We start from the raw sequence: 57,671 nt of genomic DNA, 5'->3' as shown, positions 1-57,671 counted from the left end.
TCTTCTATTACCTTTTGTACCGTTAAAAAGTCACTATCAAATCTTCTATTTTGATATGCTTGAATTATTAGACCTTTTTCCTTTGCTAAATCAAATATTTCTTTTGCTTCATCATAAGTTTTCATAAATGGCTTTTCAACTAAACAATGTTTATTATGCTCTAATACTAATTTTGCATAATCATAATGACTATCTTGTCTTGTACAAACTACTATTAATTGTATATCCTTATCATTTAATAATTCATCTACATCTGATGTATAATTTACTTCATTTATTCTATCCCAAGATTCATTTTTAGGATTTCTTTGATATATTGTCTTTATATTTATATTTTTTCTTTGTAAAACAAATGGCAAATGATATCTATTAGTACTTTTCCCATTTCCTATATAACCAATTGTAAGCATATTTCTCCTCCACAAAATTTATATTTTATTGACATTATACCATTTCATTTAAAAGCTGCTATATTTTATACTTATTCTCTCTCCTTCTTAACTTCTTCAATATACTCCCATGTTACTCCCTTATCTTTTGATTGATATAATGCACTAGAGTTCCCATTATAATCTCCATCAGAGCCTTGCCCAACTAACAAATTAAGAACTCCATTTTCTTCATAAGGCATCTCAGGAAAATCAAATGGAGATATAGCACTGCCATTATTAAGAGTTACATCTATTTTAGGAATATCTATTACTTCAAAAGATATTCCTCCATCTTCAGAACGATATAATTCAGCATAGCTACCGCCGCTATGAGATAAAGCTATAAATCCAAGATTTTCATATATAAAGGTTAATCCTGATGCTCCTCCACCTCTTCCCATAAATGGATCTTCATTTATAATATCCCATGTAGATCCCCCGTTTTTAGTTGCTTCTAAAGAATAAAATCTACTCCCTGCTGCTGCTCCAACAACTCTTAATTTATACCGAATACTGTCAGATAAATAGAATTCTTTATCTTCACTATTTTCTGTACTTGATGGTTTTCTATTTTCAGTTTTATTTAGATTATCGTTTTTTATATTATTTAAGTCTTCTACTAAGTTATATCTAACGGGAATGTATATATCCTCTTTTCCTGGTACATATACTGAAACTGTATAGCCTATTATTTCAGAAGATATTTCTTCTGGTAGCTTTGTATTTCCTTCCGAATCTATATAAATAATTCCTTCTTTGTTAAAACCAAAACTTCTCTTTCCATAATAAAGAATACCATATTGATTTTCATTCCAATTACTTACCGTTTCCTTAATGGGAATAACTTTCATTGTGTTAATTAATGGTTCTAAAAGCTTATCTTCATTAAAATCTGCATTAATATAACCATTTAAATATATATCAATCTTTTTAGATTTATTAATATCATAAGAAATTAAGTAACTTTCTAATTCATCTTTATCATTTTTCCCATAAAAAAATCCATAAAAAGAAGTAATTTCTCCATCTGTCTCAAAATCGAGACTAAAGTACTCAGAAATATATAAAGTTTTGGGCATATTAATCTTGTTATTAATATCATTGAATAATCCTTCTATACCATCTTCATATATATTATTATGTTCAAGTTTTATTTCTTTTTTGTGGCCTAAATCATGTAAAACCCATGAAAGCTTCCCTCTAAAGTTTGTTGCACTACTATATATTTTGACTCCATAAAATATGGTTGTAATAACCATAATAACTATAGCTATATATGTCCATATAGTTTTAAAAGAAAATTTACACCATTTATTTTCACTAATATAAATAAATGTATCATCATCTATAGGATACTGTTGAGAAAGAATAGGTTTCTTTTTAACAGCAATTATTAAATATATAATGCAAGCCAAAAAGAATAACATACATATAATTAAAATTGTAATATTATAATCAACTCTTCCAAACCTGCATAAAGTATATAATTCATACAATGATATCCAATATACAAGTACAAATATTGGATTAGTTATTATAGATAAAAGTGTACTAAGCCAAATCATTCGTTTATATTTTTTCATTTTAATTTTATGTCTCCTTATAAATTATTAATACAAATAAATTATACACTATTTCCCAACAATTTAAGTGAATTATTTTAAACCTATAAAATAACTTAATCTTATATTAAGCATCAATATATCTATGATTCCATTTTATTATAATTAATATAACATTTAATTGATTTCTATATTAATTTATTATGCTGAGTAATATTAAGTTTTGTACAAAAAGCTCCTTGACTATATACAAAAATATAATCAAGGAGCTAAAATTTAATTATACCATTTCAATTAATCTTTACTGTTATTGTTTGTAAGAATTATAAAGATAATCAAAACTCTTTTTGAATCTTTCCATTCCAATTTTAAGCTTAGATAGTGTACATCCACAATTTAAACGAAGGTATTTTTCTCCTCCATAAACTTCGCCCTTCATTATTCCAATTCCACCAACATTTACTAAAGCCTCTTGAATTTCATCACTGGAAAAAGGAACTTTTCTGCAATCTATCCAGGCTAAATATGTGCCTTCTGGTTTTGTAAAAACTATATCTTTAAAGTTTTCTTCTATAAAATTCTTAACATATTCCATGTTTTTATCTACATATTCAATAAGATCTTTTACATAATAATCACATTCATTATATGAAATCATTGTAGCATACATTCCAAGAATACTTACTGAATTCAAGAAGTCTTTACTTCTTGTTTGTTTGATAAATTGTTCATATATTTTTTTATCTGGAATTATTGCGTAAGATCCAATTAAGCCTGGATAATTGAATGTTTTGCTTCCTGATGATACTAAATATATATCATTATATTCATTTAAATATGAAATAATAGGTGTATGTTTATTTCCTTTAAAAACTATATCACTATGAATTTCATCACTAATTATCTTTACATTATATTTCTTACAAAGATTTATTATAATGCTTAATTCATTTTCTTTCCACACTCTTCCTGTTGGATTATGAGGTGAACATAATAATAAAACCTTGCAAGTTTTAATTTTATTTTCAAATTCATCTATACTAAAATAAAAGTTTCCATTATCATTATATAATTGAATTTTTACTAATGTCCTTTTATTTTCTTCAATGACATTAAAAAATGCATCATACATAGGATTAAATGTTGCTATTTTTTCTCCTTCTTTGCATAACATCCTAATTAATACTGCTACTGAATACATAACTGAAGGGCTGTATAATATCCAATCTAGATTTACATCACAATTAAATTTTTTTATATAATGGTTGGCTATAGCTCCCTTAAAGTCATCATGATTCCACCTAGAATATCCATAAATCTGATGTTCTAACACTTTATTTAATTTTTGGTACACTGGTAATGGCACCTTAAAATCAGTATCTGATATAGAAAAAGGAATTAAATCCTTTTTATTAAAACGATCTTGAATATAGTCCCATTGAGTACAATATGTATTTAGACGATTATTTTCTTCATCAAAATTATGCTTCATATTATTCCTCCAAAATTATCATTTCTTTAGTTGTATTATTAAGTGGAACCCCTATCCCATCTTTAATTAAAACATCATCCTCTATACGTACTCCCCCTAAACCCGGTATATATATTCCTGGTTCGCATGACATTATCATATTGTCTTTTAAGATAACATTAGAACTTTGATTTAAATATGGTTGCTCTGCTCCATCCCCAATTCCTATTCCATGACCAAGTCCATGATTGTAGTATTCACCATACCCTGCATTAATAATTATATCTCTTGCTACCTTATCTACATCTCTAGATAAAGCACCTGTCTTAATTGCATCTACCCCAGCCTTTTGAGCTCTCTTAACAGTTTCATATATGTTTTTTATTTCCTCACTTGGTTCTCCTATAAATATCATTCTAGTCATATCAGATTGGTAGTTCTCATACTCTATTCCAAAGTCTATCATTATTGGTTCATTAGAATTTATTTTTCTATCTGTAGGCCTTCCATGAGGAAGTGCAGTCCTAGGGCCTGATGTAACAATTGTATCAAAAGACATTTTATTAGCACCTGAAATTAATGAGTAATATTGTATCCATGCATTGATTTCTCTTTCACTAACTCCAACCTTAATATGCTTTAAAACCTTGGAAAATATATCATCTGTAATTTTACAAGCCTTTTTTATTACATCTATTTCATGTTTATCTTTTAAAATTCTTACCTCATTAAGTTCTTCTTCAATAAGAAATACACTAAAGTTATAGTTCTTAAGTTTTTCATAATCAGTTATTGAATATGCGCTAGCTTCTATCCCTAAAACCTTATAATTATGTTCATTCATAATATTATTTATAATATCAAAATGTGACTTTTGAGATTTTGCTGGTGTGTTTTCTATTATTTCAAAATCACTTTCTTTTTCTTTTACTTCCTCTACATATCTTCCATCCAATATAGCGTATGATTTATCTTTTGTTATAAAGAGATGTATCCCACTCCCAGTCACAGTATCTAAATACTTCTTAATTGTTTTGGATTTTATTAAAGCTGCATCAATATTTAGTATATTAAGAAGCTCTTTTATTTTATTAATATGTTTAGCCATAATATCCTCCTCTAATCTTAAAGGGGAAGCTTAACTTCCCCTTTATTTTTAAAAATCTAAGTCATCTAAAAGTGCTTGATCTTCTTCTGATATTTTTGATTCTTCTACTGAATCTCTTACTGTTTCTTGTTTTTCATATAACTTGAAGAATGGATACCATATTAGTACTGATCCTATCATTTGTAATGCATTTACAACTATTGTTACCCAGTCTCCATTAACTAAAAAGCCTTCTAAAAATACTCCAACATATGGAGGGTTAAAAAATGGTTTTGCTAAAATTCCAGCCCACATTAAAAATGCTGGGAATGTTCCTAAAATAGTACCACCTATAACATATGGTAAGAAAAATGTTGGATTAAGTACTATTGGTGCTCCAAATAATATAGGTTCATTTATACCAAATAAAGCTGGTATTATAGATACTTGTCCTACACGTTTATATGCTTTGTTTTTTGATAATAAGAACCAAAATACTAAACCAAAGGTAACTCCTGTACCTGTGAAGTTTGCAAAAGCACTAGTCATACCTCCTGTATAAAAGTGAGGTAATGCTTGCCCACTAGCCATAGCTTCAATATTTTCTGCTAAAAATTGAGCTGCTATTGGTGCTGTAATTGGTGATAATACTGATGGATGTATTCCGAAAAAGAATAATAAACAACTAAGAAAAGTAATGAATACGAATACAAATGGATTATCTAATGATCCAACTAATGGTGCTAAGAATCTTGTTAAAACTTCTGGAGGTAATACATCAAAAATTGCTAAACTAGTAAATCTGATTGCTGCAAAAACTCCAACTATAATTACTGTTGTTGGTATTAATTCAAAAGATCTTGAAACAAAATCTGGTACATTTTCTGGCATACGTATTGTGAAGTTTTTCTTCTTACACCAATGATATAATTGAACTGCTATAATACCTGAGAGCATTGCCATAAATAACCCTTTAGTTCCTAGATACTTTATACTCATACCTCCATCTTCAGTGAAAGTAAATGTAAGTAAAAGAAATCCAACGGCACCTAAAACCATACATCCTGGAACGTATAATTTATAATGCTCACCTAAGAAATAAGTAATACATAAACAGACATATAGGCCCATCATACCTATTGTAAGATAAAATGGTAAGTAGAAATTGTCCATATTGTTTACTATGAATTTACCTATACCTGTTTCTACACCAATCATATTAGCAATTGCTTCTGGAATCAAACATAAGCTACCTATAATTAATATCGGAGTCATTGCTACCATTGATTTTTTAATTGCATTTAGATGTGGTTGCTTATCCATTTTTCTTGCTATTGGAGTTAGATATTTGTTCATAAATGCTTCAAATGCTTTAAACATAATTTTCTCCCCTTTTATTATTTATTAAATTATTGTTTATTATCCAGTTGAGCTTTTCTATAAGCAAGTAAGGCCATCTTAAATGCTGTTGCTCCATCCATTTTCCCGTAAGTATCTTGGTCTATGACTGTATACGGAATTTTTTTTGGATCAATAATCTTTTTGATATAATCTAGTTTGTGTGCAATTTGTGGCCCAACCACAACTACATCACAATTATCTGCCTCATGTTCTAACAAATCTACTGGAATTGCTACAAATTCAAAATCCTCTTCATTTAACTTTTTACTTGCCCTTACTGTTTTTTTCATACTGTCCATTAACATTGTAGTTGAAAAACCACCTGCGCAACATAATACTATTCTCATTTTTTAACCTCCTTAGATTCAAATACATCTATTATTTTTTCTATAAGATCTCTCACAAGTTGTGAAGACATATAATGATCTTGAGCATGTACCATAAGTAAACTTACTGGTAATTTTTCTCCATCATCTTGTGAAAGCTCCTTTCTAATTAATTCAGTCTGAGCTTTATGAGCCTCAAGATCGATATCTCTTGCTTCCTTTAAAAGAGCTCTTGCTCCTTCGTAGTCAGACTCCTGGATTTTCTGAAAAGCTTGGAATGCCTTTGCTTTACTATCTCCTGCTGCTGATATAATTTGTAATATTTGCATTTCTAATTCACTCATCTTTACCCCTCCTATTCGTAACTTGAAATATTGCTATATTCTTCTTTGGTAAAAGCTTCTATTATATATATGATTAAATTTATTAAACCTTCAACATCCCTTAAATCAGTCATTGAATAACTTCCATGGCAATATCTTAAAGGTATTCCAAGTACAATGCTAAGTTTCCCTCCATTACTTAAATGTGCTTGAGCTGCATCTGTACCGCCACCACTAAACATATCACATTGAAAATCAATATTATTATCCTTTGCCATTTTTTTGATCCATCTAAGTAATTTTTTATTTGGTATCATTGTTTTATCATAATGAACTATCATACACCCCTTTGATATCTGGCGTTGATTAGTATAATTTCTGACTAAATCTGGTGCACAAGCTACATCAATTGCAAATATAATATCTGGATTTATTTTATCTGCACAACACTTTCCACCTCTTGTACCAACTTCTTCTGAACTTGTAAAACATAAATATATATCATTTTCATGATTAATATCCTTTAGTTTTTTATCTACCTCCTTTAAAACATAACACCCAACTCTATCATCTAAAGCTTTTGCCATTAGTATATTTTTATTTATCATTTCACTTTTGCTATCAAAAGTAACCATATCCCCTACATTTATTCCTAAATCTAAAACTTCTTCTCTACTGCTTAATCCAATATCAACATAAAGGTCTTTTACCTTATGATTTTCATCAAAAGAGCAATTCATTAAACCTTTAATTTTAACTCCATCATCATTAGTAATGATAACCTTTTGAAAAGATTTTGCAGAATCTTTAACTCCACCAATGCAAATTACATTTATCATACCAATGTCACTAATACTCTTTACCATAAAGCCAACTTCATCCATATGTGCACAAAACATTAATTTAGGACCATTTCCTTTGTGATTTACAATCATGCTTCCAATTCCATCATAAGATATTTCTCCTATAATATTTTTTGAAAGTATATCTCTAATCTCTTGTTCATTAGATGCTATTGAATCTACCTCACATATTCTTTTTAATAAATCTATATCCAAATGTGTATCACCTCCTACATCTTTTTGCTTATTAATGCTATAAACTCCTTGAAGCTATTTACTTTCAATATATCTTGTATCATTTTTTTATCATTCATAATTTCAAATAAATCTCTTGTAATTTCTTTATGTAACTCTAAATTTTCTTTTTGAAGAGAAACCATAAATATTACATTTATTTTTTTGTTATTAAATTTAATTGGATTCTTTAATATATTTATAAAAACTATATCTTTATTTCCTATCATTTCAATTGGATGGGGTATTGCAACCCCATTTAAATAAACTGTTGAAGAAAAAGATTCTCTCCTTAAAACTAAATCAGTATAGTTTTTTCCTCCAACACCATCTTCTTCAATTTTCTTAGCCATACTTTCTATAGTCTTTATATAATCTTTTTCATTTTCAGATATAATAAAGTAACTTGGATTAAAAAAGCGTTTAATATAATAATCTTTAGTTTTACTTATAAATACCTTATCTATTTTATCTAAACTTACTAATTGCTTTATTTTCAAAATATCATAATCATCTAAAAGTTCTTTGATATATATTAAAGGCACTTGAAGATTTGAGGTAATCTCAATAGTAGCAAATATGATATCTGGATTATATTCTTCTAGTTCTTTTAATTGAACTATTGAAAATGTCTCTATTTTAGATATATTAAATAAACTGCTTAACTTGAGTTTAGTTAAATACGCGCTTCCCCCTCCTGATGAACAGACAATTGCAATTTTATTATATTTCTTAAGCTTATTTGTAAATTCTTTTTCCATATGCACCGCAAAATGAGTAGTTATGAAGCCTATTTCATCTCGTGTTGGTTTAATTCCATATTTTCTTTCTAGCATTTCTCCAAATGAAATTGCCATATTAAATATTGAAGCATACTTTATAGATAGTTCATCTACAATTGGGTTAGTATAAGCCACTTTAAATTTAAGTCTGTTTATTAGTGAATTTATATGAAGTGTTAGCAATCTTTTAAAATCTTCATCCTTATTAAATGATGTGTTATTTTTTTCATCTAGCTCTTGCAAAAATTCACATATATCAGATGGTAACTGTTTTAAATCTTCAAAGTCTTCTTTTTCTTTTTTAGTCTTCATGTTTATCAGTTTATAAAGTTCTTTTTTATCTTCTTCAGAAAATCCTACATTATATTTTTCTTTCATGGCAAGCTCTAAATTATTCTGTTTATCTTTTATTAGTAACTTCTTATATTTCAAATTAATATATATGGTTATTTTTAACCAAGCTAATATTTCCTTTAGTTCTGAATAATCGATTATTAAATTTTCTTTCTTTATTTCATCAATTAATGCTTTTTTTATATACGTAAATTCCTGACCAATACTTTTATCAATATATTTCCTAATAACTTCATTTTCTTTTAAATAAAGATTAACAATTAAATCTTTTCTTTGTTCTAAATATTCATTAATTTTTACTCCATAGTGAGCCTTTCTTTCTACTGTAAGATTATATTCCTTTAGATAATTATCAACATCTACCTTAAATTTGTTTATTAAAGACTTACTGCTATTAAATTCTTCAACTATCTCTTCAATTGTTATGTAACTTTCCTTTAATGCTATATATGCTGATATATTTTCTACAGTTACTTTTGGTTTATTATCCATTCTATTTAAATCTTTAATAAAACTTTTTAACTTTTCTTCGTTTGTTATCTCTATAAGATATCCTTTTCCTCTTTTTTTCATTAGTATAAAACCTTTTTCTAATGAAATATTTGTTAAGTATGAAAAGTCATTTTGTAGTGTCCTTTTGGAAACAGAATATTTATCAATGAAATATTCTATAGTTAAATATCCATTAGCTTCTATCAAATCATTGATAATATTAAGTTCTCTCATAAGTACACCTCCTATTTTAAATTTATTGGGTTATCGTTTTCACAATATAAGAATACAACAATTTATTAATATACAAAAGATTATTAATTGCATCATATTGTGCAAATTATATTCTAACTGGAAATTATTTGGACCCCAGGGGTAAAAAAATATATGTTTATATTAATTAGTAATAATCTCAACAATATGTTAATATTAAATATGCTAAACAAAAATAAAATAAATTTTATGATATCCAAATGGATTTAGATGGAGGCAATAATGGCTGTAAACCAAAGAACAAAAAGAAATTTTCATTATAATAATATAGAAAAGAAAGATAAAAACTTTATGTATCAAAATCTTGAAGGAAGCAATTGCTATAATTGTAATTTTGCTGGTTCAAACTTTGATTATGTAAATTTTAGAGGAGCACACTTTAAATCATCTAGCTTTATGAAATGTAGTTTTAAATGGTCTGAATTTATAGGAACAAACTTTAGAAAGAGTAACTTTAAAAATGCAATCTTTGAAAACACCATATTTGATTCTGTTAAATTACAAGATGTTGACTTTAAGGATGCAAAATTTGTAAATACTATATTTGTATCAACAGATATAAGTAAAGCTAAAAATTTAAATATTAATAATCCTGAAATAAGAATTTTTGATGAAATGCCTACAATAGAAATAAGTGAAGATCTTAAAAATGCAGCTTTTGCTACCTTCAGCAATAAATATATAAAATCTTCAAGGCTTCTAGATACAAAAGAAGGAGCACTTAATTATTTAAACATTATGATTCTTTTAGAAAATTTTGATGAAGAAACATTAATTAAAGGCTTGAATTTTATCACTGCTGAAGTAGATAGAGACTTCTATACACTAAGCTATATAATAAAACTTATTAAAAACATGCCAATATCTTAGTATTAATAATTTTATTTATTATGGTGATAATGTTATCTTCTTTTTAGTTAATAAAAAAATAAACCTCCTCTCATGTAAGGTTATTAACTTTACATAAGAGGAGGTTTATTATAAAGACTATTTATTGGTTTATATTTACTATTTCTAATAAAACACTCTTTATCACTAGTCTATAAATGTTATAACTTCTTCTAATGGCTTACGAGAAGGCTGTTTTGGCGTATTATCCTCAGCTACCCCCAAGGCAATCATAGACATAAGTTCATATCCTTCTTTCTTAAAATCAATTAAATTCTCTATATCACTTTTTGCATGTGTAGGTCCTGTCATGTAGCAACTTCCATATCCCATTTCTGTTGCTGCTAACAATATATTTTCTACTGCTGCTCCTATTCCTTGAGCTGCTGATTGTGGTGATAATAATATATCTAAAATTTCTTTTGGTGCATTATTTTCTTTCAATATACTATATTCTATCATTTTATATTCACTGCCGTATACTAATATAACTACAGGTGCATCCTTAAAGCATGTATAATAATTTATCACACTCATATGTTTTTTGAAATCTTTTTCGTTTTTTGCAAGTTGTCCAATTTTTTTATGACTTTCAGTCACTATTTTTGCCATTTCACCTATTACTTCTTTATTTTGTAATACAACAAAGTGCCAGTTTTGTTGATGCTTTGGAGATGGTGCATAGGTTCCAGCTTTTATTATCTCTAATATATCATCCTTTTTAACTGGTATATCTTTAAACTGTCTTACACTTTTTCGATTATAAATAAAACTCAAATTTGTCATTAGTTACTTCTCCTTATAAAGTTTAATACTAAAGAAATTATAAATAAAAAGGTTTTTTAAGTCAAATTTATAACTTTAAGATTTTTTGAATTGAGTATCATATAATTTCTTATAAAGTCCACCTTCCACCAGCAAATCTTCATGCTTTCCACTTTGGACTACTCTCCCATCTTCAAAAACCAAAATATTATCTGCTGATAAAACTGTAGATAATCTATGAGCAATTACTATGCTAGTTCTACCTTTTAATAATGGAACTAAAGCTTTTTGTATATACATTTCTGAAACAGAGTCTAAAGAAGATGTTGCCTCATCTAAAATAAGAATTCTAGGATTGTTTAAAGTTCTTTGAAAAATAAATGACAAATGTAACTACTAAAAAATCTTCTATTTATTTATAATAACCTCAGAGGTGATAAAAATGATTTTAAAAATAGAAAATGTAATAAAACGCTTTAATAATCACTTAGCGTTAGACTATTTATCTTTAGAAGTGAATAAAGGAGAAGTTATTGGTTTACTTGGTCCTAATGGGGCTGGAAAAACAACATGTATAAAATCCATTGTAGGACTACTTTCCGTTGATGAGGGAGAAATAATAGTATTTGATATGAAACAGGACGGAAAGAACCAAAAGATAAAAAGCAAGATTGGTTTTGTAACACAAGAAATTACTATTTATGAAGATATGACTGCAAAGGAAAACCTAGCTTTTTTCGGAAGCTTATATGGTTTAAAAAAGACAGAACTAGAAAGTAGAATTAATGAAGTAGCTAAAATTATTGGTTTAGAAGATCGTTTAAATGACCGCCCTAAACATTTCTCAGGTGGAATGCAAAGACGCTTAAATATTGGCTGCTCTATCTTACATAACCCTGAATTATTAATTATGGATGAGCCAACAGTTGGAATAGACCCTCAATCTAGAAATTATATTTTAGATTTCGTTAAAAAGATAGCTGCTGAAGGAACAACTGTTATCTATACTTCCCACTATATTGAAGAAGTTGAAGCCGTAGCTAGTAGAATATACATAATGGATCAAGGCCATGTAATAGCTTCAGGCACATTAAAAGAACTAATTGCAAGAATTAAAGGTGATTCCCACATATTAGTTGACGTTAAAATAGCAAGGGAAGATAAAAAAGATGAGCTTTTAGCACTAACAGATGTAAAAGAAGTAGTTATAAAGGATAACCAATATCACATCATTGTACCAGGAGGTATATCAATAATTGATAAAATTGTTTCAATTCTAGCTCCTTTAGGTATAGTTAATGTGAATTCTAAACAGCCAACCCTTGAAGATGTATTTCTAACATTAACAGGAAAACAATTAAGAGATGAGGTGAATTAATGCTTAAGTTTTATATATTAAGATCCTCTAGGGATATTTTCGGCCATCTAATTTTGATACTTTTACCAATTTTATTAATAAGCTTTTTTAGCTATATTAATTCAAGTTACAACATAGGTGCCATAACCCCTGTATTAACTATAGGTTTTGCTTTAACATTTCAAATATATGGGTCAGCTATTAGTTTTGAAACTTTAGGGCAAGATTTTTTATCGCCAATACGTAATAGATTATTAGCAACACCAGTTAATCCTGTAAAGGTTGTATTATCAATATTGTTTTCTGGCATAATAGTAAGTTTCCTACAAACCTTTGTTGTTTTAATATTTTCAATTACTATTCTAGATATAAAATTTAACAACCTATTTTTAATTTTACTTGTAATGCTTATTTCAGTAATATTTAATCAACTATTTGGTACTCTTATTTTATTCTTAAGTAAAAATGTTAAAACAGCTAACTCTGTTACAACTTTATATGGCATTGCTGCCCCAATATTAACAGGACTATATTTTCCACTTCCTGATAATATAATAACTAATTTATTTGAAAAATATCTAACACCAATGGCCTTAGCTCAAACTGCAATTTTGGGTATTATTGATAATAACTTAAAAAATTTTATTATAGGAATAATTCCATTAATAATACTTAGCGTAATACTATTTTTATTAATAAAACTCCTAAGTAAGAAGGTGATTCTATGATTATATTTAAACATGCATTAAAACGTAGTCTTGCACAACCTATTAGTATATTAATTACACTTATACTTCCAATAGGAATAATATTTGTACCCCCTTTAGCTAACAGCTATCCAAATGGAATCTATCTATATGGCTTATTAAGCTTATTTTCTGCCTTTATACTATCTAAGCCTATAGTGGAGGAACGTCTTAATAAAATAACAGTTAGAATTTCAGCTACACCTACTAAATATATCAGTTACCTTAGCTCTCACTTAATGGCTTATACTTCTATATTAGTAGTGCAAAATATAATATTTATATTAGGAATATATCTATATTGGAAAGATCTTAACATTAACTATTGGTATATATTTAGTTTGAATTTTGTTTACATACTAATGTCAATTGCATTTTCATTATGCTGGAATTCACTATTTAAGTCCTATAATCTTTCTTTTGGATTATTTTCTGGCTTTGCATCTATTATGTGTTTAGTTAGTGGTGTAACTATGCCTCTACAAGTAATCCCTGAAGAAATAAAAAAATTTATAGTAGTTTTACCTACATACTGGTTACCCTATGGACTAAATTCTCTGCATGATGGTAATATTAAATATGTATTAATAGCACATCTTGTATTATTAATTTACTCAGGAATATTTCTATTAATAGGCAGCAAAAGGAGATATTAAATGATTGCAAAAAAGAACTTTATCATTGGACCACAAATAATATATTCATTTATTATGGTAATACAACTTTTAATATTGCTTATTATAATTTTTCATAAATTATTAAATCCAATGGTTTTTTTGCTTTATTTAATATTAATTTTTAGTATGGTTTTAAGATGGAGAATAAAACTAAAACCATGCTATATGTTAATTGATTTAACATTCTTTCTATTAACAGCTGCATTTTATCCCCCTGCTTCTATATATTTATTTGTATTTGCCTATTACTTTTCATATAAAAACAAACTAATTTATACCCTTCCATTAATTATTGTAGGATTAATAGTTAATGAGGGCAGCTATTATTTATTACTATTACAGGGGCTATTATTTGGTACAATTTTATGTCACTGGGAAAGAGAAAGTACTTCAAATAAGAATATAATGGACCACCTAAGACAACATATTTATGACCTGGAATTAGTACAGTCTCAGCTATTATCAGATTATCAGGACACAGATAGAATATCAAGATTAACAGAAAGGCAGCGAATTGCAGAGGTACTCCACGATAGTTTAGGTCACGAGCTTACTGCTGCACATCTATCCTTAAAAGCATATAAATCTCTAATAAAATCCAAACAATTTGAAAGAGCCAATATAACATTTAGTAAGTCAGAGAAACGTTTAGAAAATGCATTACATCAATTAAAAAGCTCTGTTAAAAGCATTGAACCTAATTTAGAAATTGGGCTATTGGATATAACTAATTTATGTGATAATTTTATTTATCCAGTTGAATTTGTACATAGTGGGAATATTTTTAAATTAGAACCTTATATATGGCAATTAATTTTAATGTCTGTAAGGGAAGCTTTAACTAACATTACAAAACATGCTCGTCCTAATAAAGTGAATATATCTTTAAAAATAACAGATTATTCTGTTAGGATGACTATTGAAAATGATGGAATAATAAATAACCCTAGAGAGATATCTGGAAATGGGTTACGATATATGCGTAATAGATTAGAAGCTGTAAATGGCAGTTTAAGTATTCAAAGACAAGGTACTTTTAAATTAATTATATTTATTCCATTTGAAAGGAGTAAGTAATATATGAAAATATTAATAGTTGATGATGATGAAATGGTTATTGAAAGTCTTGATATCCTTTTATCTACTGATCCAGCTCTTGAAATTATAGGAAAGGCTTCTAATGGAAATGAAGCAATTGAATTTTGCAAAAAGAATCCTGTGGATATTATTCTTATGGATATTCAAATGCCAGTTATGGATGGAATTGGTGCTTGTAGAGTTATTAAAAAAATTAATAAAGATATAAAAATTATCATGCTTACAACTTTTCATGATTATAAAAACATTCACCAATCACTTCAAGCAGGTGCCTCTGGATATTTATTAAAATCAGATGATACAGAAAAACAAATAATAACTATTAAAACTGTATATTCTGGCCTTTCCATTATAAGTGAAGAGGCCTTAAGGAGCTTTTCTGAATCAAAAGACGAAAATAATTTAACTGCAAGAGAAAATGAAATTTTAGAACTAATTGCTAATGGACTTTCAAATAAGGAAATTTCCAAACAGATCTTTATTAGCGAAGGAACTGTAAGAAATACTATTTCAACTATATTAGAAAAATTAGAATTACGAGATAGAACTCAATTAGCAATATATTATTGGCAAGCTAAAACCGATATGTAATAAAAAAAAGCAATATAACAATCTAAGATTTGTCATACTACTTTTTGCAATTTAGTTAAAGCCTACATGTCCAGTTTCCTCATTTTCTGATGCAGGTACATAGTAAGGCATATTACCCGGTTTTAATTTCCAATCATTGTTGAAAAGATTAAATCTATAATTTCTTATATTTTTAAGTTCTTCTTCAGCAAAATATCCATCATCAAGAAATTGTTCAACTAATTCCTTTTGATAATTAGTATAATCATGAGCAAACAGCATTACTGTGTCAGCTTTAGCATCTACTAATTGCTGTAATTTTCGAGTTGAATCTAATTGCTTTTCTGTTTCTTCTCCACCTAAAGTAATTTGTCTAACCTCATCAATTGACATATGATTTAGAGTATATGGTGTATCCCCCATAAATAAAAGATCATATTCATCTGCCTTTACCAAAACAGAGGTATGCCCAGGAGAATGACCTGGAGTAGGAAGAAGAATAACACTTCCATCACCAAAATAGTCTAAACTGTTAGAAAAGCTCTTATACTCACCAGAGTTATAAGTAAATAAGTCCATATTATCCTTTATCAAATCGTATGAGTAAGGGTAAATAGAAGTTCCCTTTTCCCAATCTTCTTTGCTTAATATTACCTTGGCATTTGGCAGGTTTCGAAGTCCTCCAGCATGGTCATCATGTGTATGAGTCATAAATACTGTTTTTATATCTTCCAGCCTATACCCCAGCTTCTCTACCTGAACTTGAAGATCCTGCTCTGTGGTCAGCTTGTATTCATCTTTTACTGTTAACAAACGTGAAACCATATAATTGTGATTATAGAATCCATCGTGGTCATTAGCCTGCTCCCAGCTTATAGCTGCATCAATCATCATAAGACCATGCTTTGGATGATCAATAAGATATGTGTATAGAGGTATTGTAATGTTATCTCTATTCACAAGAGTTTTAAAATATCCACTAAGTCCTTCCCATCCATCAAGACCGCCGTAAAATTGTCCATAAGTTAAAATCGTGTCTCCTACGTGAAGCGGATAAACCTTAACTTTTCCATCCTTAGAAGGTAATTTTATAACTACAGATTCAATTGCCTGCAAACGCGCCTCTTCAGCCTTCTTTAAGATGCTTGTACGATAATTTTCGACTATTGGCACAGAAATATACATTAATGCCAAAAATATAATAGCTGGTACACCAAATATAGTAAGTCGGAAGTTTTTGCTTTTTTTCACAAAAGACTTCGAAAGTGATTCTGGGCTCCTAAAAACTATTATCATAAGTATAATAGTTATACCTGAAAGAATTCCTAAGATTACTGGTATATCCTGAATGTAGAATATAACTGCTGCATAAAAAATAGTAAATAATAAAGTTGAAGGTATCACAAAGAACTTTAGCACTGTTCTTCTGCTTTTCTCACCATTAGTAATAAGCCTGAAAATTCCTGGCCAAAGAAGTCCAGTATTTGCTGCAAGTGATATAATAACATATATGGTCAGTAATACAGTGTTTATTCCCTTCATATAAAATACGACACTCATAATAGCTAATAGCCATAAACTTATTATTAAAAGTAGCCCTTTTCCAATGTTTTTAAGTGTTTTTAATAATATTGTCAAGTCCACATCTCCTTTATTTAAAATTAACCCATTGATTCATTGTTTCATCATTAATAATACTAAGAGTAGATTCAGGAATTCCTAATACCTTTTCTATGGAATCTGTATAAGCTGCTAGTATATTTTTCATTTGGTCAATGCAGCCTTTGTCCTTTGTATCATTTATAATCATCAAAGATAATCTATCCCACAAACTTTGTATCAAAGAAAGGGTAACTTCTCCTGCCTGCTCTGGAAAAGAAGGCTTAAAAGTTCCTTCTTTAATCCCCTGGAAAATCATGGAGGATAAGAGAGGAGAAATACGTTCAATTGAATTGTTTAACATTTTCTGACGGATAATTGCATTATCATCGCTGTACCATACCCTCATAAGAGTAATTAAATAATCTCTTTGCCCAACCTTCCAATTTCCTGCTGCTGTGAAGTATTTGTTTAACTTTTCTATAGCTGGTAGACTTTCATCCTTCACTATAGGAATTATCTGTTCTTCTCCTTGATCCATAAAGCGTTCGATAAGTGCATCTAACATATTCTGCTTTGATTTAAAATAATGAAAAAAAGTTCCTTTAGAAATACCTAATTCAGTCAAGATATCTTGAATTGACATCTGCTCATAGCCCTTTGTATAAACAAACTTTTGAGCTGCATTAAGAATTTCATTACGTTTTGCATCATATTCATCTTTTTTTATTATTCTTGCCATAATATCACTCCTTTTAATAAACCGACCGTTGGTATATTAATATAATATATAGTATTTACTCTTATGTCAATATTTATTTGCAAAAAATAACTCCTTCTATTACAACTTTTATGTATTGTAATTAGAAGGAGTTATTAATTTATTTACTTCTTCAATATTGTAATTTATCAATCTATTTCTAAGTATTTCTTAATTCCATTACATATAGATTCTGCAATTAAATATTGAAACCCATCATCAAACATCAGTTGTTCTTCCTTAGGATTAGTTAAATATCCAACTTCCAACAAAACTGATGGCATCTCTGTGTCCCTAACTACAAATAGTTCTTCCTTCTTAACCCCTCGATCATTAACCCTGTTGTACTAACTACATGATTATGTATGACTTCTGCCAAAATCTTAGACTCATTATTATAATAATATGATTCTGTACCAGATACATCTGGAGTTTCAAATATATTTCCATGAATTGATATATATAAATCTGCATTTAATTCATTTGCAAAACTAGGCCTATCCTTATAATCAATATATCCATTGATTATATAAATTTGTATTCTTTCTTCTTTTTCCAATACTTCATTTACTTTTTTTGATAAGCTGAAGGTAAAATCCTTTTCATATAAACCACTTACACTTGTTGCACCCACATCTATACCACCATGGCCAGGATCAATCACTACCAAAAATGTTTCTTTTGTTACACCGAAATTTTTATTATTAGCTTGTTCATTCTTAATACTCCTACTAGCTATTTTATACAAATTTTAATTTCTCTACGTGAAGTATTTTATAGATATATACTACTATATGTTACAATATTTGGTTCAACTAATTCTGTTCCAGGCATTATTGATGCATATTCAGCTTGACCGCTATTTAAAAAAGTAACCTTCATTTCAGCAGGCTCTTGTAGTTTTATAGGATTAATATTCTTGGCATTTATTAATGCATACTTTACTTTTTCATTTATTTTTTCAAATGCTGCAGATGGTGTTAAACACTTTGCTGAATATCTTCCATATGATGTTTTAACTACAACTGTTTCAATTTCAGTATTCACTTTCTTTACTTTCTCTTCTAGAATGTTGTCGCCTGATACCAAAACACCTGGAACATTAAAGTGACCTGCAACACATGCATTCATATAAAATTCCCCAACATCTTTACTGTTAATATTTATGTTTGAAATCACACCTCCATGAAAAGAGTGGCTCAAAACCCCGCCCATATTCATTCTGGAATGATATCCTATTAATATTACCGCGTCAAAGGATGAATCTAATCCTTCCATCATAGCCCCCTTAGGGGATGGACCTGTAATTAATTGTGCTTTATCATTTAAAGATTCTATAAGTATATTATTTCCAGCTCCATGTAAATCATTAACAACAATTTCTGTTGCTCCAATCTCAATAGCTCCCTCGATTACTGCATTAACCTCATAGAAAAGCAAAAACCTATGTATTCATCTGAAATTCAAGTATATTTATCAGCATCTATTCCATTAAACTCATTAAGTACTTATACAATTCATCAGTAAGTCCATATCTTAACTGGGTACTATTTTGAGAAGCATGGAATGAAGAAATTGAATCTTTCATTTGCTCATCTTCCCCTACTATCCTATTAGTTATATTTCTCCAATATCGGATACATTCTATTGCTTTTATATCAATTTTAGACAATCCCTTCCTATAGCAGTGCTTCAATTTGGAAATAAAAGCAACCCATTCTTCTGCACCATCTGCTTCTGAATTAAAATTAATTAACCTGTCTTTTAATTCATTAAATTGTTCCTTAGTAAAAAATTTATCTGATGACAAATTAATAAATGGTATAACTTCTTTAATATCTTCTGAAGATAAGTTTTTATTATCTTTAAGATTTTCCTTTAATTTAAGTAACTTACAGAAAAGTTGCTGCTTTTGTGCAATTTCCTCTTGCACATTAGAAATTTGAATTTCAATTAAATCTAGAATATTAACATTTTTAAATATAAGCAATTCTTTTATTTCATCAAGATTAAAGCCTATATCTTTCATTGATATAATTTGATATAATTCTGTAACACTTTTCATATTATACAATCTATGCCCTTTTTCTGTTACCCTAGATGGCTTTAACAAGCCAATTTCATCATAATAATGTAACGTTCTTACAGTTATACCTGTCATATTTGCTAAATCACCAATTTTTATATATTCACTCAATTTATATTCCCTCTTTTATTTTAACAATTTCTTTTAGATCATCTCCATTAAATAAATACTTTTTACCACATATACCACATTCTAATTCTTCGCTTTTATTTAATTGAATTGATTGCTTTAATTCATCCATTTCTACTGACATTAAAATACCAAAAAACATTTCTCTTGAACAATTACATTCTATTTGTATTTTGTATTCTTCTATGACTCTTGCATATGAGGAAAGCTTATTTGGCAAATCAGCCCATTCTAGTAAAGTTAATGTATTCTGATTACTATTAATATAGTCTGTTAAATACTCAAGATTTTTCCTTTCCACAAAAGGTAATGGTTGTATCATGCAACCTCTCATTATTCCATTGCATATAAAAATTTTAAAAATTGTTTCTACCTGTTCACTTCTACAATAAAAATCCGAAAAACATCCTTCTATCGAATCACCTCTTAACTCTATTGTACCAGTAAACATTCCTGACATCCAGCCTCCCCTGCTTATAGACATAGTTGCACCTTTTCCTGCTAAATCCTCCATTTTTCCAGTAAATACTTTTAATTTAGAAGAGAACGTGCAATGTATATTTCCTTCCCCATCTATATTACAATAAACCGAATATCCTTGTGGCTTAAATCTTATACTAATATCTAAACGTTGGTCTCTTTCAGTTAATAAACCACGTAATAAGCAACAACATATAAATATCCTTCTGTAAAGCTCTTTTGAAAAATCTGATTTTATATCTTTTATATTACCGTGTTCTATTATATCTGTTGCGTCAGTAATATACATTCTAACTTCATTATCATTTGTTAGTAGTTTTAATAAATTATTCTTCATCTTAATTATCACCTCAAGAACATACTACATCATGACGTAACGTGAGGTTCAATAAAGAAATTACAAATTAATTTAGAAGTTGGACTTTTAAACTTAACTAATTTATTTGTTCTATTTTGACAAAGCAAAAGCTACGAAGAATTCTTCATAGCTCATTTATTGGTAGTATATTAGATTGTTTGAATAAGAAAACCCTGTACACACCATTACCTCAGGCGTCTTAGCCATATGCACAATTTAAAACATTATATTAAAAGGTTTTATTAATTCGCAAACTTATATTTTCATATATTATTAAAATCATACTTCCAATGAAATAACATAAAATATCTTTTATATCAAAGGAAGTTCCCATAATTATTGAAGCAACTTTGTTATTTTCTAGGTTCAAAAGCTCTATAACCTTGAAATACTGCATAACTTCAACAAATAAGGCAAATAAAAATAAATAAATAGGTAAAATCTTAATTTTCTTATCTATAACTCCTCTAATAAAGGTGTACATTAAAATAATTACTAATATATCACCAATATATGGTCTAATAAAGTTATCATGCACGAAAAGCGCTATTAATGCCTCTATTATAAACAAAATTAAAAAAGATATTATATATTTTTTATTTATTCTCATATTGTATCCTCTTCTTTATATATTTTTCTAGTTTCTAATATTGTCCAAGTTACCCTTAAGGATACTGGCTATAATTAATATTAACATATTATTACACTAGTTATTAAATTTTTAATATATATTTAGATGCCTAATAATTTGATTCAAGATTTATTTCTAACTCTAGCATCTAGTTGTGATTCTTTATTAGTTAAATTTATTTTCTCCTTGAACAAATTTCTAATTGTGATTCATAAAAGAAAATTACTATTAACCTCTACTAACATATTGATATAGCGTGTATTTTTTCCTATGAGAATATGTGCTAAAACCTCACTCACACTTAAAGGAGCATATATCTTCATTAACAAAGTTGCATAGAGGTACTTAGGAGTACTTTTGGGTCTACTACTATTAAAATTTAGTACGTAATAATTATTATATAACCCTAAAAATATTATATTCCAATATGGTGCTACTAATATCCAATGATATGATTAATACTTATCCAGTTTCTAAGCCATTTACATTCCAATATGGTGCTACTAATATCTATCAAGTCCATTACGTTTTAATTCCTCAATACTCTATTTACATTCCAATATGGTGCTACTAATATGTTTGTACTGGCTATGAAAAGTTAGGAGGTAAGTAAATTTGCATTCCAATATGGTGCTACTAATATGTTAGTTGGTAGAAGTATAGGAAATATTGATAGAAATTTACATTCCAATATGGTGCTACTAATATTGATAAAAGCAAAATAGTAGAACCATCACCTATGATATTTACATTCCAATATGGTGCTACTAATATATTTACTAGTATATAATTACATTAAAGTTAATTTTGATTTACATTCCAATATGGTGCTACTAATATTGAAAAAACGTTGGCAGAATAAAATCAAGAGGTTTGAATTTACATTCCAATATGGTGCTACTAATATATATGTAACAGAGCGTGACATAGAGGGTTTAAACTAATTTACATTCCAATATGGTGCTACTAATATAAGGAGATAATGAAATGATAAAAGAATTATTTAAAAATTTACATTCCAATATGGTGCTACTAATATAACACCATCCCAATCGCCTTCCTTCTCTATGCTACTGATTTACATTCCAATATGGTGCTACTAATATAAAGGGGAAATGATGAAATGAAAGAAGTTAAAAAAATTTACATTCCAATATGGTGCTACTAATATTTAATTACTAGAAATAGTTATAAAAAATTAAATATTTTATTTACATTCCAATATGGTGCTACTAATATGCTAGCGTGTCATGTCTTTGTTATCAAGAGAATAATATTTACATTCCAATATGGTGCTACTAATATCTACTTGTATATATGCCAGAATCAAATGATGCTTTAATTTACATTCCAATATGGTGCTACTAATATGATTATGAAATAAAAGAGTTGTTAGAAAATGAGATAAATTTACATTCCAATATGGTGCTACTAATATCAATAGAGCTTATAGAAAGTTACTTAAATAGACCAAGATTTACATTCCAATATGGTGCTACTAATATTTTGTATTGCATAATATAGTAAATTATACTGCATAGATTTACATTCCAATATGGTGCTACTAATATTTACTGAAATTCATTACTTTATTATACTATTAAATAATTTACATTCCAATATGGTGCTACTAATATCTATTTTATTTGAATTATTAATGCAAGATAAATCTATATTTACATTCCAATATGGTACTACTAATATTGAGGAAATAAAAGTATTAGTAAAATCACCAAATACATTTACATTCCAATATGGTGCTACTAATATTAATTAGTGGTGTTGGAATTGTTGCAAGTGCTTTAAATTTACATTCCAATATGGTGCTACTAATATGCATTTGGCATTATTCATATTCCCCCTCTAATAATATTTACATTCCAATATGGTGCTACTAATATCTTGTGTAACCACGCTAGAGCCGTAAATAAAATGTTTATTTACATTCCAATATGGTGCTACTAATATCTTCTAAAGCTGCTTCTACAACTTCTTTAGGTACATCATTTACATTCCAATATGGTGCTACTAATATAAAGAACTGAAAGAATTGCTAATTGTTTAAACTTGATTTACATTCCAATATGGTGCTACTAATATGAAGAATTTACTTGTAACTTATTTTATAACTAAGATAATTTACATTCCAATATGGTGCTACTAATATTTCACTATATCAAAAGGAGCAGTACAAATAACGGTATTTACATTCCAATATGGTGCTACTAATATTCACTTGCTGATAATAACTTACCGTTAAAATGTACAATTTACATTCCAATATGGTGCTACTAATATTGGGAGTAGATTAAAGCCCTATATAGATAGCTATGTATTTACATTCCAATATGGTGCTACTAATATCAATGGCTACATTTTCAGATATAGGAATTTCAACTGGATTTACATTCCAATATGGTGCTACTAATATTTTCAGTATTAAAGAATAAAGAAGATACTAATTTGAATTTACATTCCAATATGGTGCTACTAATATTATTGAAGTTGTACAAACTTCTATAAAAGATGTTCCATTTACATTCCAATATGGTGCTACTAATATCAAATAATATAGGCTATTTAGTCTATATTATTTTTATTTACATTCCAATATGGTGCTACTAATATTAAGAAATATTTAAATTTAAAGCCTCATGTTGGTCTTATGTCAATATCTTGGACACAAAAAGTCAAACTTTTTTATGCTGAACTTCTAGCTAATAATTCACATTGATGTGGTGTGATGTAATTTAGTGATGAGTGCAGCCTTTTTCTGTTATACCATCCTTCAATATATTTAAAAATAGCCACATTAGCTTCTGAGAAGGTGCGGTATGTACTTCTATATATTTCTTCCTTTTTTATTGATGAATGGAAAGATTCTATACAAGCATTATCATATGGACAACCTTTTTTACTGAATGATTGTAGAATATTAAACTCTTTACATAGGTCCTTTAAATCATTACTAGTGTATTGAGAACCTAAGTCGCTATGGAATACTAGTTGCTTATTTTTATCAGGAGATTGGCTGTAATAAGCATTTTTTAAGGCTTTGACAACTAAATCATTAGTCATTCTCTTACCGAAAGCGTAGCCAATTATTTTTTTAGAATGTAAGTCAAGAACTGAAGCTAAATAGCACCAACCATCTTTGATAGTATGAATATATGTAATATCTCCTACCCATTTTTCATTGATAGAAGTAGTAGTAAAATCTCTCTTTAAAACGTTTTCTAAACCTTCTGCTACTTTTTTGCTCGAATGAGGTTTGTATTTTTTTACAGTTACTGCACAAATACCAAGTTCGCTCATTCGTCTTTGAACTCTCTTTAAGGATATTTTAAAGCCTTCTATACTAAGTACATGATGAATCCTAGGAGCACCATATATTCCTTTATTGTCTTTATAGATCCTTTTAATAGCAGCGTTTAATTCCTCATTCTCTAATTCTCTTGCAGATTTAGTTTTATCAAAAGATTTATAATATGTGCTTCTGGCTACGCCTAGAACGGTACACATAGTCTTAATATCATGGTTACTTTTATTGCTATCTATAAATTCTATTATTTCATCTAATTTTTTGTTGCAAATATGGCCATAGCTTTTTTTAATATTTCATTTTCCTCTTTGATTCTTGCCATTTCTTTTTTAAAAGCCTTAACTTCCTTTAATGTCATAACTTCATTATCATCTACTTGTATTTCTTTAACATCTTTGATCCATCCGTTAATTGTTGATTTTGCAATGCCATATTCGCTACTTAGCTCTGCTAAGGTCATTCCTGATTTATATAAGTCTACTATCATATCCTTATATTCTTGATCATATCTTTTGCCCTTTCCCATATTGTACACATCCTTTCTTAACTAAATATTATTTTACTTAGTTCGTCTTAATGTGTCCACTACTTTATACTAACACCATGTATCTAGTATTTACATTCCAATATGGTGCTACTAATATGAAAATTGGTTGATTGTGTAAATAATAAATCTAAAGAATTTACATTCCAATATGGTGCTACTAATATGTCAATGAAGAAGTTTCTTTAGAAGATATTTCATTGATTTACATTCCAATATGGTGCTACTAATATGGGGGCATCTTTCGCCATTTTCATATCTGCTATATGATTTACATTCCAATATGGTGCTACTAATATCTGCTAAATCTGTTATCCATCCTGTATTGTTTTCTAAATTTACATTCCAATATGGTGCTACTAATATTACAAGTAAAACCCTCCAACTTTTTAACATTATAAGCATTTACATTCCAATATGGTGCTACTAATATTTATATTCATATGATCCTGTTACTTCTGAAATATAATTTACATTCCAATATGGTGCTACTAATATAGATAGGAGGGACACCACACTTTGTAGGAGATAAATTTACATTCCAATATGGTGCTACTAATATCAATTCCATTAATCCTCTATAAATAGAGGTTGCATATTTACATTCCAATATGGTGCTACTAATATTTTAGAGTTGAGTATTTATCATTTATAGTAGTTATTATTTACATTCCAATATGGTGCTACTAATATGCACCACATAGTTACAAAGGATTATTTAACAAAGAAATTTACATTCCAATATGGTGCTACTAATATAAAGAAAATATATCAAACTGTTAAAAGCTTTTTTGGATTTACATTCCAATATGGTGCTACTAATATCTATTGATTGTTCTTATAATGAATATATATCAACTGAATTTACATTCCAATATGGTGCTACTAATATTCTCCTTTTTCTTTTTGCTTAACACTTTATCTAATTTATTTACATTCCAATATGGTGCTACTAATATCATAAAAAATACTATAAGAAAACAACGCTCCAAGAATATTTACATTCCAATATGGTGCTACTAATATCTTAACCCTTTTAATACATCTTTAATATGTGCTCCATTTACATTCCAATATGGTGCTACTAATATTCTAAGCTTAGATACTTTATTTGCAATTACTGCTTCATTTACATTCCAATATGGTGCTACTAATATAAATTAACTAATTATGAATGTATTATCAAAAAGGAGTATTTACATTCCAATATGGTGCTACTAATATTGTAAATATCTCTATTAATCTCTTTAATACATTTACATTTACATTCCAATATGGTGCTACTAATATGAGAGAAGCGAGATAAAAAGAACATTAAAGAACTAAAATTTACATTCCAATATGGTGCTACTAATATAAAACCTTCAATTCTGTAATATTGATATTCATTTATATTTACATTCCAATATGGTGCTACTAATATCTGCATTTAGTATCGGAGCTATCTCAGCTTGGGTTAAATTTACATTCCAATATGGTGCTACTAATATTCCTCCCCTATGCTCCTGTTGTAGTTAATGTTAATGTATTTACATTCCAATATGGTGCTACTAATATAGAAAGTGAGCAAGAAGAACCCCAAGATATATTTGAAATTTACATTCCAATATGGTGCTACTAATATAAATGTTAAGCTGCCAAAATTGTTAGAACTTATAAAAATTTACATTCCAATATGGTGCTACTAATATTGACTATGATATTAGATATAAAAATTTAAAATTGATATTTACATTCCAATATGGTGCTACTAATATTTATGTATCTGCGTCTGCCACTATAACTCATATGGGATTTACATTCCAATATGGTGCTACTAATATCTATTAAGCCTTTCTCCAGCTAATTTTATTTCACTTATTTACATTCCAATATGGTGCTACTAATATTACTATTAATTCTTATAAGAAGATAGCTAAAAAAAAATTTACATTCCAATATGGTGCTACTAATATGTATTGGTCTTGATAATTTTTTTGATATATTTATTTGATTTACATTCCAATATGGTGCTACTAATATTAAACTAAAATTATTATATTGATCTAATCTAGCTTGATTTACATTCCAATATGGTGCTACTAATATAAGGGTATCTGAACAGGGTAGTAGGAATGAATTTTGATTTACATTCCAATATGGTGCTACTAATATTTTATTCTTTTCATACACTTCTTTATTAAATATTTGATTTACATTCCAATATGGTGCTACTAATATAGCTAAACTACCTATAGCTCCATAACTTCTTGTTACATTTACATTCCAATATGGTGCTACTAATATCATCCCAAGTGATGTTATTCTCATCTTTTTTTAATATATTTACATTCCAATATGGTGCTACTAATATTTGCTCTCCATTCTTCCTCTTAACTCTATAGTTGATATTTACATTCCAATATGGTGCTACTAATATAGTTTTTGATGATAGTACAGATTTTGTTTTTAATCAATTTACATTCCAATATGGTGCTACTAATATTTATCTGTAGTGTTTATAGTAATAATATTTTCTCCTGTATTTACATTCCAATATGGTGCTACTAATATACATATAAGCATCTTTTTTATTAGCTATTACTATTCCATTTACATTCCAATATGGTGCTACTAATATTTTTAAAGATACTAAATCTGAAAATACTTCTGATTTTATTTACATTCCAATATGGTGCTACTAATATACTCTATATAAACTACTAACCACCCAAGTATAAACTTATTTACATTCCAATATGGTGCTACTAATATTCAGTATAACTTACTGTTTTCATGTATTTAGTTTCATTTACATTCCAATATGGTGCTACTAATATATTCAGAATCTTAATTCTAAACTCTTTCATAGCATTTACATTCCAATATGGTGCTACTAATATATTAATTTGTGTATTATAATTTATGTATAGATAATAATTTACATTCCAATATGGTGCTACTAATATGGTATCTTCTATTGTCTAAGCAATAATAGTTTTACCATTTACATTCCAATATGGTGCTACTAATATTTATATGCTTGTCCAAATCACTGTAAATTATATCTGTATTTACATTCCAATATGGTGCTACTAATATATTCCTATTGTTGAGATTGTCAGCATTTTAACTGCAATTTACATTCCAATATGGTGCTACTAATATGAGTAACTAGACCTGATGGTACTATTGCTTCTAGTTCATTTACATTCCAATATGGTGCTACTAATATGCTTTTTTTCCTAAAAATGTTATTATTATTATTATATTTACATTCCAATATGGTGCTACTAATATTTAAAATTTCTTGAAAAATATGTATAATTTAAAATATATTTACATTCCAATATGGTGCTACTAATATACATTTACGGTTATCCATATGAATACTCACAAGAGTAATTTACATTCCAATATGGTGCTACTAATATGCATATTCTATTTTATCTGCGAAAAGGTCAACCTCATTTACATTCCAATATGGTGCTACTAATATATACTACTAAGGCCATCATTAAATTGTTTGCTATCCAATTTACATTCCAATATGGTGCTACTAATATGAAATCCTAAAGCATGATGCTTGACTTCAACTTCTCCATTTACATTCCAATATGGTGCTACTAATATCAGTTTTTGTTATTGATGATGTTACTTTATTAGCTTTATTTACATTCCAATATGGTGCTACTAATATTAATTCCTCTGAACATTCCTTGCAAGCTCTATAGCTATTTACATTCCAATATGGTGCTACTAATATTATCAATATTATGTTGAAGGTGGAAAGGTTACTACATTTACATTCCAATATGGTGCTACTAATATTTATCAATATTATGTTGAAGGTGGAAAGGTTACTACATTTACATTCCAATATGGTGCTACTAATATTAATTATAAAGTTGGTCAAACTGTTTCTTTTTATAGATTTACATTCCAATATGGTGCTACTAATATCCTAACCCCTTTCTTATTACTTCATATGTTTTTTCTAATTTACATTCCAATATGGTGCTACTAATATAATAGAAAAGATTATAATCATTTTTTTAGTTTGCATATTTACATTCCAATATGGTGCTACTAATATTAATACTTCTTGCAGATATCAAGATTTAGGGAAGTAATTTACATTCCAATATGGTGCTACTAATATATTAAATTTTATAGTATTACAGTGCCAAATACTGAAATTTACATTCCAATATGGTGCTACTAATATCTTGACATAGTATCATTAAGCGGGAAAACATTATAAATTTACATTCCAATATGGTGCTACTAATATTTTTGATATTTTTAATATTGTTGTTATTAATGCTAAATTTACATTCCAATATGGTGCTACTAATATGAAATACAAATTATTATCTTATATCCAAGTTCCTAAATTTACATTCCAATATGGTGCTACTAATATTCCATCAGAAGCCTTATATGCGTTTCTCATTATATTATTTACATTCCAATATGGTGCTACTAATATGAATATTTAAAAGAGGTTGAATTGCCTAATAATACAAATTTACATTCCAATATGGTGCTACTAATATCTCCTATAGTAAAAGTAAAATGTTTTTCTCTTTCTATATTTACATTCCAATATGGTGCTACTAATATTAACAGATATGAAAGAGGATATGCAAGTAGCTTATCAATTTACATTCCAATATGGTGCTACTAATATATCTTCAAAGCTTTCTTCATAATAAACATACTTACCTATTTACATTCCAATATGGTGCTACTAATATAAAATACGAAGTATACTGTAAGTTTAGATGTATTATATTTACATTCCAATATGGTGCTACTAATATCTTCCTTAGTTCCACCCATTTTATTTAAGTACCATTGATTTACATTCCAATATGGTGCTACTAATATAATATTCCCTCATTAGCATTATTTCCTGTTATTGTTATTTACATTCCAATATGGTGCTACTAATATCTTTTTCATCTATCTCAACATAATCTATTGCTTTAACATTTACATTCCAATATGGTGCTACTAATATAACTAGAACTAAAATACTCATTAGCAATAATAACTATATTTACATTCCAATATGGTGCTACTAATATAAAATATGGAGATAAAATTTATATATGCAGCAACTTATTTACATTCCAATATGGTGCTACTAATATTACCCCCTCTAGTTACATAAATAGCAATATAATTATAATTTACATTCCAATATGGTGCTACTAATATTCTCCAGTATCTTCACCGGGAATAGTATCATCAACATTTACATTCCAATATGGTGCTACTAATATCTTGTACCCATAAATCACCTATTTTATAAGGGGTAGTATTTACATTCCAATATGGTGCTACTAATATTTTTGTGTATTTAAATCATATACTCCTAAAAGTTTTTATTTACATTCCAATATGGTGCTACTAATATCTCTGTTTGTATTTTTCACTAATTCTCAGTATTCTTATTTACATTCCAATATGGTGCTACTAATATCCATGCTCCTCCATCAGCTTCATATATTGCAGCACTATTTACATTCCAATATGGTGCTACTAATATAAAAATGTCTTGATACTCTAAAGCTTTAATTCCACTATTTACATTCCAATATGGTGCTACTAATATATTATGTCTTTGAAGCTATAAAAGATATGAGAACTAATTTACATTCCAATATGGTGCTACTAATATGCAGCAGAACAAGCAACATTAAGATATAACTACATTAATTTACATTCCAATATGGTGCTACTAATATAAACATGAATTTAAATTCGTGTTAAAATATACAAAAATTTACATTCCAATATGGTGCTACTAATATGCGTCCACCGACAATCCGTATTATTACTTATGTCTAAATGGCATTTCTGTCTATCTATTAATTTTAGAATAATATTACTAACTTTTATAATATAAAGTATATAAAATATTTCCTTAAGATCTTAATATTACTATCATTGTCTACTCACCTATATTTTGACATTATATTGGGTCGACAATTAAATAAAATTGCTAGTTTTATCCTCCTTTTTCCCCCACATATCTTTAGATAACCATCTTTCGTTTCTGCTTTTAAATAATATTATAGAATCTTTATCTTTTCTTATTATACCATCTAATTCGTATTTTAGCTTAATTATTTGTGACTCTGCTAGCTCTCCTTCAAATACTGAGTTTTGAATATGAGATAAGTACTTTTTACATATTTTAAAAGTTCTATTTAGAACTCTTTGTCCCCCATCATCACTTTTTATATCATAAACTAATATAACATACATTTAATTCTCACTCCTACCACCATATTTTAAATGGATCATAATCCTTCTCTCCTAATAAATGCTTTATAAGTTTATAACATTCAAGTCTCATTAAATATTCATATGATACACTTTTATTTAAGTCTTTATGTTTTATAGTTGTCTGTAGTTTTTGATCCAATTCTCCTACTATTATTTTTGATGCTTCTTTTGTAAGATGTAAGTAATTTAATTCTTTAGTAAAACTTTTTTCAGTTATCTGCTTCTTATTTAAAAGTGAAAATATAAGTCTATCAGCTAATATTGGTTTAAATATTTCTGCTATATCTAAACTTAAGGAAAATCTTCGCACTCCTGGCTCATGAAGATAACTAACTGTAGGATTTAGTTGTGTATGATATATAGCTCCTAATACTTTTGTGTATACTAATGTATTTACAAATGATATTAACGTATTTATCATATTATCTGGTGGATTTTTCACTCTCTTTGTAAAATCTATCTTTTGGTCTATGATTATATTCCAAGCTTCATAATATACTTTTCTTATGTTCCCTTCATATCCCATTAACTCATTTATGTTATTGCTAGTATATATTCCCTTTCTTAAAGTTTCTATTTTATCCATATAGCTTTGTACATCTTTACCTCTACCATTATAGTATCTTAAATTTCTATATATATTATAACTTGCTCCATCTATAAATCTTTTAGCTATTTCTAACCTTTTCTTTTCATCAGTATAATGCGTTACTTGATTAACCAATAAATTACCTGATACAAGTTTTTCTCTTGGTTGAAAGCTTCCAGTATAGAAACTATAGTAATTAAAAAAGTGTACCACTACATCATATTGAGATAAAAAATTTATTAGGCTTGTATTAAAATTCATTTCAGACATAACATATATTTCATTTACTGTTTCTATAGGAATATATCGTTTTTCACCTTCTTCATCTATAAATGCTATAGAGTTGTCTTTTCTTTTCAATTCGCCATTATTATATATATAATAACTTCTTTTCATAAATTCTCATCCTCCTTTTATATAAAGCATAAATCATAGTAAGCACAAGATTTGCATATTTTCTTTTTTTCTAACGGCGGAGGATTTTTTAACGTAACTATTTTTTCGATATCTTCTAAAATTCCTTCAATAAGAATAATATCTTGATCTGTTAGCTCTACATCTATACTTTGTTTAAGCAATGGATAATCTATTTTACCTTTTATATTATCTACTTCTCTTTTCTTAAGAAAATACAAATAATATTTTACCTGTAATATACTAGCTTCTTCTATTTTATTGCTTTTTTTAACTTCATGTAATATACCTTTAGAACGTATGAAATCTATATTTATTATGTTATCTATATTTATGTGTTTTTTATCCCTCTTATAAGTTTCTTCATCTATTGCTTTACCTATTTCAACACTTTCATTACCTTGTTCCATTTGTATTTCATTATAAAAATACCATAGTTTTCTTTTACAAACTTCATAGTAATAAACCATTACTCCAGTAATTTCTTTTTTCATTATTCAACCTCTCATCTAATTCTGATAAATTTATATAATATTTAGTATTCTCTCTAATTACATCATTATATTAACCGTATCGCTGTACATTTCTAATAACTAATTACCATATCATAAAATTTCACAATTATTTTTTCCATTCTTTTTCTCATTTTTTCTCTTGATAAGTTCAACTCCAGTGGATTTAGAATAGTTACAATCTAAAACAATTATCTCCTCATAGTCACTTAGCTTTAAAACTTTTAAAGTATTCCCTTCTTTATAATAAGGTCTTACACTACAAACAAAATCTGACAATTCATTTCGCGCTTCAATTTTTTCTCTAGCTTTAACTTCTTTTTCCTTTATAGATAATTTAGGTACATACTCTGAAATTGTTCTAACAGATTTATCTATGCTCTCTTTATTATCTTCATATATAGACTTAGGTATTATATTAATAGACTCTATATTTCTAAATTCTTCTTTAGCTTCTTTTTTACTCTTTTCATATGCAGTAAAATCATTAACATACTTAACTATGTTTTTTAACTTCTTGAAATAATCAGTATTTTTTAACCTTTCATACGAATATACATCTTCTATTATAGATATTTTCTTTTCTTCATTTAATAATCCATCAATCTTTCTCTTTCTAATAGCCTCTTTTGATAGTTCATGTATTTCTTCATCAATTGCATATCTAACTCCACTACATTTATCTATATATACGTAACAGTTATATCCATTACCATCAAAGTTACGACTTCTGTAACACCTACCTAATCTTTGGAATAATCCGTTGATATCTGATAACTCTGTAACAAGAATATCAAAATCAATATCTAATGATGCTTCTACCACTTGTGTGGCTATCCATATTCCATAGACTTTATTTTTTAACTCTCCAAATTTATATATATCATCTTCTTTTTCTTTTCTATCAACTTTTATAAACCTACTATGAAATAAATTAATATTTTCAATATTCTCACCTTTTAACTTATTATAAATTTCTTGAGCCTTTTTTACAGTATTGCATATCACCAATACTTTATTTTTATTATATAGGCTCTTTATATGGTCTATATTTATCTCATCATCAATTACATTTATACTATGTCTTGTATTTAAAGCCCTATTAATAAATGGCTTTTTTGGCATTTCAAATTTTATCCCTTCATCTTCTAATAACTTTAATACAAAACTAGGTAATGTCGCTGTTAGTATAGCAAACTTACCACCAACACTATTAATATTACTTAAACCAACTATAAGATAAGCTAATAAATCTGGAGAATACATTTGTATTTCATCTATTACTATCTTTGAATAAGCAAGAGTTGCTAACTTTGGTTCAAATCCTCTATACTTGTACACGAAATCAAAAATCTGATCTAATGTACATATAGTCAAAGGAAGTGACATTTGTTTTGTCTTATTATAATACTCAATATAATCTATATCTTTATATTTAGCCTTATCCTCATCTTTCTCTGCACTCTTATTTATGTACTCACTTAATGTATCTGAATGAAGAAGTCCTATTCTATCATCTATATTTTCTTTTACAAGTTTAACTACTCTATCATAAATTGAATTTATGGCTGTCTTTAATGGCAATGTAAAAAAACCTTTATTATCTCCAATCCATAAAAGCCCTGCCTCTGTCTTACCCATACCCGTTTGAGCTATAACTACAAGATTTTTGTTTCTGTTTTGAATCATATACTCTTGTAATTCATTCCATTTGCTTTTCGGCTTTTCCTTTTTCCATTTATTTAATAAATTATTTAAACTATCCTCTAGAAAATCATTCTTCTTTTCAACTTCTATATGTCCACTTGCCGCATAGTCTAGTCTATTTAATAATCCCTTAACCATAATATATTTAAAGAAAATATCTTCATTTTCATATATTCTATCATCTTTATAAAAGTACATTTCATCAATTTGATCAAGATAACATTCTTCTTTTAATTTATCATAATTAAATCCATCATACTCATTAGCTAATAATTCTATTTCCCTTTCTAATTCATCATCTTCATAGCTTAATTCTCTTTCATGGTGATATGCTATAGCATGAAATAAAGTTTTTATTTCATCTTCATTAAATCCTTCATCTTCCATTTTCTCATAGTCTATGAATGCTAAACTCAAAATTCCATGAGGTATTTCTAAAGATGATTTTTTTCCTTTCTCCATTTTGTCTTGAAATTTTAAGTTCATTTTTCCTAAATCGTGATAAAGGCAAGCCCTATATAGTATATCCCACCACTTCACGTCTAATAAATTGGGATATATTTCTTTCAATATATTATAATTTCCAAGCAATTTGTTAGTATGATCTTGTATTGTTTCCATTGTATCTGACTTTGCTAAATATCTATTCATAAAATCCCTCACAAACTCTAAATATTTTTAAAGAGGGACTTCTCCCTCTTTAAATTTATATAATTAAATTTTTACTAAACTGCGAATACTAAGTAATTATCATCATCTAAATAACTTTCATGCTTTCTTAGGAAAGATATATTAGTTGCATAAATAACTTCTTCTTTATGCCATTTTCTAAATATCTTAGGAAGTTTTTCAGTCCCATAATTTACAGGTTTATAATTTTTATTAAGTCTATACCTTGTACCTGTAAATTTAACTCCTTGAATAGAATTCTTCATTTTGATAGAATTAATTATTTCTAATGGTATATATGCCCCATAAGATTTCTCTCCATCAATACTCTTTCTAGGTACTTCATTGCGAACACTTACAACTTTTACTTCTTCTATAGTTACCAAATCTTCTCTTCTTCCCAATGACGGATATTCTTTAGGATATCTAAACGCTTTTTCAATTTCTTCAATCAAGCTATCATCTTCAGGTATTATATGAATAAGTAGCTCTACATCAACCAATAGTTCAGCTGTAGCTACTCCCCTTGATACTCCAAACTCGCCTACTTTTAATTGATGTCTTGTTTCATCATATTTCATTCCACTTTTAAACTCATATCTAGTATATAAATCATTTGTTTTAGATACAGATCTTCCCTGAACACTAACTTTCATTTTTTTATATTCATCATAACCACATAAGCTATGAACCATTCCTATAACTGTAGAAAAAGGTGGCAAAGGGTATGTTTCTTTAAGTTGAAAACTTGTTGGTTTCTTATAATTTACTAAATCTTGAGTTAATTTTATTCTAACAGCTCTTTCCATAGTAACTCTCAACCTTTGTCTTTAACTCTTCAAAAAATTTAGGCATTGACTGTGCATTAAGTCTTTCTTTTATCTCATCATCGTTATCAAAAACACTAGGAACTAATCCACAAATAGTATCTTTCTTTACATTTTCAAACATAACTCCTTCTATTTTATCTACATATAATCTATTATCTTTAACATCTAAAACGTTTTGGAATACTGGATTTTTAACATCATAAACTCCACCAATTATAAATAATGGTTTTAAATCTTCTCTCCTACCTCTTATATCCCTATAAAGAAGGGCTACAGTATCAAGAAGTTTATTAACTCTTCTTGCTTTTTCCTCATTAGAAATCTCTATATTATCTACTTCATCAATACCTATTTGATCTAAATCTGCTGTAATTGTATACCTATAGTATGACTGATGAATTTCAGACTGAGCAATATTCATATTTTCATCTAATCTATCTGCAAGACCTTTATTAGTTAAAAAATCTAAGTCTCCTTTATATGTTTCAAGTGAAATTGCATTTGATAATCTAACTTTTGCTGTTCTCTTTTTTCCTGATGTTTTTTTCTCTGTTTTCATATATCCAAAGAAATCTATTTCTGGATACTTATCTATTGTAGCTTCAGAATCAAATTGTATTACTTTTTTATCGCCACTTCCTTCTGCTTTTACAGTGGCAAGTTGTTCCCCTAGTTGTTCAACTATATTGTATCTAATTGCTTGTCTTGATATATAAGTATATTGATCTCCTTTATCTCTAGTAATCTTTTTTAATGATGCTACATTACCTACTGACTCACCATAATTAGCACTTTCCGCTTTAAATATCATTGAAATTGATAAACCCTTTAAATCCATTTTATTTATCATCTTTTTTACCCCCATTTTCTTTATTATCATTCTCTGGATTTCCTATTAATGATGCTACAAATGCATATCCTATATGCTTAAATACATCAGAATCCTTTAATACTCCTAATAATTCCATTGGAACTGTTTTTTTAGTATATAAGTAACAATTTAATATGGTATCCATAAACATCGAAGCGTTATTTGTTTTTAAACAGTTTAATAATCTATAAGCAATGCCACTTAGTTTTTCTTCAGAACCTTTTGCCTTATATGCTAATCTTAAATAATACCCACAGTTCTTAGCTAAATCTACTATATCTTTGTCATTCTCATTTTTAATATCTTGCATATATCCTATCTCCTTCATATATTTATAGTTAATTCTTAACATATCTATTAGATTTTTAACTGAATATCTACAATCATCTGGATTGGAAAGTTTGTATAACACTAATCGATGTATTAAAGTTATTAAATTACTGTTATCTAACAAACGTTCTATAACTAATTCGTATATACTATAAAACTTCTTGTTTTCTATATAACCAGATTTTATTAATCTATCTAATTGTTCCTTGGAGTTCTTTATTATTTTTAGTGAATTCCTAGATAAAATATTGAATTTATATCTCTCATCTTCATATCTAATAACTTGTATATCTGCCAATTCATATTTAAAGCTATCATGTTCCTGTTTTTGTATAGCTGAAATTAGCGATTTATAGCTTAAAGATTTGATACCATCACTATTTCTAAGTATTGATTCTTTTATATTTTCATTTACTTTAATTAAATTTTCAGCATTAATGTTGGCATTTATAAATATTCCACTTCCTGCCCCATAAGATATTCCAGCTGGAATACATGAGTATACAAGCTTACAAAAGTTGCATATGGCTACATCATTATTAAAATTCCAAACGTGAGATGGTTTTCTGTTAACATCAAATCCAATTCCATTTAAGAAACTTAAATCATTGTTTAAATCCTTCATCTCATTATTACAAATAAAACAATGGTATTTATATTTTTCTTTATTCGCTTCCAACTCATCTATAGCGGGATTAACAAAATAATTCTTGTAATCTACATACATATCTTTTTCTTTAGTTTGAGCATTTAAAAACGATATCCCATTCCACGCATTCTTAATTATAGTGTATATAACATTTTTTCCTGCTAAATATTTTTTGGATTTTTCCATTGAAAAGTAATCTATTATTTCTCTTATCACCTTAATAGTTTCTTTTATTTGTGGCAGTTTATCTTCTAGATTTTCTTTCTTCTTTAAGTTTATTGTAGTAAGTTTCCTCTCTAAAGCAAGAATATCAATGTTATTATCTATTAATTCATAGGCAGCTATATAACTATTACTTTTTAAATAATATTTAACTGTATCTTTAATATAAACATTCAAATTTTCTAAACTTTCTTCTGTAAAATTCTTAAAATCACTATTTTCAAAATTATCTAAGATTCCCTTATATGAAATAATCTTATTCCAAGATAATGTTCCTCTATAAGTATCAATGAAATACTTAAAATACTTCTCTTCAAAATTATCTAAATAAGATCTATCAATAGTAATGTAATTTGCTTTCTTAGTTACTTTGTCACCTGCATTTTCAAGGATGTTACAGATTCCAACTATTCCTGCATTTATCATCCAATCTCCAATATCTATCCTGATTAGATTCTCCATTCACTCAACTCCTATACAATTTCTATATTTCTTAATCCTTGTAATCCTCTAAATATTAAATCTAACTTTTCAGTAAGTTTAAATCATCTTTATCAAGCCAATTTCTAGACATTCTAACATAAAGATTATTATAAACTTCTTCTTATTAGGTATCCTCATAATATTACGTCATGTATTTAGTTAGATTTATTTACTCATATTCTAGTTATAGTAAATCTTGTGTTACTAGATCCATCAGACCAAACCCCATACTTTTCCTACTACCTACTCCTACCTCATACAGATGCTGCAGGATTTTATTGTTTGCTTTTATTTCAAAAAGTCCTACACTCGTATCTATATATCTTTTATAGTGCTTTACTACTACCTTTTTACATTGTATTGGATTTATATTTACCTCATTTACTTCTTCTTCAGTAAATCCTGAATTTAATAACTGATTTGATAAAACCACTTTAATTTTTTCTCTAAATTCTTTATCATTATATACATAGTATGTATCTGTATTTTTTTCTTTGTCGTGATTTCTCACACATATTCCACTACCTACTGCTGTTCTGAATATAACTTTAGAATTTATTATTTCTTGTTGTTTTTCTTTATTTATATTTTTTAATACCATAAGATTATTATTAGGCAAAGGATATTGCTTATTTATTTGCTCTATAAATGCATTGAATAATATAAAAGTCATCTCTAAATTGCTCTTCATTGAAAAAATAATTTTTATTTCATTCTTATCTATTATCACTTTATCATTTGTAAATATAGGCTTAGGCAATATAACTGAAAAACAGTAATCTTTTTGTTTTGTATCTTTAAAGAAGTCTTCGTAATATTTCCCATTATCATATTTAGTTAGTGCATTCTTTATAAAGCTTAAAATAATTCGCCTATATTCCACAGTAAGAAATCTTTCTTTTAGTTGTAACGTTAAACAAAATCTCATTTTTCCCTCCTTAATTTTCTAATATAATACTATTTTACATTATTTTTGTTATTTTTTGAATATTTAACTTTTTTCTAACTTAGATTTATTTACCTTCTTATATTCCTTAATAATCTTTCTACTAAATAACACTTCTTTAAATTGAATGAATACTTCCGTCTTTATCTACTGCACTTATAAATATATTTGACTGAAAATTTATTTATAAGTGCATTTTTAAAAAGAATTATCAGGCTAATTTTTATTATATCCTTGTTAAGTCTAAATGTCATTATTTTTTCCAATTAAATTTAATTGTCATTATAAATAAATTATATTTCTCAGTAGATGTCTGTATCTAATCTGCTTAAAATAAAAAAGACCACTAATCTCATTAAGTAAAATATTTTTAATAATTTACTCAATTCCATTAACTGGTCTTCATTATTTAGACAACTTATCTTATTTAAAACTTAAAATCCAATATGGTGCTACTACTATTCTTATTATATATTGACAATTAAATTTAATATTTACATTCCAATATGGCATTCTACTATATAATAAAATACTACTATATAATCTCCTTATATGCAAATTTAAAATTAAATTATCCATATAATTATAATTAAATTTTATTCTATTTCTAGGGATATAATATTACTAAGTTATATTAAATTATTATCATTCTAATTTCATTCATTAACCTATCAAGGTTCTCTTGATATATTTTGGCAACTTTTTTACTTTCTACAACTATTATATGTTCCTCATTATACTTAGCAAATCTGCTCCAATTATATGAACCATCTATTACAATTTGGTTATCAGCAATGCACTATTTATTATGCACATAATTTGCAATTTTATCTTTAGTATATTGGTTATGTTCAGGTGGAATTTCCACAACCTTAAATCTACTTGATGCTTACTTTAGCTCTGCTTTATTTTTATCATAATAATTTTTATATTTATCTTTTTCTTTGGCTTTATCTGCCTTAATTATAACGTTAATTAGCAATTCTTCATCTTTCAATTCTTTAAATTTATTAATTAAAGAATCTGAAGTAATCCAAGCAACAACAACATTAACCTTTTTTAACTTTGTATAACTGATTTATAATTTCTTCCTCTATTTTCGTATCAAAAAAATAAAATTTATATCCTTTTTTAGTTCTAATATTTCATATTTTAATTTTTTACTTTCAAATTCTAGTTTATAAATTTCCATTTTCAACTTAAGTATCAATTTATCTTTCTCTTTGCGACTGTTTTAAATTTGAAAATATACTCATAGAACCAATCCTAAATACTATTAATAACTATTTATTATATTAAAAAATGAATTAAATATACTTAAAAGCCCCTTTCAATATCATATAATTTACTCTCTATTTTTTAAATCATTCCTTATAAATCTATTAATTTTACTAATGAAGCTCCCAAATGATCCTAAATTTAATTTCATTAATACTGTAGTTATACTTCATTTATTGTTTTCTTTATTTCTAAAGCCTCTCTTTTCTTTGGATTTACGTTAAAAAGTTTATCAATATCTTCTAATATATCTAATTTAGCTCTATACTCAGTTAATTTAGCATAATTATCAATTAAGTATATATATTCTTTTTGCAAGTCACTAAAACCATCCATTAAGGTTTTTATTATTACATCTATTATTGATTGGGTTCATTGAATTAGTAGATAATTTAAATTTACTTTCCCATAAGTTATTATTTATACTAGCTATAAAACATTGTTTATTTCTAATCCATGTAGTGCACTTGTAGTTGCAATATAAGGTAACCCTTTATCATTTTCATTATCTTTATATTCATTGGCATTTACTAAAATAACATAATCTAATTCTAGCCCTTTACTTAATTTTGCAGATAACACATTTATTCCTTCCTCATAATTACAGTATTCATTATCAATTAAGTTAACTTCCTTATCTTTCAAAAAGATTGATAATTGCTTATAAAAATCTATCGTTTCTAATTCAGCTTTTAATATTACTGCAATATCCTTATCTGTACTATTTTTTATGCTTTCAACAACCACCTTGATTGTTTGTTCTTTTTCATATTTAAATATACTTTAGATTTTGATATTTCTCTATTAAATGCAATATAAAATTCCTCTCTAAACATAAAAATCCCCAAGACGTAGTCTTAGGGAAATAATAAATCTAATTAGTTTGGCATATACCAATATGAATTGAATTTATGCAAATATGTTCTAGCACCTTTAGGCATTTGTGTAATTGCATTATAAACATTTATAAAATCTCCACATCCCATACTGGTTGCAAAAATACCTAGTGTTGTTAATACATTATTTTTAATAATTAATCCAATAATATAAGGACCGATTCCAAAAACAATATTTGGTAATAGTGACATTATTATAAAGCGTGTCTTGCTCATATCTTCATTACCTACAACAAATAACATTCCCTTTTTTAATAAAGTATATAAATATACCTCTTCTTTAAAACAAATAGCGTGTAGGAATTCATGTGGAAAGAGCGATAGCAAAGATAATAATATCCCCCAATTATTAAGATAATTTCCTTGCTTAAAGGCAATTACTAGTAATAGTATAAGCAGTATTATAGCAACAATATTAGCTTTTATTGCTAGTTCAGTTGCATTAGAAGCTTCTTTAAACTTAACATAATTAGGCTTGTGTTCACGATATGGTAGATTATCATAATTACCATCGAATTTTCCCTTATAAATCAATTTCACAGTAGTTACCCCCATATATAAAATTTCTTAATCATTTTCTTTTCCTTGTCTTTTACATTTAATTATAACCCATATACTGTTAAAATCCACTAATTTTCCTAGATAGATATAAATAGCTTAAATAAGATTTTAAACAACAACCTCCATATAATATTCTGTACGCATAAAAAAGTGGATTATCTAAAATCCACTTTTTTTATAATATGTCTTCTATATAGTATCCTAATATACCTTAAAATTTAGGATCTATCTCTGTCATTTGAATTCTTTTCAAATCTTTTTGTCTTAATCTTGTTTCTTCCATTATTTTATCCCAAGACTCACCTGCTATCATCATTTCCTTTGCTTTTGAATAAACTTGATTTTTTGTTTCTCTATTCATCTTTTTCCTCCAAGACTTTATTAAGCTTTAATGCACTTAATTTATTTTTATTTACTATACTATTATTTGGAGAAATCAAATCAATTATTACATTCAAAGTAAATATATAAATTTAATAATTTCCAAATTTCCACCTAATGTAAAAAGGATACTATTTTAGCATCCTTATCATAATTATTAAATATATTAAATTAACCCTATATCGCTTCTATAATATTTATCCTTAAATTCAACTTTTTCTATAGCTTTATAAGCATCTTCTCTTGCTTTTTCTACTGTTTCTCCAACTCCAACTACTGAAAGAACTCTTCCTCCATTAGTTTTTAAAACATCATCTTCAAGTTTTGCTCCTGCTAAGAAAACTTTATCTTTTATTTCATCCTCTATAATAATTTCATATCCTTTAGGATAGCTTGCTGGATATCCTTTTGATGCTAAAACTACATTAACACAAGCACCATTTTTCCACTTAACTTCTGTATTTTTTAAGTTCTCTATTAATGCAGACTCTATAAGTTCTAATAAATCACTTTCCATCAAATTAAGTACTGATTGAGTTTCTGGATCTCCCATTCTTACATTATATTCTAAAAGATATGAACCTTTTTTAGTTATCATAAGACCAAAGAATATTATACCTTTATAATCAAAACCTTCTTCTTTTATTCCAACTAAAGTCCTATTCATTATTTTTTCTTCAAAATCCTTTAAAATTTCTTTTGTTACATATGGATTAGGGGCTAAAACTCCCATCCCTCCTGTATTTGGGCCTTTACCACCATCAAATATTTGCTTATGATCCTTTGCTGATATAAATGGTATAATAGTTTTTCCATCTGTAATTGAAAGAATAGATGCCTCTACGCCTTCTAAAAACTCTTCTATAACTATCTTTTGTCCTGCTCCATTAAATATATCATCAACCATAAAAGATTTTACTGCATCTATAGCTTCCCTTTTATTCTCACAAATAGCAACGCCCTTTCCTGCAGCCAATCCATCAGCCTTAACCACTGTAGGATACGAACAAGTTTCTAAATAAGCTAAAGCTTTATCAACATCATAAAAAATTTCATATTCTGCAGTTTTCACTCCATACTTTTTCATAAAATCCTTAGAAAAACTCTTACTACCTTCAAGCATTGCAGCTTTTTCACTAGGTCCAAAAATCTTAAGGCCCTTCATTTTGAACTTATCAACAATCCCCTTAGTTAAAGGATCTTCAGGACCTACAACAGTCAAATCAATACACTGCTCCAAAGCAAACTCCAAAAGCTCATCTATTTCAGTTATATTCACATTTTCACATTTACTTTCCCTAGCAGTTCCCCCATTACCAGGAGCAACAAATATCTTCTCAACTCTCTCATTCTTAGCAAGCTTCCAAGCCAAGGCATGCTCCCTACCACCAGATCCAATTAATAAAATCTTCATATAAAATCCCCCTCATCAGTAATTCTTACTTCATACTGAAATTTTTTTCAATAACACCCAAAAATTTATTTGATATCTACTACCTCATCAATAACTTTTGTTCATACTAAAAATTATTTCTATATAACTCAAAAGCATTTATTTATTACTATATAGAAAAAAGAGAGCATATTGCGGAAGGCTATATCACAATGAGCTGTTTTTATTTCATTGTTGTTTGAGGCATAGTTGCGTAATAATTTCAGTTGTCTGAGCGAATGCGAGTTAAGTGAGAATCTAAATCTCTGATTTAGTTCTTCGAACTTACTGCTACGACTTTGGAGTAGTAGTTTCCTTATAAAATTGCAATTATTATGAAAACAACAATAGAAATATCCAGCGAAATTGTGTAATAGACTGAAGTAATCGGTTCTCTTTTTTCTTAGTTACAATTAATGTTTAAAGTGTCTAACCCCCGTAAATACCATAGCTATTCCATGTTCATTACAAGCATCAATAGATTCTTGATCTCTTACTGATCCTCCTGGCTGTATTATTGCTTTAATACCATTTTTAGCACATTCATCTACTACATCTCTAAATGGGAAGAATGCATCTGAAGCTAAAACTGTTGCACCTTTACCTCTTTGAAGAGCTTCTTCTGTTGCCCAAATTCTATTAACTTGTCCTCCACCAATTCCAATTGCTACACCATCTTTTATTGCAACAATTGCATTAGATTTAACATACTTAACTACCTTCATGCCAAATAATAAGTCTCTCATTTCTTCTTCAGTTGGTGATTTTTCTGTTACTACTTTTAATTCATCAATTAAATTTTTGTCTTCTTCCTGTACTAATATACCGCCATCAACTGTAACCATGTATTTTTTATCTTTTGGAGCATTATTGCACTTAATTACTCTCAAATTCTTTTTAGTTCTTAATACTTCTAAAGCATCTTCATCAAATTCTGGTGCTGCTACTACTTCTAAGAATATTTTTACCATTTCTTCTGCTGTTTTTTTATCTATTTTTCTATTTATTGCTACTATTCCACCAAAAATAGATGTTGGATCTGCATCATAAGCTTTTTTATAAACTTCAAAAGGAGTTTCACCTATTGCAACTCCACAAGGGGTATTATGTTTAAGTCCACAACAAGCTACTTCATCAAATTCAGAAGCAACCTTCCAAGCTATATCCAAGTCTTTTATATTATTATAAGATAACTCTTTACCATTTAATATTTCAAAACTATTCATAGCTCCATCAAATTCATTTGAGCTATAGTATGCTGCACTTTGATGTGGATTTTCTCCGTATCTTAAACTTTGCTTTTTCTTATATGATATTGAAAGGTATTCGGGATATTCTTCGTCTTTTAATAAAAAGTTAGATATTGCTGCATCATAAGCACTCATTAAATTAAATACTTTTCCTGCAAGTTTTTTTCTTAACTTTACTGAAACATCACCATTTTCAGATATTTCCTCCATAACAGCTTTGTAGTCTTCCTTATCTGAAATTACTACTACATCTTTAAAATTCTTGGCTGCAGCTCTAAGCATTGTAGGACCACCAATATCTATAAATTCAACCTTTTCATCAAAGCTTAAATCTTCTTTAACCTTTTGGAAAAATGGATATAAATTTACTATAACAATATCTATAGGAGCAATATTTCTTTCTCTTATAGTTTTCATATGTTCATCATTATCTCTTATAGCAAGTATCCCTGCATGTATAATAGGATGAAGAGTTTTAACCCTTCCATCTAACATTTCAGGAAAATTAGTAACTTCATTAACTTCAACAACATTAACACCATTATCCTTAAGATGTTTATAAGTACCACCTGTAGATATTATTTCAACACCTTTATTTTGCAAAAAATTAGAGAATTCCAAAATACCTTCTTTATCAAAAACACTAACTAAAGCTCTTTTTATCAACTTAAAAAACCCCTTTCTTATTAATGAGAAAAATGAAAAAATTAATAATGAAAGAATTATGGTTCAAATTCCTACGGAATTTATTTAATTTCATAACTCAACTATGTTGAGTTATTTCCTTAATTTTTTCATTCTTTCATTCCTTCATTATTTCATTATTTCATTTATTTTCGTTTTTCCATTTATAATTTCAACTTTATTTTTACTAATTAAATCAATTGCTTTTGGTAATAGCTTATGTTCCTTTTCTAAAACTCTTTTTTGTAATATTTCCTTTGTATCTTCAAAATAGACTGGAACTATTTCTTGAAGTATTATTGCTCCTCCATCTACTTCTTCATTTACAAAGTGTACTGTACAACCTGAATATTTTACTCCTGAGTTTATAACAGCTTCATGAACCTTTAACCCGTACATTCTTGGTCCACAAAAGCTTGGAATTAATGATGGATGTATATTTATTATCTTATTTTTAAATTCTTTAAGGATATTTCCTTCAAGTATTGAAAGATATCCAGCAAGAACTATTAAATCTACTTTCCCCTTTGTTAATTCTAATATCTTATCACCTGTAGTATCTTTATATTCTTTTTTAGATACTACATAAGTCTTTATTCCTTTTTTCTTAGCTCTCTCTAAAGCAAATATTTCATCTTTACTTCCTATAACCATTTCTATTTTGCAATTTAAATTTCCAGCATCTATAGAATCTATTATTGATTGAAGGTTTGTACCTCCTCCTGATGCAAGTACTGCTATTTTAAGCAAACACCTTCACCTCCAGATGTTACATAACCTATTTCATAAGCTTTTTCTCCCATCTCTATTAAAGCTTTTATAACAGGCTCTGCATCTGACTCATTAACACATAACACAAACCCAATCCCCATATTGAAGGTGTTGTACATATGATCTTTATCTACACCTTTTTCTATTATTTTTTCAAATATTAATGGTAATGGATAGCTATCTTTCTTTATTATTGCTGTAAATTTTTCTCCATTAAACATTCTTGGAACATTTTCTATAAATCCGCCACCAGTAATATGTGCCATTCCTTTTATTTCAAAGCTTTCACGTAGTTTCAAAATTGGTTTAACATAAATTTTTGTTGGAGTTATTAATGTTTTCCAAGCTTCTTTGCCATCTAGTTCCTCATTTAAATCTTCAAATATCTTTCTAACTAATGAATAACCATTAGAATGTAATCCTGAAGATGCAATACCTATAAGCTTGTCTCCCTCTTTTATATTCTTACCATTTATTATTTTATCTTTATCTACAATTCCTACTGCAAAACCTGCCATGTCATATTCGCCATCTCTATAAAAACCTGGCATTTCAGCAGTTTCTCCTCCAACTAAAGCACACTCTCCTTGAAGACATCCTTCTGATACACCTTTTACCAAATCTGCTGCAACTTCTGCTTCTAGCTTTCCACAAGCTATGTAATCTAAGAAGAATAATGGTTTTGCTCCATGACATAAAATATCATTAACACACATTGCAACACAATCTATTCCTACAGTATCGTATTTCTTAGTTTTAAAGGCTATATCAAGCTTAGTTCCAACTCCATCTGTTCCTGAGACTAAAACTGGCTTTTTATATCCTTCTGGCAGCTCAACCATTCCAGCAAAGCTTCCAAGTCCATTTAATACATACTCACTCATAGTTTTACTTGCATATTCTTTTATAAGCTTTACTGATTTATATCCTTCTTCTATATTAACTCCAGCTTCTTTATAAGTTATCATTTAACACACTACCTTTCAGCTTTTATTTTGCTCCTTCTATAGGTGTTGCTACTGGATATATTCCATTAAAGCAACCAACACAATATCCACAATTTTCTTTAAAGCAACTATACATACCTTCCATACTTAAATATCCTAAGCTATCACAACCTATTGCTTCTCTTATTTCTTCAATTGATTTTTTAGCTCCTATAAGTTCACTTCTATATGGAGTATCTATTCCAAAGTAGCAAGGAAATTTAACTATTGGTGAAGCGACTAAAAAATGTACTTCTTCTGCTCCAGCTCTTCTTAGAGAATCAACTAAATGTTTTGATGTTGTTCCTCTAACTATTGAGTCATCAATTAATATAACCCTTTTTCCTTTTATATTTACTTTAAGTGGATTTAATTTCACTGCTACGGCTCTCTCTCTAATTTCTTGGGAAGGTGTTATAAAAGTTCGTCCTACATATCTATTTTTTACAAATCCAGTATCATATGGTATTCCTGAAGCCTTTGAATATCCTATAGCTGCTGGTATTCCAGAGTCAGGAACTGCAACTACCACATCTGCATCTATTTTATATTCTCTAAATAATTGCTCTCCAGCTCTCACCCTTGATTCATGAACATCTAAGCCATCTATTGTTGAATCTGGTCTAGCAAAATAAATGTATTCAAAAGCACAAGTTTGACATTGTGTATTTTCTGAATACTTGTATGATTTGATTCCATTATCGTCTATAATAACTATTTCGCCTGGTTCTATATCTCTAACAAGTTCTGCTTTTATTGCATCTAAAGCACAACTTTCTGATGATAATACATATCCTTCTGCTGTCTTTCCTAAACATAGCGGCCTAATACCATGTGGGTCTCTAACCCCTATAAGTTTATCTTCTGTCAAAATTACCATTGCAAAAGATCCTCTTATTGCTTGAATGGCATCATATATCGCCTTTTCAATCCCCTTCTTAGCACCTCTTGCAATAAGGTTTGCTATAACTTCTGAGTCTATTGATGTATGAAAGACATGTCCTCCGTCCTCTAAAAGTTCTCTTATTACATCAGCATTTACTAAAGTACCATTATGAGCCATTGCTATTGATCCAAGTTTAGTTTTGCTAAGTAATGGTTGTGCATTCTCAATTCTAGTATCTCCGCATGTAGAATATCTAACATGACCTATTGCTGCAAAACCCTTAAGCCTATTTAAATCATCTTTGGAAAAAGCTTCTGTTATAAGCCCCATTCCTTTATGAATATCAACACTTTCGCCATTTGCTACAGCTATTCCAGCACTTTCTTGCCCCCTATGCTGAAGTGCATATAATCCATAATATGTCATAGATGCAACATCCATAGGCTTATTTACATAAATACCAAAAACACCACATTCATCCTTGAATTTATCATTACTTGGATCCAAAATTAAATTTGAACTCAAAATAACACCCCCAATATTAATTATTTCTGTATTCTATTTAATATCTCAACATAAGCATCTTTTACATTTCCAAGGTCTCTTCTGAATCTATCTTTATCTAATTTTTCTCCTGTTGTTGCATCCCAAAATCTACATGTATCTGGTGAAATTTCGTCTGCTAATAAAATTTCTCCATTATATCTTCCAAATTCTAATTTGAAATCTATTAATCTTATATTTTGCTTTATAAAGAACTCTTTTAATAACTCATTTATTTTAGCAGTCATTTCATAAATTTTGTTTAATTCTTCAAATGTAGTAGCACCTATTCCTACTGCATGATAATCATTTATTAATGGATCTCCTAATGAATCGTCTTTATATGATAGTTCAAATACTGTAGTTTTAAGTTCAAATCCTTCTTCTAATCCTAATCTTTTAGCCATTGATCCAGCTGCTACGTTTCTAACTATTACTTCTAAAGGTACTATTTCAACTTTCTTACAAAGTTGTTCTCTTTCATTTAACTTTTCTATAAAGTGTGTCTTTATTCCATTTTCTTTTAACATTTCAAAAATCATTGAAGTGATTGCATTATTTAAAGCTCCCTTATCTTCAATTTGACCTTTCTTTTCTCCATTAAATGCTGTTGCATCATCCTTATAATAAACAATAACTTCCTCTGCCTTTTCTGTAGCATATATTTTTTTTGCTTTTCCTTCATACATCATTTCTAATTTTTCCATTATAAATCAATCCCTTCTCCATTTTCTTCTATAAACTTACTTTTCATATCTAATCTAAATTTATTTAACTTTTCTCTTAATGAACTATCCTTTATAGCAAGCATTTGTACTGCAAGCATTCCTGCATTATAACTATTATTAATTCCAACTGTTGCAACTGGAATTGATTTGGGCATTTGAACTATTGAAAATAAAGCATCTAGTCCTTCAACAGCTCCCTTTATAGGAACCCCTATTACAGGCATTGTAGTTTGTGATGCTATAACACCAGGTAAGTGAGCTGCAAGTCCAGCTCCTGCAATAACAACTTCACATCCATTTTCTTCGGCTTCCATCAAAGTTTCCGTTAACTTTTCAGGAACCCTATGAGCTGATAATACATAAGCTTTAAATTCTACTCCAAATTCTCTTAAACAATTAGCAGCTCCTTTCATAACCTCAGTATCCGATTTACTTCCAAAAAATATAGCTACCTTCATCTAAAAACCTCCGTTTTTTTAATTTTACAATTTTATTCAGTTCGCAGTTCACAATTCACAGTTCACAGTTTTTTTCATTTTGTAAGCAACAGCGAACAGGTATCAAGTACTAAGTGTAAACTATAATTAAGAATTAAGATTTTCCTTATATATTTAGTCATTATTTCACTAAAAAAGATTTAATATCTGTTACCTGTTCCTTGTTACCTTTTACTTTGTCCACGAAACTGTGAACTGTACCTTTTAAACTGTGCACTAGAAAATTGCTTTGCAATTTTTTACTTAAAGTACTTAACCCCTGCTTTAAATATCTTTTGATCAAAGTCTCCTGGAACATTTTTATATAGGTTTTCTCCTATTCTTTCTGAATGTCCCATTTTTCCAAGTATTCTTCCATCTGGACTTGTAATTCCTTCTATTCCTAGCATTGAACCATTTGGATTAAAAGGCATATCGCTAGATATTTCACCATCTAAATCAACATATTGTGTTGCTATTTGTCCATTTTTTCTTAACTTTTCTATTAAATCTTGTGGAGCAACAAATCTTCCTTCTCCATGAGATATTGCAATTGAATGTATATCTCCAAGATTTACTTCATTGAACCATGGTGATTTATTAGATACTATTTCTGTTCTAACTATTGAGCTCATATGTCTATTAATTTCATTGTAAGTTAAAGTTGCCATATCTTCTTCTATATCTACAATTTCACCATAAGGTACTAATCCTAATTTTATTAGTGCTTGGAAGCCATTGCATATACCAAGTATTAAGCCATCTCTATTCTTTAATAGATCCATTACAGCATCTTTAATTCTTTCATTTCTAAATACTGTTGCTATAAATTTTCCTGATCCATCTGGTTCATCTCCAGCAGAGAATCCGCCCGGTAACATAATTATTTGACTTTTTCTTATGCTCTTTTCCATTTCTAAAATTGATTGATTTAATAAATCCTTGTTCATATTGTTTAGAACAAGTTCTGAAACTTCTGCCCCTTCATTTTTAAAGGCTCTTGCACAATCATATTCACAGTTTGTACCAGGAAAAACTGGAATAAATACTTTTGGTTTTGCAATTTTTATTAAGGGAGTTTTTATTTCTTTATCTTCATATAAAACTGTTTTTATCTTTTCTTTTTTATCTTCTGTCTTTACTTTAAATACCTTTGATAACTTCTCTTCAAGTATCTTTTCTAAATATTCTATATCAAAATTAATATCATATTCTTCACAAACAATAGCCCCATTTTTTGTTGTATTACCTATTACTTTATAAGCGCAATCTTTTAATTCTTTTTCTATTTCAACATCATTTTTAACTTCTAAAATCAAGCTTCCATAATTAAGCTCAAATAATTCTTCTTTGCTTAATCCTTCAAACTCTACCCCAATTCTATTTCCTAAACTCATTTTAGTTAATGCTTCTGCTACTCCACCAAATTTCACTGATGAAGCTGAAATAACTTTTTTATCTAAAATAAGCTCATGTAACTTTTCTAAGTTCTTCTTATATGCATCTACTTTCAATGTCATATCTTCATTTTTTTCAGCTATTAAAAGTACTATTTTAGAGTCATTATTTTTAAACTCTGGAGATATAATATCCTTAACTTTAGCAACATCAACTGCAAAAGCTACTAATGATGGAGGTACATCTAAGTCTCCAAATGTACCTGACATAGAGTCCTTACCACCAATTGCTGGTATTCCTAAGTCCATTTGTGCTTGATATGCTCCAAGTAATGCTGAAAAAGGTTTGCCCCATTTAATTTTATCTTTTCCTAATCTCTCAAAATACTCTTGTAATGTAAGTCTTGCTTTTTTATAATTTCCACCCATAGCTGAAAGTTTAGTTACTGCTTCTATTACTGAATAATATGCCATATGATAAGGACTCCACATCCCCATATCTGGATTGAAACCATATGTCATTAATGTTGCATCATTACTCTCTCCATTTAATACTGGCACCTTAGCCGCCATACCTTCTGCTGGTGTTGTTTGATATTTTCCACCAAAAGGCATAAGCACAGTTCCAGATCCTATAGTTGAATCGAATCTCTCAACTAATCCTTTTTGCATTGATACATTTAATTTCCTTAATGTATTAATCCATTCTTCTTTTATATCTACATTTTTTATTTTAAATGGATATTCTTTTGGAGATTTCACTTCTACTTCTGTTGTTTGTCTTGCCCCATTTGTATCTAAGAATTCTCTTTTTAAATCTACTATATTTATACCTCGCCAGAACATTCTAAGTCTTTCATTATCAGTTACATCTGCAACTTTAACTGCTTCTAAATTTTCTTCTGCACATAGAGATATAAATTTTTCTTCATCTTCTTTATTAATTACAACTGCCATTCTTTCTTGAGATTCTGAAATAGCAATTTCTGTTCCATCTAAACCTTCGTACTTTTTAGGAACATTATCTAAATATATATCTAAGCCTCTTGTTAATTCTCCAATTGCAACTGAAACTCCACCTGCTCCAAAATCATTACATCTTTTTATCATCTTTGAAACTTCAAAGTTTCTAAATAATCTTTGAATCTTTCTTTCAGTAGGAGGATTTCCTTTTTGAACTTCTGCTCCACACTCATTAATTGAATCTTCTGTATGTTCTTTAGATGATCCTGTTGCTCCGCCTAATCCATCTCTTCCTGTTCTCCCACCTAAAAGAATTACAACATCTCCTACTTTAGGCTCTTCTCTAACTACATTTTTCTTAGGTGCTGCTGCTATAACAGCTCCAATTTCCATTCTTTTAGCAACATAATTTGGATGATATATTTCAGCAACTTGTCCTGTAGCAAGACCTATTTGATTTCCATATGAACTATATCCATGAGCTGCTCCTAAAGTTATAGTTCTTTGAGGAAGTTTTCCTTTTAATGTTTCTTCTATATCAACAGTTGGATCTGCGGCACCTGTAACTCTCATGGCTTGATATACATATGTTCTGCCTGATAACGGATCTCTAATAGCACCACCAAGACATGTAGCTGCACCTCCAAAGGGTTCTATTTCAGTTGGATGATTGTGTGTCTCATTTTTAAACATGACTAAATATTCTTCTATTCCATTATTAGTTTCTATATTTACATTAATTGAGCAAGCATTAATTTCATCTGATACATCTAAATCTTCTAATAAACCTCTTTTTCTCATTTCTTTCATTGTTATAACTGCTATATCCATTAATGTTTCATCTCTATCAGTTTCACCATAAACAAAATTTCTTGATTTTAAATATGCTTCATAAGATTTTATTATTGGTCTTGAATAAAGTCCTTCCTCAATAACTATATTTTCTATAGCTGTTGAAAAAGTTGTGTGTCTACAATGATCTGACCAATATGTATCAATAACTTTTATCTCTGTAATGCTTGGATCTCTATTTTCTTCTTTAAAATAATCTCTTATTAGTTTTATATCATCTAAGCTCATAGCAAGATTCATGTTACTATGTAACTCATTTATTTCTTTATCACTTTTATTAATAAATCCATTTAATATCTTTACATTTTTCGGCTCTGGAAGTTTTGATAATAGTTCTAAGTTATCTATATTTACTTCTCTGGAGTCAACTGGGTTTATATAATAACTTTTAATTTTTACTACCTCATCACTTGATAAAGCACCTCTTAATATTATAATTTTTGTCCATTTAACTTCTATTTTTTCTCCTGAAGTCAATAATTGATAACATTCTGAAGCTGAATCTGCTCTTTGATCATATTGGCCTGGTAAATATTCAACCCCAAAGGCAACTTCATGCTCTTTTACATCTAGATTATTTTCATAAACATTATCTACATTTCTTTCTGAAAATATCGTATAAAGAGCTTTTTTATAATCTTCTTCTTTCATTTCCCCTAAAGTATATTTATTTATAAGTCTGACTCCCTCAAGAGAAGTAATTCCTAAATTTTTTCTAAAATCCTCAAGTAAACCTTTCCCTTCAATATCAAAGCCTTTTTTTTTCTCTACAAATATACATCTCATTTTAAACTCACATACCTCCAAAACTAATGGATTTTAATTATACTCACGAATTATTTTTAAGTTTTATTCAATATAATTCGTGTTTATATGACTAGGGTATCATTGTTAGTTATATTTGTCAACTTCTTATCAGTAAAAAACAAAAATAATTCGTCATATTACGAATTATTCCGTGTTTTTATAATTATATATTTCGTATATTATTGTGCCGTTATTTCCCTTTTATTCTATTATTTTTTTTATTAAATATGTTATTTAAATAATATTTTTGCACAAACTAATAGAGATTCAATTTAAGGTGGTGTTAATATGAAGCATAACGCAAAAGAAAATTTAAGATTAGCTTTAGATGAGCTTTGCTCTTGCCAAAATCATCTAAACACTGCTTATTTAAATGCAGAAGAAAATCATAATAGAAGTGAAATTCATACTGCACTTGAAGCTATTGGCAGTGCTGTTGATTCTGCTCAAGATACTTTGAAAAACTATAAAGATTAGGAGGAGATTTTATATGGGTCATAAGACAAATGCAAAAGATGAATTAAAGTGTGCTCTTTCTGATATTACACATGCACAAAAATTGTTGCATGATGCTATAAAAACTGTAGAAAAAGATGATAATAAACAACTTATTCAAGATACTTTAGCAAATGTTAATGAGGCATTACATGCTACAAGGACCTCAACTTATGGATTCAAAGATTAGGAAATGAAATATATTTACTTAAATCATAGATTTAGGGTATCACTTAAAAAGACTGTAGGTAACCCTACAGTCTTCAATTAACTATCTTCTGTTATTTTGAGCTTTTCTTGCTCTTCTGCAATCAATACATCTAACTGGTTCGTTATCGAATCCTTTTTCTTTGTAGAATTCTTGTTCTCCTACTGTGAATATGAATTCCTTACCGCAGTCTTTACATATTATTTTCTTATCTTCCATTTTAAATCCTCCATTCTAAAGACCAATATAATATCAACAAATCTCTACAAATGGAGAAAGCTAATTTCTATTCAATCTTTAAACAAATATTTCTCGGTTCTATGACCTACATCATCATTCTATCATATATTATTTTTTTTTGCTAGTAGTTTTTTAATAATTTACCTTATTGTTATTATGGTATATTAATATTAAGTTATCTGATTATTTATTGCTTTTATATGAATTAATTTAAAATTTTACAAAAATAAAAGCTATAGAAATTAATCTATAGCTTAGATAACTTATAATTATCTTCTGTTGTTTTGAGCTTTTCTTGCTCTTCTGCAATCAGCACATCTTACTGGATCGTTATCGAATCCTTTTTCTTTGTAGAATTCTTGTTCTCCTACTGTGAATATGAATTCTTTACCGCAATCTTTACATACTAATTTTCTATCTTCCATTTTAAATCCTCCATTCTAAAGACTATTCAAGTAACTACTAATCTCTATAACGGAGAATCTCATTATCTTTCAAAATCTTTAAACAAAATATTGTTAGTCTTTTTGACTACCTATTTATAATAACATATTCTTTTTTAAAAAGCTACTCTTTTTTTAAATATTTTTTAAAAAAGTACCGGTAGCTTTTAACTACCGGCAAAGAAACCTACGTAACCCTAGCGGGTTATTTTTATTCTTATCATATTTTATATTTTTTATTCCTTCTTTAAATATATCTTTCAATTAATACCTATTAAAGTCCTTCTCTACTAGAAAGAATTTCTAATAAATCCTTTTCTGATTTTTCTCTTGTATTCATATAAAATTCTATTTCTTCTATTCTTTTGTTCATCTTATTAATGAATTCTTCTGTTTCTTCACTAATATCCTCTTCACTATTAAATCTAGTATCGCTTAAACTTACTTTTATTATATATATAGCTTCTACTAATTCCTTTCTATAATCATCTTCTGTTAAATTTTCATTACATATTTCTGTACTATTTATTTTACTATTTCTATAAATATTATCATTATGACTTTTTATATTATAAATATAGAAATTGTAATTGTTTGGTTTACCCATTAAATAATATCTTAAATTCCCATTTTTTATAAAATTCTCTATGGAATTAGAATGTTGACAAAAATATATGATTTGTTTTCTATCTATTAATTCTGTAATAACTTGTGAATGAAAAGTTATATTATTGGGCCTTGAATATTGAACTATATCTCCTGGTAATAAATTCATATATATTTCATCCCAATTTACCAATGCATCTATTATTTTATATTCAATATATTTATGAGCCCTTTTATTTTCTATTCCAAAATGTAGATGAAATGGTTGTGCTGCAGTCCACGTAGAGCTTCTATTGGGTAAATTTGCCGAATAATAAAACCAAGATTTAATACTTGTAGCAGTTTCTCTAGATCCTAAAAACTCCATTCCACCTGCTCTTAAAACTTGTGATACAAAATTAGTGCAATCTCCTCCATCTTTAATATAGTTATAATATTTACTATTTGATGAAGTAGCCCATTTTAGAGCATATTCTACCGCTAACTCCCTATTATAATTCTTATTACTTGCTTCAGCTGATTCAGACTTTACATATAAACTTATTTCAACTAAAGCAAAAACTATTATAAATACTATACTTATTTTTCTTTTAATTAAATTTTTCATTTTTATTTCTCCAGACTATTTTAAACTATATTATATCTTTTGAAATAAAATTAATTTTATTACACAATAGTTATAAAATGCGAAGCATTTTT

48 protein-coding genes, 2 pseudogenes and 2 CRISPR repeat arrays (1 of these 52 running past the window's edge) are annotated in these 57,671 nt (G+C 28.0%); of the genes and pseudogenes, 8 read left to right on the top strand and 42 right to left on the bottom strand.

The genetic code is table 11. The annotated features are described in order from the left end of the window. The 9 genes from AAT22_RS05505 to AAT22_RS05465 all read right to left on the bottom strand — a co-directional run. Positions 1-410, bottom strand: the 5' portion of a protein-coding gene (locus AAT22_RS05505; RefSeq protein ID WP_047000520.1) for an oxidoreductase. The gene continues 607 nt to the left of window position 1, outside the view; the window shows 410 of its 1,017 coding nt (coding positions 1-410); its start codon is at positions 408-410; its stop codon lies off the left edge, out of view. 71 nt (positions 411-481) lie between these two features. Further along, complete coding sequence (locus AAT22_RS05500) at positions 482-2,014, bottom strand: hypothetical protein (protein ID WP_047000519.1); 1,533 nt, start codon at positions 2,012-2,014, stop codon at positions 482-484. A 286-nt stretch (positions 2,015-2,300) separates the two neighbouring features. Next, positions 2,301-3,485 carry an aminotransferase class I/II-fold pyridoxal phosphate-dependent enzyme gene (locus tag AAT22_RS05495; protein ID WP_047000518.1) on the bottom strand — a complete coding sequence of 395 codons (1,185 nt, stop codon included), beginning with the start codon at positions 3,483-3,485 and terminating at the stop codon, positions 2,301-2,303. 1 nt (position 3,486) lies between these two features. Continuing rightward, positions 3,487-4,572 (bottom strand): M24 family metallopeptidase, encoded by a 1,086-nt coding sequence (locus AAT22_RS05490; RefSeq protein ID WP_047000517.1) that lies wholly within the window; start codon positions 4,570-4,572, stop codon positions 3,487-3,489. Positions 4,573-4,620: 48 nt separating this feature from the next. Further along, the gene (locus tag AAT22_RS05485; protein WP_047000516.1) at positions 4,621-5,931 is read right to left on the bottom strand and encodes a PTS transporter subunit EIIC; all 1,311 of its coding nucleotides are present in this window, start codon (positions 5,929-5,931) and stop codon (positions 4,621-4,623) included. 29 nt (positions 5,932-5,960) lie between these two features. Then, a complete protein-coding gene (locus AAT22_RS05480) occupies positions 5,961-6,299 on the bottom strand; it encodes a PTS lactose transporter subunit IIB (protein WP_047000515.1) in 339 nt (112 codons plus the stop codon). Further along, complete coding sequence (locus AAT22_RS05475; RefSeq protein WP_016208612.1) at positions 6,296-6,622, bottom strand: PTS lactose/cellobiose transporter subunit IIA; 327 nt, start codon at positions 6,620-6,622, stop codon at positions 6,296-6,298. Before AAT22_RS05475 ends, AAT22_RS05480 begins: the two co-directional genes overlap by 4 nt. A gap of 11 nt (positions 6,623-6,633) precedes the next feature. Beyond that, complete coding sequence (gene ypdE, locus AAT22_RS05470) at positions 6,634-7,659, bottom strand: aminopeptidase (protein WP_047000514.1); 1,026 nt, start codon at positions 7,657-7,659, stop codon at positions 6,634-6,636. A gap of 14 nt (positions 7,660-7,673) precedes the next feature. Continuing rightward, a complete protein-coding gene (locus tag AAT22_RS05465; RefSeq protein ID WP_047000513.1) occupies positions 7,674-9,539 on the bottom strand; it encodes a PTS sugar transporter subunit IIA in 1,866 nt (621 codons plus the stop codon). A gap of 261 nt (positions 9,540-9,800) precedes the next feature. Here AAT22_RS05465 and AAT22_RS05460 point away from each other — a divergent pair, with 261 nt between their 5' ends. Beyond that, entirely contained in the window at positions 9,801-10,448 is a 648-nt protein-coding gene (locus AAT22_RS05460) for a pentapeptide repeat-containing protein (protein WP_047000512.1), read from the top strand. 165 nt (positions 10,449-10,613) lie between these two features. Here the strand turns inward: AAT22_RS05460 and AAT22_RS05455 are convergent, their stop codons facing one another. Both AAT22_RS05455 and AAT22_RS05450 read right to left on the bottom strand, forming a co-directional pair. Further along, on the bottom strand, positions 10,614-11,252 hold the full coding sequence (locus tag AAT22_RS05455; RefSeq protein ID WP_047000511.1) for a nitroreductase family protein: 639 nt from the start codon (positions 11,250-11,252) through the stop codon (positions 10,614-10,616). Positions 11,253-11,327: 75 nt separating this feature from the next. After that, a pseudogene (locus tag AAT22_RS05450) lies at positions 11,328-11,588 on the bottom strand (ABC transporter ATP-binding protein); the annotation flags it as partial. Positions 11,589-11,673: 85 nt separating this feature from the next. On the opposite strand from AAT22_RS05450, the gene AAT22_RS05445 reads away from it, so the two are divergent. The 5 genes from AAT22_RS05445 to AAT22_RS05425 are packed head-to-tail and all read left to right on the top strand — an operon-like array spanning position 11,674 to position 15,700. Continuing rightward, on the top strand, positions 11,674-12,609 hold the full coding sequence (locus AAT22_RS05445) for an ABC transporter ATP-binding protein (protein WP_016208618.1): 936 nt from the start codon (positions 11,674-11,676) through the stop codon (positions 12,607-12,609). Next, positions 12,609-13,316 carry an ABC transporter permease gene (locus tag AAT22_RS05440; RefSeq protein WP_047000509.1) on the top strand — a complete coding sequence of 236 codons (708 nt, stop codon included), beginning with the start codon at positions 12,609-12,611 and terminating at the stop codon, positions 13,314-13,316. Before AAT22_RS05445 ends, AAT22_RS05440 begins: the two co-directional genes overlap by 1 nt. Then, positions 13,313-13,990 carry an ABC transporter permease gene (locus AAT22_RS05435; protein ID WP_016208620.1) on the top strand — a complete coding sequence of 226 codons (678 nt, stop codon included), beginning with the start codon at positions 13,313-13,315 and terminating at the stop codon, positions 13,988-13,990. The genes AAT22_RS05440 and AAT22_RS05435 overlap by 4 nt, the downstream gene beginning before the upstream one ends. Further along, complete coding sequence (locus AAT22_RS05430; RefSeq protein ID WP_047000508.1) at positions 13,991-15,088, top strand: histidine kinase; 1,098 nt, start codon at positions 13,991-13,993, stop codon at positions 15,086-15,088. Between the two features lie 3 nt (positions 15,089-15,091). Further along, complete coding sequence (locus tag AAT22_RS05425) at positions 15,092-15,700, top strand: response regulator transcription factor (RefSeq protein ID WP_047000507.1); 609 nt, start codon at positions 15,092-15,094, stop codon at positions 15,698-15,700. Positions 15,701-15,751: 51 nt separating this feature from the next. Here the strand turns inward: AAT22_RS05425 and AAT22_RS05420 are convergent, their stop codons facing one another. From AAT22_RS05420 to AAT22_RS05290, 28 genes and pseudogenes are all read right to left on the bottom strand, one after another. Continuing rightward, the gene (locus AAT22_RS05420) at positions 15,752-17,317 is read right to left on the bottom strand and encodes an MBL fold metallo-hydrolase (RefSeq protein ID WP_047000506.1); all 1,566 of its coding nucleotides are present in this window, start codon (positions 17,315-17,317) and stop codon (positions 15,752-15,754) included. Between the two features lie 13 nt (positions 17,318-17,330). Next, a complete protein-coding gene (locus AAT22_RS05415; protein ID WP_047000505.1) occupies positions 17,331-18,020 on the bottom strand; it encodes a TetR/AcrR family transcriptional regulator in 690 nt (229 codons plus the stop codon). Positions 18,021-18,187: 167 nt separating this feature from the next. Then, positions 18,188-18,672: pseudogene (locus AAT22_RS05410) on the bottom strand (N-acetylmuramoyl-L-alanine amidase). A 140-nt stretch (positions 18,673-18,812) separates the two neighbouring features. After that, a complete protein-coding gene (locus AAT22_RS05405; protein WP_047000504.1) occupies positions 18,813-19,478 on the bottom strand; it encodes a M55 family metallopeptidase in 666 nt (221 codons plus the stop codon). A 43-nt stretch (positions 19,479-19,521) separates the two neighbouring features. Beyond that, positions 19,522-20,235, bottom strand: coding sequence for a MerR family transcriptional regulator (locus AAT22_RS05400; RefSeq protein ID WP_084820722.1), 714 nt, complete (start codon positions 20,233-20,235; stop codon positions 19,522-19,524). A 1-nt stretch (position 20,236) separates the two neighbouring features. Further along, positions 20,237-21,070, bottom strand: a complete 834-nt coding sequence (locus tag AAT22_RS05395; protein ID WP_047000503.1) for an Hsp33 family molecular chaperone HslO — start codon at positions 21,068-21,070, stop codon at positions 20,237-20,239. A gap of 250 nt (positions 21,071-21,320) precedes the next feature. Beyond that, entirely contained in the window at positions 21,321-21,701 is a 381-nt protein-coding gene (locus tag AAT22_RS05390) for a DUF2809 domain-containing protein (RefSeq protein ID WP_047000502.1), read from the bottom strand. A gap of 434 nt (positions 21,702-22,135) precedes the next feature. Continuing rightward, a CRISPR array of direct repeats spans positions 22,136-24,350; the repeat unit is 30 nt; unit sequence ATTTACATTCCAATATGGTGCTACTAATAT. A 72-nt stretch (positions 24,351-24,422) separates the two neighbouring features. Further along, positions 24,423-25,570, bottom strand: a protein-coding gene (locus AAT22_RS05385) for an IS3 family transposase (protein ID WP_156174287.1) whose coding sequence is annotated in 2 segments (ribosomal slippage) — positions 24,423-25,327 and positions 25,327-25,570 — 1,149 coding nt in all. Because the reading frame shifts where the segments join, the coding sequence is not laid out codon by codon here. A gap of 88 nt (positions 25,571-25,658) precedes the next feature. Continuing rightward, positions 25,659-31,389: direct repeats of the CRISPR family, unit length 30 nt; unit sequence ATTTACATTCCAATATGGTGCTACTAATAT. Between the two features lie 178 nt (positions 31,390-31,567). Continuing rightward, complete coding sequence (gene cas2, locus AAT22_RS05375; RefSeq protein ID WP_047000501.1) at positions 31,568-31,846, bottom strand: CRISPR-associated endonuclease Cas2; 279 nt, start codon at positions 31,844-31,846, stop codon at positions 31,568-31,570. A gap of 13 nt (positions 31,847-31,859) precedes the next feature. Continuing rightward, complete coding sequence (gene cas1b, locus AAT22_RS05370) at positions 31,860-32,852, bottom strand: type I-B CRISPR-associated endonuclease Cas1b (protein ID WP_047000500.1); 993 nt, start codon at positions 32,850-32,852, stop codon at positions 31,860-31,862. Positions 32,853-32,869: 17 nt separating this feature from the next. After that, entirely contained in the window at positions 32,870-33,364 is a 495-nt protein-coding gene (cas4, locus tag AAT22_RS05365) for a CRISPR-associated protein Cas4 (protein WP_047000499.1), read from the bottom strand. Positions 33,365-33,475: 111 nt separating this feature from the next. After that, on the bottom strand, positions 33,476-35,740 hold the full coding sequence (locus AAT22_RS05360; protein ID WP_047000498.1) for a CRISPR-associated helicase/endonuclease Cas3: 2,265 nt from the start codon (positions 35,738-35,740) through the stop codon (positions 33,476-33,478). A gap of 74 nt (positions 35,741-35,814) precedes the next feature. Continuing rightward, entirely contained in the window at positions 35,815-36,567 is a 753-nt protein-coding gene (gene cas5b / locus AAT22_RS05355) for a type I-B CRISPR-associated protein Cas5b (RefSeq protein ID WP_047000497.1), read from the bottom strand. Continuing rightward, positions 36,551-37,426, bottom strand: a complete 876-nt coding sequence (gene cas7i / locus AAT22_RS05350) for a type I-B CRISPR-associated protein Cas7/Cst2/DevR (protein ID WP_172655005.1) — start codon at positions 37,424-37,426, stop codon at positions 36,551-36,553. Before cas7i ends, cas5b begins: the two co-directional genes overlap by 17 nt. A 1-nt stretch (position 37,427) precedes the next feature. After that, positions 37,428-39,122 (bottom strand): type I-B CRISPR-associated protein Cas8b1/Cst1, encoded by a 1,695-nt coding sequence (cas8a1, locus tag AAT22_RS05345; protein WP_047000496.1) that lies wholly within the window; start codon positions 39,120-39,122, stop codon positions 37,428-37,430. Between the two features lie 205 nt (positions 39,123-39,327). After that, positions 39,328-40,071, bottom strand: a complete 744-nt coding sequence (gene cas6, locus AAT22_RS05340) for a CRISPR-associated endoribonuclease Cas6 (protein WP_047000495.1) — start codon at positions 40,069-40,071, stop codon at positions 39,328-39,330. 1,458 nt (positions 40,072-41,529) lie between these two features. Then, positions 41,530-41,703 carry a hypothetical protein gene (locus AAT22_RS19010; RefSeq protein WP_156174286.1) on the bottom strand — a complete coding sequence of 58 codons (174 nt, stop codon included), beginning with the start codon at positions 41,701-41,703 and terminating at the stop codon, positions 41,530-41,532. A 93-nt stretch (positions 41,704-41,796) separates the two neighbouring features. Beyond that, on the bottom strand, positions 41,797-42,114 hold the full coding sequence (locus AAT22_RS05335; RefSeq protein ID WP_047000494.1) for a hypothetical protein: 318 nt from the start codon (positions 42,112-42,114) through the stop codon (positions 41,797-41,799). Positions 42,115-42,245: 131 nt separating this feature from the next. After that, the gene (locus AAT22_RS05330; protein ID WP_047000493.1) at positions 42,246-42,803 is read right to left on the bottom strand and encodes a DUF3267 domain-containing protein; all 558 of its coding nucleotides are present in this window, start codon (positions 42,801-42,803) and stop codon (positions 42,246-42,248) included. A 232-nt stretch (positions 42,804-43,035) separates the two neighbouring features. Beyond that, on the bottom strand, positions 43,036-43,185 hold the full coding sequence (locus tag AAT22_RS19265; RefSeq protein WP_016207028.1) for a hypothetical protein: 150 nt from the start codon (positions 43,183-43,185) through the stop codon (positions 43,036-43,038). 186 nt (positions 43,186-43,371) lie between these two features. Next, a complete protein-coding gene (purD, locus tag AAT22_RS05325; protein WP_047000492.1) occupies positions 43,372-44,619 on the bottom strand; it encodes a phosphoribosylamine--glycine ligase in 1,248 nt (415 codons plus the stop codon). A gap of 431 nt (positions 44,620-45,050) precedes the next feature. Continuing rightward, entirely contained in the window at positions 45,051-46,553 is a 1,503-nt protein-coding gene (gene purH, locus AAT22_RS05320; protein WP_047000491.1) for a bifunctional phosphoribosylaminoimidazolecarboxamide formyltransferase/IMP cyclohydrolase, read from the bottom strand. Between the two features lie 147 nt (positions 46,554-46,700). Next, on the bottom strand, positions 46,701-47,321 hold the full coding sequence (purN, locus tag AAT22_RS05315; protein WP_047000490.1) for a phosphoribosylglycinamide formyltransferase: 621 nt from the start codon (positions 47,319-47,321) through the stop codon (positions 46,701-46,703). Further along, entirely contained in the window at positions 47,309-48,310 is a 1,002-nt protein-coding gene (gene purM, locus AAT22_RS05310; RefSeq protein WP_047000489.1) for a phosphoribosylformylglycinamidine cyclo-ligase, read from the bottom strand. The genes purN and purM overlap by 13 nt, the downstream gene beginning before the upstream one ends. Positions 48,311-48,332: 22 nt before the next feature. Next, positions 48,333-49,742 (bottom strand): amidophosphoribosyltransferase, encoded by a 1,410-nt coding sequence (gene purF, locus AAT22_RS05305; RefSeq protein WP_047000488.1) that lies wholly within the window; start codon positions 49,740-49,742, stop codon positions 48,333-48,335. Positions 49,743-49,759: 17 nt separating this feature from the next. After that, entirely contained in the window at positions 49,760-50,464 is a 705-nt protein-coding gene (gene purC, locus AAT22_RS05300) for a phosphoribosylaminoimidazolesuccinocarboxamide synthase (protein ID WP_016207034.1), read from the bottom strand. Then, a complete protein-coding gene (purE, locus tag AAT22_RS05295) occupies positions 50,464-50,943 on the bottom strand; it encodes a 5-(carboxyamino)imidazole ribonucleotide mutase (protein WP_016207035.1) in 480 nt (159 codons plus the stop codon). The genes purC and purE overlap by 1 nt, the downstream gene beginning before the upstream one ends. Before the next feature lie 278 nt (positions 50,944-51,221). After that, positions 51,222-54,959 (bottom strand): phosphoribosylformylglycinamidine synthase, encoded by a 3,738-nt coding sequence (locus AAT22_RS05290; protein ID WP_047000487.1) that lies wholly within the window; start codon positions 54,957-54,959, stop codon positions 51,222-51,224. 309 nt (positions 54,960-55,268) lie between these two features. Between AAT22_RS05290 and AAT22_RS05285 the strand changes: the two genes are divergently transcribed. Continuing rightward, positions 55,269-55,457 carry a hypothetical protein gene (locus AAT22_RS05285; RefSeq protein ID WP_016207037.1) on the top strand — a complete coding sequence of 63 codons (189 nt, stop codon included), beginning with the start codon at positions 55,269-55,271 and terminating at the stop codon, positions 55,455-55,457. Positions 55,458-55,470: 13 nt separating this feature from the next. After that, positions 55,471-55,665, top strand: a complete 195-nt coding sequence (locus AAT22_RS05280; RefSeq protein ID WP_047000486.1) for a hypothetical protein — start codon at positions 55,471-55,473, stop codon at positions 55,663-55,665. Between the two features lie 81 nt (positions 55,666-55,746). Here the strand turns inward: AAT22_RS05280 and AAT22_RS05275 are convergent, their stop codons facing one another. The 3 genes from AAT22_RS05275 to AAT22_RS05265 all read right to left on the bottom strand — a co-directional run bounded on the left by AAT22_RS05275 (position 55,747) and on the right by AAT22_RS05265 (position 57,579). Next, on the bottom strand, positions 55,747-55,902 hold the full coding sequence (locus AAT22_RS05275) for a zinc-ribbon domain-containing protein (RefSeq protein ID WP_016207039.1): 156 nt from the start codon (positions 55,900-55,902) through the stop codon (positions 55,747-55,749). Between the two features lie 290 nt (positions 55,903-56,192). After that, positions 56,193-56,348 carry a zinc-ribbon domain-containing protein gene (locus AAT22_RS05270; RefSeq protein ID WP_016207040.1) on the bottom strand — a complete coding sequence of 52 codons (156 nt, stop codon included), beginning with the start codon at positions 56,346-56,348 and terminating at the stop codon, positions 56,193-56,195. A 292-nt stretch (positions 56,349-56,640) separates the two neighbouring features. Then, positions 56,641-57,579: an amidase domain-containing protein gene (locus AAT22_RS05265; RefSeq protein WP_052953913.1), complete on the bottom strand. Its 939-nt coding sequence runs from the start codon at positions 57,577-57,579 to the stop codon at positions 56,641-56,643. Positions 57,580-57,671: the final 92 nt, after the last annotated feature.

The sequence above is a fragment of the Clostridium sp. C8 genome, assembly GCF_001010885.1.
Taxonomy (GTDB): Bacteria; Bacillota; Clostridia; order Clostridiales; family Clostridiaceae; genus Clostridium; species Clostridium sartagoforme.
This window is presented reverse-complemented; position numbering and strand designations above follow the sequence as displayed.

Coding starts and splice junctions, on each gene's coding strand:
- purM (WP_047000489.1), bottom strand. CDS start 48,310: ATGATAACTTATAAAGAAGCTGGAGTTAATATAGAAGAAGGATATAAA.
- AAT22_RS05270 (WP_016207040.1), bottom strand. CDS start 56,348: ATGGAAGATAGAAAATTAGTATGTAAAGATTGCGGTAAAGAATTCATA.
- cas4 (WP_047000499.1), bottom strand. CDS start 33,364: ATGAAAAAAGAAATTACTGGAGTAATGGTTTATTACTATGAAGTTTGT.
- AAT22_RS05285 (WP_016207037.1), top strand. CDS start 55,269: ATGAAGCATAACGCAAAAGAAAATTTAAGATTAGCTTTAGATGAGCTT.
- cas7i (WP_172655005.1), bottom strand. CDS start 37,426: ATGGATTTAAAGGGTTTATCAATTTCAATGATATTTAAAGCGGAAAGT.
- AAT22_RS05275 (WP_016207039.1), bottom strand. CDS start 55,902: ATGGAAGATAAGAAAATAATATGTAAAGACTGCGGTAAGGAATTCATA.
- AAT22_RS05475 (WP_016208612.1), bottom strand. CDS start 6,622: ATGAGTGAATTAGAAATGCAAATATTACAAATTATATCAGCAGCAGGA.
- purC (WP_016207034.1), bottom strand. CDS start 50,464: ATGGAAAAATTAGAAATGATGTATGAAGGAAAAGCAAAAAAAATATAT.
- AAT22_RS05495 (WP_047000518.1), bottom strand. CDS start 3,485: ATGAAGCATAATTTTGATGAAGAAAATAATCGTCTAAATACATATTGT.
- purE (WP_016207035.1), bottom strand. CDS start 50,943: ATGAAGGTAGCTATATTTTTTGGAAGTAAATCGGATACTGAGGTTATG.
- cas6 (WP_047000495.1), bottom strand. CDS start 40,071: ATGAGATTTTGTTTAACGTTACAACTAAAAGAAAGATTTCTTACTGTG.
- AAT22_RS05445 (WP_016208618.1), top strand. CDS start 11,674: ATGATTTTAAAAATAGAAAATGTAATAAAACGCTTTAATAATCACTTA.
- AAT22_RS05485 (WP_047000516.1), bottom strand. CDS start 5,931: ATGTTTAAAGCATTTGAAGCATTTATGAACAAATATCTAACTCCAATA.
- AAT22_RS05500 (WP_047000519.1), bottom strand. CDS start 2,014: ATGAAAAAATATAAACGAATGATTTGGCTTAGTACACTTTTATCTATA.
- AAT22_RS05280 (WP_047000486.1), top strand. CDS start 55,471: ATGGGTCATAAGACAAATGCAAAAGATGAATTAAAGTGTGCTCTTTCT.
- cas5b (WP_047000497.1), bottom strand. CDS start 36,567: ATGGAAAGAGCTGTTAGAATAAAATTAACTCAAGATTTAGTAAATTAT.
- AAT22_RS19010 (WP_156174286.1), bottom strand. CDS start 41,703: ATGGATGGTTTTAGTGACTTGCAAAAAGAATATATATACTTAATTGAT.
- AAT22_RS05265 (WP_052953913.1), bottom strand. CDS start 57,579: ATGAAAAATTTAATTAAAAGAAAAATAAGTATAGTATTTATAATAGTT.
- AAT22_RS19265 (WP_016207028.1), bottom strand. CDS start 43,185: ATGAATAGAGAAACAAAAAATCAAGTTTATTCAAAAGCAAAGGAAATG.
- AAT22_RS05460 (WP_047000512.1), top strand. CDS start 9,801: ATGGCTGTAAACCAAAGAACAAAAAGAAATTTTCATTATAATAATATA.
- AAT22_RS05390 (WP_047000502.1), bottom strand. CDS start 21,701: ATGAGAATAAATAAAAAATATATAATATCTTTTTTAATTTTGTTTATA.
- cas8a1 (WP_047000496.1), bottom strand. CDS start 39,122: ATGGAGAATCTAATCAGGATAGATATTGGAGATTGGATGATAAATGCA.
- AAT22_RS05360 (WP_047000498.1), bottom strand. CDS start 35,740: ATGAATAGATATTTAGCAAAGTCAGATACAATGGAAACAATACAAGAT.
- cas2 (WP_047000501.1), bottom strand. CDS start 31,846: ATGTATGTTATATTAGTTTATGATATAAAAAGTGATGATGGGGGACAA.
- AAT22_RS05440 (WP_047000509.1), top strand. CDS start 12,609: ATGCTTAAGTTTTATATATTAAGATCCTCTAGGGATATTTTCGGCCAT.
- AAT22_RS05455 (WP_047000511.1), bottom strand. CDS start 11,252: ATGACAAATTTGAGTTTTATTTATAATCGAAAAAGTGTAAGACAGTTT.
- AAT22_RS05480 (WP_047000515.1), bottom strand. CDS start 6,299: ATGAGAATAGTATTATGTTGCGCAGGTGGTTTTTCAACTACAATGTTA.
- cas1b (WP_047000500.1), bottom strand. CDS start 32,852: ATGAAAAGAAGTTATTATATATATAATAATGGCGAATTGAAAAGAAAA.
- AAT22_RS05465 (WP_047000513.1), bottom strand. CDS start 9,539: ATGAGAGAACTTAATATTATCAATGATTTGATAGAAGCTAATGGATAT.
- AAT22_RS05490 (WP_047000517.1), bottom strand. CDS start 4,572: ATGGCTAAACATATTAATAAAATAAAAGAGCTTCTTAATATACTAAAT.
- AAT22_RS05435 (WP_016208620.1), top strand. CDS start 13,313: ATGATTATATTTAAACATGCATTAAAACGTAGTCTTGCACAACCTATT.
- AAT22_RS05430 (WP_047000508.1), top strand. CDS start 13,991: ATGATTGCAAAAAAGAACTTTATCATTGGACCACAAATAATATATTCA.
- AAT22_RS05415 (WP_047000505.1), bottom strand. CDS start 18,020: ATGGCAAGAATAATAAAAAAAGATGAATATGATGCAAAACGTAATGAA.
- AAT22_RS05395 (WP_047000503.1), bottom strand. CDS start 21,070: ATGAAGAATAATTTATTAAAACTACTAACAAATGATAATGAAGTTAGA.
- AAT22_RS05425 (WP_047000507.1), top strand. CDS start 15,092: ATGAAAATATTAATAGTTGATGATGATGAAATGGTTATTGAAAGTCTT.
- purD (WP_047000492.1), bottom strand. CDS start 44,619: ATGAAGATTTTATTAATTGGATCTGGTGGTAGGGAGCATGCCTTGGCT.
- AAT22_RS05290 (WP_047000487.1), bottom strand. CDS start 54,959: ATGAGATGTATATTTGTAGAGAAAAAAAAAGGCTTTGATATTGAAGGG.